Genomic DNA, 57,286 nt, shown 5'->3' with positions numbered 1-57,286 from the left:
GCGGCCGGTCTGTCGCCGGCGGACATCGGCCTGTTGATTGCCGCGTCATTGTTTGCCGGTGGCTTGGCCACGCTGTTGCAGACGCTCGGCCTGCCGTTTTTTGGCTGCCAGCTGCCGCTGGTGCAGGGCGTGTCGTTTGCCGGTGTGGCAACCATGGTGGCGATTGTTGGCAGTGATGGCGCGGGCGGGGTGCCGGCGATTCTCGGGGCGGTGATGGCCGCGTCGTTTATCGGGCTGTTGATCACGCCGGTGTTCTCACGGATCACCAAGTTTTTCCCGCCACTGGTCACCGGCATTGTGATCACCACGATTGGCTTGACGCTGATGCCGGTGGCAGCGCGCTGGGCCATGGGCGGCAACAGCCGCGCGGCGGATTTCGGCAGCACGGCCAATATCGGCCTGGCGGCGCTGACCCTGGTGCTGGTGTTGTTGCTGAGCAAGATCGGCAGCGCGACCATTTCGCGCCTGTCGATCCTGCTGGCCATGGTGATCGGCACCGTGATCGCGGTGTTCCTCGGCATGGCCGATTTCTCCGGCGTCGCCCAAGGGCCGATGTTTGGTTTCCCCACACCTTTCCATTTCGGCATGCCGACTTTTCACCTGGCGGCGATCATTTCCATGTGCATCGTGGTCATGGTGACCTTGGTGGAAACCTCGGCGGACATCCTCGCGGTGGGCGAGATCATCGACACCAAGGTCGACTCCAAGCGCCTGGGTAACGGCTTGCGCGCCGACATGCTGTCGAGCATGTTCGCGCCGATCTTTGGCTCATTCACCCAAAGTGCGTTCGCCCAGAACGTCGGTTTGGTGGCGGTAACCGGGGTGAAAAGTCGCTTTGTGGTGGCGACGGGCGGGGTGTTCCTGGTGGTGCTGGGCCTGCTGCCCTTTATGGGCCGGGTGATTGCCGCCGTGCCCACCTCGGTGCTCGGCGGCGCCGGGATTGTGCTGTTCGGCACCGTGGCGGCCAGTGGTATTCGCACCTTGTCGAAGGTGGATTACCGCAACAACATGAACCTGATCATCGTTGCCACCTCCATCGGTTTCGGCATGATCCCCATCGCCGCGCCGAACTTCTACGACCACTTCCCAACGTGGTTCGCGACCATTTTCCACTCGGGCATCAGTTCGTCGGCGATCATGGCGATCCTGCTGAACCTGGCGTTCAACCACTTCACCGCCGGTAACTCGGACCAGCAATCGGTGTTCGTGGCGGGGACTGAGCGCAGCTTGTGCTTCCACGATGTGGCGGCATTGCGCGATGGGGATTACTTCAGCGGCGGCAAGTTGTTTGATGCTGAGGGGAAGGAGATTCCGGTGGTGGCGGATGTGCCAAGAAAGGCCGCAAAGCCTGAAACCACTGAAGTCTAAATGATCGCTCCCACGCTCTGCGTGGGAGTGCATCCTGTGACGCTCCGCGTCACGACCTTGAGAGCGGACGCAGAGCGTCCAAAGGCGCATTCCCACGCGGAGCGTGGGAACGATCACTTAGCCAGCCTTGAGGACTTATGATCGCTCCCACGCTCTGCGTGGGCGTGCATCCTGTGACGCTCGGCGTCACGACCTTGAGAGCGGACGCAGAGCGTCCAAAGGCGCATTCCCACGCGGAGCGTGGGAACGATCACTTAGCCGGCCTTGAGGACTTATGATCGCTCCCACGCTCTGCGTGGGCGTGCATCCTGTGACGCTCCGCGTCACGACCTTGAGAGCGGACGCAGAGCGTCCAAAGGCGCATTCCCACGCGGAGCGTGGGAACGATCAATTAGCCGGCCTTGAGGACTTATGATCGCTCCCACGCTCTGCGTGGGCGTGCATCCTGTGACGCTCCGCGTCACGACTTTGAGAGCGGACGCAGAGCGTCCAAGGGCGCATTCCCACGCGGAGCGTGGGAACGATCACTTAGCCAGCCTTGAGGACTTTGTGCGGCATTGAACAGGCCTCATCCAAAAACTTCACCACTGTGCCCATGCACGCCTGGCGTTCTTCCACGTGGGGCATGTGGCTGGAGTCTTCAAACAGCGCCCAGCGCACGTCCGCGATTTCATCCAGGAACGGCTTGACCACCAACGGCGTGGCCTCATCGTGCCGGCCGGAGATCACCAGGGTCGGCACCGTGATCGCCGACAGCCGGCCAATCACATTCCAATCCTTCAAGCTGCCGATCACGTGAAACTCGGTCGGGCCACTCATGGCGTGGTACACAGTCGGGTCGGCATCCACGGCGGCAAAAGTGCGCGCCACTTCTTCCGGCCACGGGTTGACGCGGCACACGTGCTGGTCATAAAAAATCCGCGAAGCGACGAGGTATTCCGGGTCCTGGTAGGTGCCGGCCTGTTCGTGTTTAAGCAGGGTTTCATGCACGCCTTCCGGCAACAGTTTGCGCAGGCGGTTGGCTTCGCTGACCCAGGTGCGCATGCACGTGGGGGAGTTCGCCGGGATAAACGCGCGCAGGCCTTTGGGCTGCAAAATCGCGTGTTCGCTGCCGAGCATGCCGCCCCAGGATTGCCCGAGGATCGCGTAGTTATCGCTGATTTGCAGGTGGTCGAGCAGGTTGTCCAGCTCGGCGAGGAACAGGTCGATGGTCCAGAACGACGCGTCCTTATCCGGCAAGTGGGTGGAGCGCCCATTGCCCAGTTGGTCGTAGTGAATCACCGCATGGCCGCTGGCCGCCACGTCTTTGAAGGCGTCGACATAGTCGTGCGTGCAGCCGGGGCCGCCGTGAATGATCACCAACGGTGTACGGCCGGTGGTCAGGTCGCCTGTCACGCGATACCAGGTCTGGTAGGCGCCGAAGGCCGCATAGCCTTCGCGGACTTTCTCGAAGAATTCCATTTCGTACCCTGCTCTGAAAAAAAGGATCAGGGCTACGATAATCGTCACGTAACGTTTAAGTAACTAGCAAAACAGCTAGGTTTTGCTGACGGGTCAGTCTTCCAGCAAACGGTAATGGGTGGCGCGCACCACCGCTTGCACGCGGTTCTTGGCCCCCAGTTTGTGCATCGCCGAGGCCAGGTGCAGGGTCACCACTGCCAATGAGCGGCTCAACTGCGTGGCGATTTCAGCGGCCGTAAGGCCATCGGCGGCCCATTTCAGGCATTCGCGTTCGCGTTTGGTCAGGTGAATATGCGGGTACGTGCGTAGTTCTTTGCTGAACAGCGGGTAGGCCGCTTCCTGCAGGGCATGGGTGATCAGGCTGAAGTCTGCCAGGGTCTGCTGCGCGTCCTTCAACACCGTGCGCGCCTTGCCGGTGCGCAGGCCGGTCAGCGAGGCGAAGCCGCCGCGCGGCAGGTGGATGGGCACGCTGACACCGCAGGTCAGTTGGCGCTCATGCAGGTAGGAAGACACCGGCGCGTGGCACGGGTCGATGATCTTTTGCAGTGCGGTATCGGCTTTCGCCTCGTAGGACCACACGAACGGCGACACCGTGCTCAGGGCCAGATGTTGCACCGGGTCGATCTGGTAGAAGCCTTCGCTGCACCATAACGCGTGCCAGTCGGGCGGCGTATTGCGCAGTTCCAGCACCGAAGGGGTGATCAGTGAGCCGTCCTGGTCAATCGGCACCGGCGTGTAGTCGTACACCAGCGCATCGAAGCCCAACTGCTGGGCGAGGATAAACGTATTGTCCATCTGTTCATCCAGGCTCCTGCCTGGCATGAGACGGTTATTGAAGGCAGTAAGCTTGGCCAGCATCCGTTCTGCTCCCGAATTCATTTGAATCTCGACTTGCGGCAAGTAGAATGCCACGCCCCGGCGAAGGACTGCCAGGCCAAACCTATAAGAAATACTAGGTTATGGACGCGCGGCATCCTCGGTAGTGTTGGGCTGTAAACGGCCGCTACCTGCCAGGCCGATACAACACAAGGAATGTATGCATGTGGCGTGAAGTTGCCCCCGACCAGCAATACAACGTGCAAGTCGACGGCCATAACCTCGTGGTCTACAGCTTTGGCGATGGCGATGAGGTGCTCTTGTGTCTCAACGGCGGTCCGGGCCTGCCGTGTGACTACTTGCGCGACGCCCATGGCTGGCTCAAAGACCATAACCTGCGAGTGGTTGCATTCGACCAGCTTGGCACCGGCGCATCAGCCAGACCCACCGACGTTACCTTGTGGGAAATCGGCCGTTATGTCGAAGAAGTCGAAACCGTGCGCCAGGCCCTCGGCTTGGGCCGCGTGCACTTGCTCGGGCATTCCTGGGGCGGTTGGTTGGGTATCGAATACGCCATCCACTATCCCCATGCGCTGAAAAGCCTGATCCTTTCAAATACCGTCGGCGACATTCCGCACCTGTCCCAGGAGCTTGAACGCCTGCGCGGCGCCCTCGGCAGCGAAACCGTGGCCATGATGCAACGCCACGAGGCCATGGGCACCCTCGATCACCCGCAATACCAGGCCGCCATCACCTTGCTCAACTACCGCCATGTCTGCCGCCTGGACGAATGGCCCGAGCCGGTCAAGCGCTCCCTTGGTGACTGGAACATGGGCCCCTACGAAACCATGCAAGGCCCTAACGAGTTCCTCTACATCGGCAACCTCAAGGACTGGAACCGCATCCCCGAGATGGCCGAGTTCAGCATGCCGATCCTGATCACCACCGGCCAGCACGATGAGCTCACGCCCGCCTGTGCCCATCGCATGAAACTGGCCGCCAGGCATGCCGAACTGCACGTGTTCCCCAACAGCAGCCACATGCCTTTTTATGAGGAGCCCCACGCGTACTTCCCGGTGCTGCTGGACTTCCTCGCGCGTCACCGGGGCTGACGGATGAACCTGGCGCGTTACCGTTTTGTGCTGTCCCGGCCGCTGCAATTGCTGCCGGTGCTGTTTGGCATCAGCCTGATCACCTTTGTGCTGGTGCGTTCGATTCCCGGCGACCCGGCGCGGGCCTTGCTCGGCTCGCGCAGCACGCCGGATGCCCTGCTGAAAATCCGTGCCCAATACGGCCTCGATCAGCCGTTGTGGCTGCAATATTTCTACTTCCTCAAGAACCTGCTCAAGGGCGATCTCGGCCAATCCCTGCTGTATAAGGTCGACGCGTTGAAGCTGATCGTCACCCGTATCGAGCCGACGCTGGTGCTGGTGCTCGGCAGTGTGGTGCTGGCGCTGTTGATTGCGCTGCCGTTGGCGACCTGGGCGGCGCGCAATAAAGGCGGCTGGGCAGACAACCTGATCCGGGTGTTCACCACGGTCGGCCTGGGCATGCCCGCATTCTGGCTGGGCTTGATGTTGATTCTGTTGCTGAGTGTGAAGTGGGGCCTGTTCCCGGTGTCCGGCTATGGACGCACCTGGCTGGATAAAGCCCACCATATGCTGCTGCCGTGCCTGACCATCGCTCTGGCCCTGTCGGCGGTGCTGGTGCGCAACCTGCGGGCGAGCATGTTGATGGAGTTGCAGGCCGATCACGTCACCGCCGCCCGCGCGCGTGGGCTGTCGGAGGCCGCCGTGTTCCGCCGGCATGTGTTGCCCAATTCGCTGGTGCCGGCGGTCAACCTGCTGGCGGTGAATATCGGCTGGCTGATCAGCGGCACGGTGGTGATCGAGAGCCTGTTCGCGATTCCCGGCATCGGCCAATTGCTGGTGCGCGGCATCTTCACCCGCGACTACATGGTGGTGCAGGGCGTGGCGATGGTGCTGGCGTGTGCGACGGTGGTGGTCAACTTCCTCGCCGACGTGGTGACAGTCACCCTCGACCCACGGGTGAACATGCAATGAGCAGCCGCCCACTGATTGCCCCCTGGCGTTTGCGCCTGCGTTTCGGTTTTCGCAACGGTCGGCTGACCGCCGCGTGGGGCCTGTTGATTCTGCTGCTGTGGTTGGCCCTGGCGCTGTTTGCGCCGTGGATCGCACCTTTTGACCCGATTGCGCAGAACACCGAGATCAGCTTGCTCGGGCCCAGCCTGGCCCATCCGTTTGGCACGGATAACTACGGGCGCGACATTCTTTCGCGGGTGATCTGGGGCGCGCGCATCGACCTGCAACTGGCGATTGTCGGGGTGATTTTCCCATTCATGATCGGCACTTTCATTGGCGCGGTGTCCGGCTATATCGGCGGGCGCTTCGACAGCTTCTGCATGCGTGTGATCGACGTGATCCTGGCCTTCCCGTTCCTGGTGTTGATGCTGGCGATCATGGCCATCCTCGGCCCCGGCTTGCAGAGCTTCTATATCGCCATGGCGCTGGTGGGCTGGGTGTCGTACGCGCGGCTGATTCGCTCGCAAATCCTGGTGCTCAAGGAAAGCGAGTTCGCCCTGGCCGCCAAGAGCCTGGGCTTTGGCCATGGGCGCATTCTGTTTCGGCACTTGCTGCCCAACGCGATGTTCGGCTCGATCGTGTTTTCCATGTCTGACGCGGTGCTGGTGCTGCTCAACGGCGCCGCCGTGAGCTACTTGGGCCTGGGCGTGCAGCCGCCGACCGCCGAGTGGGGCACGATGGTCGCCGAAGGGCAGGCATTTATCACCACGGCCTGGTGGATCTGCACGTTTCCGGGGCTGGCCATCGTCACCTTGGCCATGGGGTTCAGCCTGCTCGCCGATGGCGTGGCGCACGTGTTGGGGGAGCGCACATGAGCCTGCTTCAGGTGCGGGACCTCAGCGTGATCGCCAACAACGCCGGGCGCGATGTCACCCTGGTCGACCGGGTGTCCTTTGACCTGGCCGAAGGTGAAATCCTCGGGCTGGTGGGCGAGAGCGGCTCGGGCAAGACCATGGCCTGTCGCGGGCTGATGCGCCTGTTGCCGTCGCCCAACCTGCGCGTGCAAGGCGGTGCTGTGCGCCTGGCCGGGCAAGACTTGTTGGCGTTGGATGACGCCGGCATGCGTGCCATACGCGGCGGGCAATTGGGCATGATCTTCCAGAACCCCAGCAGCCACCTCGACCCGTTGATGCGCATCGGCGAGCAGATCGCCGAGGGCATCCGCCTGCACCAGGACGCGTCGAAAAAAGACGCGCGCCTGCAGGCCATCGAGGTGCTGCGTCAGGTGGGCATTCCCGATCCCAAGGCGCGGGTCGACAATTACCCACACGAGTTTTCCGGTGGCATGCGCCAACGCGCGATGATTGCCGTGGCGCTGGGTTGCAACCCGAAAGTGCTGATCGCCGACGAGCCGACCACCGCCCTCGATGTGACGGTGCAGGCGCAAATCCTGCGCCTGTTGCTGGACCTGCGCGACAGGCGCGGCCTGTCGATCATCATGATCACCCACGACCTCGGTGTGGTGGCGCAGACCTGCGACTCCATCGCGGTGATGTACGCCGGGCGCCTGTGCGAGCACGGCAGCAAGTACGACCTGCTGGCCCATCCGCAACACCCATACACCGCCGGCCTGATCGATTGCCAACCGGCCCACAGCAGTGGCCACGCCTTGCTGCGCACAATTCCCGGGCAGCCGCCGTTGCTGGATGCATTGCCCGACGGTTGCCGCTTCAACCCGCGTTGCCCGCAGGCGCGCGCGTTGTGCACCGAGTTGCTGCCGGAAGGCGCGCGGGTGGCGTGTCACTATCCATTGGGAGATCGCCCATGAGCCTGTTGCAGATCAAGGACCTTGAGGTGCGTTTTGCCGCGTCCGGCACGGGCCTGTTCGGCCTCAATAAACAGTGGGTGAGGGCGGTCAACGGCGTGTCGCTGAACCTGGCCGCAGGCGAAACCCTGGGGCTGGTCGGCGAGTCCGGCAGCGGCAAGAGCACGCTCGGCCGGGCGATCCTGCACCTCAACCCGATCAGCGCCGGCCAAGTGCTGTTTGACGGCATCGACATGGCCCACGGCAGTGCCATCGACATCGCGCGCCTGCGGCATGAAACCGCGATGATCTTCCAGGACCCGTACGCCGCGCTGAACCCCCGCCACACCATCGGCGAAACCATCGCCGAAGTGTTACGCGTGCAGCGCAAAGTCGCCCCGCAACAGATCGCGGCGCGCGTCAATGAACTGCTCGACCTGGTCGGCCTGCGCCCCGAACTGGCCAGTCGCAAACCCGCTTCCCTCAGTGGCGGCCAGTGCCAGCGCGTCGGTATCGCGCGTGCCTTGGCGGTGGAGCCGCGCTTGATCATCGCTGATGAATGCGTGGCGGCGCTGGATGTGTCGATCCAGGGCCAGATCATCAACCTGCTGCTGGAACTGCAACAGCGCATGAACCTGGCGATTCTGTTTATCGCCCACGACCTGGCCATTGTGCGTCGCCTGTGCGACCGCGTGGCGGTGATGTACTTGGGCAAGATCGTCGAAGAAGGGCCGGTGGAAGCGGTGTTTACCACGCCGCGCCATCCGTACACGGCGGCGTTGATCGAGGCCATCCCCGAGATCGATCCGCATCGGCCATTGCCTGCAGAACCATTGCCGGGTGAGCCACCAAGCCCGCTGAATTTGCCTACAGGCTGCGCCTTTCACCCGCGTTGCCGACATGCCCGGACGATGTGTTCCGTGGTGTTGCCGCCGACGCATTTCCTGCACGAGCATCGATACAGTTGCGTGCTTGAACAGCCATTGACCCTTTCTGCCGTCCTAAACAAGGAGTTATGACATGCAATCCCGTCACTTGAAGTTGCTCGCCGCCGCTACATTAACCGCGTGGTCTCTTACCGCTGGCTTGGCGCAAGCCGCCGGCGTACTGACCATCGGCTGCCGTGAAGACAGCACCACCTTCGACCCGATCAAAAGCGCGCAAAACCGCGACACCTGGGTGTTCGCCAACGTCTACGACACCCTTGTGCGCGTTGATAACCTGGGCACCAAGATGGAACCGGGCCTGGCGCAAAGCTGGGAGATTTCCAAGGACGGCCTGACCTACACCTTCAAATTGCGCGATGCGAAGTTCTCCGACGGCTCGCCGATCACCGCCGACGATGCGGCGTTCAGCTTGCTGCGTATCCGCGACAACAAGGCCTCGCTGTGGAGCGACCCGTTCAGCCTGATCAACACCGCCAAGGCGTCGGACCCGCAAACGCTGGTAGTTACCCTGAAAACCCCGGCTGTAGCCTTCCTCTCGCAATTGGCGTCGCCGACGGTGTCGATCCTGTCGGAAAAGGCCATGACCAAAATGGGCGAAGACGCCTACTCGGAAAGCCCGGTGACCTCCGGCGCGTTTACCGTGGAAGAGTGGCGCAAGGGCGATCGGGTCATTCTCAAGAAGAACCCGAACTTCTGGCAGGCCAAGAACGTCAGCCTGGATGGCGTGGAGTGGGTGTCGGTCACCGATGACAATACGCGCATGCGCATGGTGCAGAACAACGAACTCGACACGGCGATCTTCGTACCGTTCTCCCGCGTCGAAGAGCTGAAGAAAGACAAAAACGTTGTGATCCACGCCGACCCGTCCACCCGTGAAGATCACCTGCTAATCAACCACGCCCACGGCCTGCTGGCCAAGCAGCAGGTGCGCGAGGCGCTGGACATGGCCATCGATAAACAATCGCTGGTCAAGACCGCCACCTACGGTCAAGGCACCGTGGCCTATTCCTACATCCCAAAAGGCTCGCTGTACCACTACGCCAACAACCTGCAACGCCCGTATGACCCGACCGCTGCCAGGAAACTGCTGGAAGAGGCTGGCGCCAAGGACTTGAAGCTCAATTACGTGGTCAACGCCGGCAACGAAGCCGACGAGCAGATTGCGGTGATCATCAAGGACCAGTTGGCCAAGGTCGGCGTGACCGCCAACCTGCAGAAGGTCGACCCGACCCAAAGCTGGCAGATGCTAGTAGACGGTGAGTACGATATTTCGGTGATGTACTGGACCAACGACATCCTCGACCCGGACCAGAAGACCACCTTCGTGCTGGGCCACGACACCAACCAGAACTACATGACCCGCTACAAGAACGACAAGGTCAAGGCACTGGTGGCGGCCGCGCGGATCGAGGCCGAGCCGGTCAAGCGTGAGCAGATGTATGTCGACCTGCAGAAGCTGGCGAAACAGGACGTGAATTGGATCGACTTGTACTACAGCCCGTACATCAACATCTCACGCAAGAATGTGAGCAACTTCCTGCAGAACCCGTTGGGGCGTTTCACCCTGGAAGAAGTGGTGAAAAACTAAAGCACACCGCTTGCTCGTTCCCACGCTCTGCGTGGGAATGAATCCTATGACGCTCCGCGTCACCCTTGCATAAGCGGGACGCGGAGCGTCCTTGGCGGCATTCCCACGCGGAGCGTGGGAACGATCAGCGGAGTGTGGGAACGATCAGGGCAGGTTACTGCGCATCAAACGCCTGCCCATTGATGCCGGCACTGTCCGGCCCCATCAGGTACAGGTACACCGGCATGATTTCTTCCGGCGCCGGCCGTTCCATCGGGTTTTCACCGGGGTAGGCCTGGGCGCGCATGCTGGTGCGTGTACCGCCTGGGTTGATGCTGTTGGCGCGTACCGAGGCGACGTCTTCCAGCTCATCGGCCAGGGTTTGCATCAAGCCTTCGGTGGCAAATTTCGACACGCCATACGCGCCCCAGTACGCCCGGCCTTTGCGCCCGACGCTGCTGGAGGTGAACACCACCGACGCGTCCTGGGACAGCTTGAGCAGCGGCAGCAAGGTGCTGGTCAGCATGAACATTGCGTTGACGTTGACGTGCATCACTCGCATGAAGTTTTCACCGGACAACTGCTCGATCGGCGTGCGTGGGCCGATGATCGAGGCGTTGTGCAGCAGGCCGTCGAGGTGGCCGAACTCCTTTTCGATCATCGCGGCCAGCTCATCGTATTGATGGGGCAGGGCGGTTTCCAGGTTGAACGGAATCACCACCGGCTGCGGTTGGCCCGCCGCTTCGATCTCGTCATACACCTGGGCCAGGTTGGCTTCGGTCTTGCCCAGCAACAGCACGGTGGCGCCATGGGCGGCATAGGTTTTTGCCGCTGCGGCGCCAATCCCGCGACCGGCGCCGGTCACCAGGATTACCCGCCCTTTGAGCAGTTCTGGGCGTGCGGAGTAATCAAACATAAAAAACCTCGACAGAATTCAACAGATTGACAGTACCAGACCTGAGAACAATGAAGGTCCCCTGTGGGAGCGGGCTTGCTCGCGAAAGCGGTGGGTCAGTGACAGATGAATTGACTGACCCTCCGCCTTCGCGAGCAAGCCCGCTCCCACATTGGATCTTCATCATTCAGTGAGGTCGGTGATACTTCAGCAACTGCACAGTGCGTTATCCAGCACCTTACGCAGTTCCAGCGGGTGATCCACCACCACATCGGCGCCCCAGTTGCGCGGGTTGTCGTCCGGGTGGATGTAGCCGAACGTAACCGCGGCGGTGCGGGTGCCGGCGTCGCGGCCGGACTCGATATCGCGCAGGTCATCGCCCACGAACAACACGCTGGCCGGGTCCAGGTCGAGCATCTTGCACGCCAGGATCAACGGTTCCGGGTCTGGCTTGCTGTTCTTCACGTGGTCCGGGCAGATCAGCAGCGCCGAGCGCTCGGCCAGGCCCAACTGCTGCATGATCGGTTCGGCAAAGCGCAGCGGCTTGTTGGTGACCACGCCCCATACCAGCTTGGATTTTTCGATGTCCTGCAGCAGTTCTTCCATGCCGTCGAACAGTTTGCTGTGGATCGCGCAGCCTTTGAGGTAGCGCTCCAGGAACTCCAGGCGCAGTTCTTCAAAGCCTGGGGATTCGGGGTCCATCGAGAAGGTCACGGCGACCATCGCTCGCGCGCCACCGGAGATTTCATCACGGATGTGCTGGTCGTTGATCGGCGCCAGGCCGCGATCGGCGCGCATCGCCTGGCAGATCGCGATGAAGTCCGGCGCGGTGTCCAGCAACGTACCGTCCATATCGAAGAGAACCGCTCGCAACTTCACAGGCTTACTCCTCGCGCAGGGTCTGGATCATGTAGTTGACGTCAACGTCGCTGGCCAGCTTGTAGTGCTTGGTCAGCGGGTTGTAGGTCAGGCCGATGATGTCTTTGACGGTCAGCCCGGCCTGACGGCTCCAGGCGCCCAGCTCGGAGGGGCGGATGAATTTCTTGAAGTCATGGGTGCCGCGTGGCAGCAGCTTCATGATGTATTCAGCGCCGATGATCGCGAAGAGGTAGGCCTTGGGGTTGCGGTTGATGGTGGAGAAGAACACCTGGCCGCCCGGCTTGACCATGCGAAAGCACGCGCGGATCACCGAGGACGGGTCGGGCACGTGCTCGAGCATCTCGAGGCAGGTGACCACGTCGAACTGCTCGGGCATTTCCTCGGCCAGGGCTTCGGCGGTGATCTGGCGGTATTCCACGCTCACGCCGGATTCCAGCTGGTGCAGTTGGGCCACGGCCAGTGGCGCTTCGCCCATGTCGATGCCCATCACGGTGGCGCCACGTTGGGCCATGGCTTCGCTGAGGATGCCGCCGCCGCAACCGACGTCGAGCACCTTCTTGCCGGCCAGGTTGACGCGTTCGTCAATCCAGTTCACCCGCAGCGGGTTGATGTCGTGCAGGGGTTTGAACTCGCTTTCGCGGTCCCACCAGCGGTGAGCCAGGGCTTCGAATTTGGCGATTTCGGCGTGGTCGACGTTGCTCATGGTGAATCCTCTAAATCTGATAAATCGGTTTGCCGGTCTTGAACGCCAGGGTTCAAGATCGGCGTTATTCGCTGTGCCCGCTGATGCGTTGGCCCCAGGCAATGGCCGTGGCGGTCAACTGTTGTTCATCCATGCGGGTCAATTGCCGGTCGTCGAGCAACTGCTTGCCGGCGACCCAAAGGTGTTTCACACAATCGCGTCCGGTGGCATATATAAGTTGTGAGACCGGATCGTAGATCGGTTGTTGCGCCAGCCCTGAAAGATCAAAGGCCACGATATCGGCAGCCTTGCCGACTTCCAGCGAGCCAATCTCGCTTTCCAGGCCCATGGCGCGGGCGCCGTTGAGCGTGGCCATGCGCAGGGCGCGGTGCGCATCCAGGGCGGTGGCCGAGCCGGCGACCGCCTTGGCCAGCAGCGCGGCGGTACGGGTTTCGCCCAACAGGTCAAGGTCATTGTTGCTGGCGGCGCCATCGGTGCCGATCGCCACGTTGACGCCAGCCTGCCACAGACGCTCCACCGGGCAAAAGCCGCTGGCCAGTTTCAGGTTCGATTCCGGGCAATGGATGATGCTGGTGTTGCTTTCTACCAGCAAAGCCAGGTCATCCTCGCTGATTTGGGTCATATGAACGGCCTGGAAGCGCGGGCCGAGCAGGCCGAGGCGGCCCAGACGCGCCAATGGGCGTTCACCGGTCTTCTCGACGGCTTGCTGCACTTCGAAGGCGGTTTCGTGCACGTGCATATGAATGGACGCGTCCAGCTCTTCGGCGATGATGCGGATTTTCTCCAGGTTTTCGTCGCACACGGTGTACGGCGCGTGCGGCCCGAAGGTGATCTTGATGCGCGGGTGGTGCTTGAGGTCGCCGAACAGCTCGACGCCCTGGCGAATCGCCTCGTCGGGTGTGCTGGCGCCGGGAATCGGGAAGTCGAGGATCGGAATCGCGATTTGCGCGCGCATGCCGCTGTTATGCACGCAGTCGCTGGCGACCTTGGGGTAGAAGTACATGTCGGAGAAGCAGGTGATGCCACCCTTGAGCTGCTCGGCGATAGCCAGGTCGGTGCCGTCGCGCACGAAGGCTTCATCGACCCATTTGGCTTCGGCGGGCCAGATGTGCTTTTCCAGCCAGGTCATCAACGGCAGGTCATCGGCCAGGCCGCGAAACAGGCTCATCGCCGCGTGCCCGTGGGCGTTGATCAGACCGGGGCTGAGCAGCATGCCCGGCAGCTCGCGTACTTCACTGGCCGCCAGCTTCAAGGCCGCAGCCCGCGGCCCGATAAAGGCAATGCGCCCATCACGGATGCCCAGGCCATGTTCCTTGAGCACCACGCCGGCAGGTTCGACAGGCACCAGCCAAGTGGGCAGCAGCAACAGGTCGAGCGGGGCGGCAGTGGAGGTCATCGCAGGCTTCTTCCCAGGCAGCTATAAAAGAAGGGCGAAGTATACCCGAGCGTCCTGGCTGGCGGATCGCTATAATCGGCGGCTTTTGTTCATGAGTGCGGGGTAAGGGATGCGCGACCGACTGTTAGCGGCAGACAACGTGAGGGCCATCGAGTGGCGTGATGGCGCACTGCACCTGCTCGATCAGCGTGCCTTGCCGTCCCGGCAAGCCTGGGTTGCCTGCACTACCGCGGCTGAAGTCGCCGACGCGATTCGCACGATGGTGGTGCGCGGCGCCCCGGCGATTGGTATCAGCGCCGCCTATGGGCTGGTGCTCGCCGCCCGTGAACGCATCGCTGAAGGCGGTGATTGGCAGGCTGCGTGGGAAGAAGACTACGCGCTCCTGGCCGATAGCCGCCCGACCGCGTCGAACCTGTTCTGGGCCTTGAAGCGCATGCGCGATCGCCTCGATCGCGTCAAGAAGCACGCCGACCCGCTGGCGGTGCTGGAAGCCGAAGCCATCGCGATTCATGAAAGTGACCGGGAGGCCAATGTGGTCATGGCCCAATTGGGCCTCGATCGGATTCGCAAACACCAAGGCAACGCTCAGGCGATCCTCACCCACGGCAATGCCGGCGCGCTGGCCACGGGCGGCGTCGGCACGGCCCTTGGGGTGGTTCGCGCGGCCTTCCTTGAAGGTTTGGTTGAGCATGTCTACGTCAATGAAACGCGGCCCTGGCTGCAAGGTTCGCGGCTGACGGCGTGGGAGCTGGCAGGCGAGGGCATCCCGGTGACGGTCAATGCTGACTCGGCTGGCGCGCATATCCTCAAGACCAAGGGCGTGACCTGGGTGATCGTCGGCGCCGACTGCATTGCCGCCAACGGTGATGTGATCAGCACCATCGGCACCTATCAGCTGGCCGTGTGCGCGATGCACCATGGCGTGCGCTTCATGGTCGTGGCGCCGAGTTCGACGCTTGATTTGATGATGGCCACCGGCGAAGACGTCAGCTTGGAAGAGCGTGAGGCGGCTGAGTTGCTGGATGTGATGGGCCAGCGCTTGGAGGTTGCGGCGTTTAACCCGGTGTTTGACGTGACGCCGGCCGACCTGATTGATGTGATCGTGACCGAAAAAGGCATCGTCGAGCGACCGGATACGGCCAAGTTGGCCAAGTTGATGTGCCGTAAACGGCTGCATTGAGGAAGGTGGCGCCTGTGAGATTGCATTCGCGAGCAAGCCCGCTCCCACATTTGAATTGTTAACACATTCAAGTGTGGGAGCGGGCTTGCTCGCGAATGGGCCTTCAAAGTCAACAAAATCCTTGGATCTGTACCTTGAAAATAGCATCAACCCACTTCTGAGCCCCTCTCGTCCCCCTCAAGCCTGTCATCCGTCAAATTACTAGCCTCCATGCGCATCAGGGGGATAGGTGCGTGGCGGCGATTGTGATAACATCCGGCGGTTTCCAGGGTGGCCCCGAGGGGCTGCCTATAACGTGCAGATCCGTGTCATAACTCGTTGATTTGTCGTAAGTCGTTGTCAGGCACTCTGCCGGCAGCGGCGAGCTTCGTTCGTCCCATATGGATGTGACGAGGTTTCACCCGAAAAAGGAATCAGGCTTCTCATGGGCGAACTGGCCAAAGAAATCCTCCCGGTCAATATCGAAGACGAGCTGAAACAGTCCTACCTCGACTACGCGATGAGCGTAATTGTCGGTCGGGCACTGCCTGATGCGCGCGATGGCTTGAAGCCCGTGCACCGGCGTGTGCTGTTCGCGATGAGCGAGCTGGGTAACGACTGGAACAAGCCGTACAAGAAATCTGCCCGTGTTGTCGGTGACGTGATCGGTAAGTATCACCCTCACGGCGACACTGCGGTGTACGACACCATCGTTCGGATGGCCCAGCCGTTTTCCCTGCGCTACCTGCTGGTAGACGGCCAGGGCAACTTCGGTTCGGTCGACGGCGACAACGCCGCGGCCATGCGATACACCGAAGTGCGCATGACCAAGCTGGCGCACGAGCTGCTGGCCGACCTGCATAAAGAAACCGTGGACTGGGTGCCGAACTACGACGGCACCGAAATGATCCCGGCGGTCATGCCAACCCGTATTCCCAACCTGCTGGTCAACGGCTCCAGCGGTATCGCCGTGGGCATGGCCACCAACATCCCGCCACACAACCTCGGTGAAGTCATCGACGGTTGCCTGGCCCTCATCGACAACCCTGAGCTGACCGTCGATGAGCTGATGCAATACATCCCCGGCCCGGACTTCCCGACCGCCGCGATCATCAACGGTCGCGCCGGCATCATCGAAGCCTACCGCACCGGTCGCGGCCGCATTTACATGCGCGCCCGCTCGATCATCGAAGACATCGACAAGGTCGGTGGCCGCCAGCAGATCGTCATCACCGAGCTGCCTTACCAGCTGAACAAGGCGCGTCTGATCGAGAAGATCGCCGAGCTGGTTAAAGAGAAGAAGCTCGAAGGCATCACCGAGCTGCGCGACGAGTCCGACAAAGACGGTATGCGCGTAGTGATCGAACTGCGTCGTGGCGAAGTGCCTGAGGTGATCCTCAACAACCTCTACGCCCAGACCCAGCTGCAAAGCGTGTTTGGTATCAACGTGGTTGCACTGATCGACGGTCGCCCGCGCATCCTGAACCTCAAGGATCTGCTGGAAGCCTTCGTGCGGCACCGCCGCGAAGTCGTCACCCGCCGTACCGTGTTCGAACTGCGTAAAGCGCGCGAGCGTGGGCACATCCTGGAAGGCCAGGCGGTTGCCCTGTCGAACATTGACCCGGTTATCGCCCTGATCAAGGCTTCGCCGACGCCGTCGGAAGCTAAAGAAGCCCTGATCAAGATGCCGTGGGAATCCAGCGCCGTTGTGGCGATGGTTGAACGTGCCGGTGCCGATTCGTGCCGCCCGGAGACCCTCGACCCGCAATACGGCCTGCGTGACGGCAAGTACTTCCTGTCGCCGGAACAGGCCCAGGCCATCCTGGAGCTGCGCCTGCACCGCCTGACCGGCCTGGAGCACGAGAAGCTGCTGGCCGAGTACCAGGAGATCCTCAATCAGATCGGCGAGTTGATCCGCATCCTCAGCAGCGCCGTGCGCCTGATGGAAGTGATCCGCGAAGAACTGGAAGTGATCCGCGCCGAATACGGCGACGTGCGCCGCACCGAAATCCTCGATGCGCGTCTCGACCTGACCCTGGGTGACATGATCCCGGAAGAAGAGCGTGTGGTGACCATCTCCCACGGTGGTTATGCCAAGACCCAGCCGCTGGCTGCGTACCAGGCCCAACGTCGTGGTGGTAAAGGTAAATCGGCTACCGGCGTGAAGGATGAGGACTACATCGCTCACCTGCTGGTCGCCAACAGCCACACCACGCTGCTGCTGTTCTCCAGCAAAGGCAAAGTGTACTGGCTGAAAACCTACGAAATCCCTGAAGCCTCGCGCGCCGCCCGTGGTCGCCCGCTGGTCAACCTGCTGCCGCTGGACAGTGATGAATACATCACCACCATGCTGCCGGTCGAGGAATACACGGAAGGTCACTTCATCTTCATGGCCACCGCCAAAGGCACCGTGAAGAAGACCCCGCTGGAATCCTTCAGCCGTCAACGCAGCGTGGGCCTGATCGCCCTGGAGCTGGATGAAGGCGACGTACTGATCTCCGCTGCCATTACCGATGGCGAGCGTGAAGTCATGCTGTTCTCCGACGGCGGCAAAGTGACACGCTTCAAGGAATCCGACGTTCGCGCCATGGGCCGTACCGCCCGCGGTGTGCGCGGCATGCGTCTGCCGGAAGGGCAGAAGCTGATTTCGATGCTGATCCCGGAAGAAGGCAGCCAGATCCTCACCGCTTCCGAGCGTGGGTATGGCAAGCGTACCGCCATCAGCGAGTTCCCGGAGTACAAGCGTGGCGGTCAGGGCGTTATTGCCATGGTCAGCAACGATCGCAACGGCCGTCTGGTCGGCGCGGTCCAGGTGCTCGATGGCGAGGAAATCATGCTGATTTCCGACCAGGGCACCCTGGTACGTACTCGTGTGGCTGAAGTGTCGAGCCTGGGCCGTAACACCCAGGGCGTCACGCTGATCAAGCTGGCCAAAGACGAAAAACTGGTCGGCCTGGAGCGTGTGCAGGAGCCATCGGAAGTCGAAGGCGAAGAGCTGGAAGGCGAGGAATTTGAAGGCGAGGTGATCGCAGCAGGCGATGACAACGTTGACGAGCCAACTCTCGACGCTGCCGCAGACGAAGAAGAACCGCAGGAATAAGCGGACACACAGGGGGCGGATGAAGATTCGCCCCCTTGTTGTTTGTCCGAACGGAAATATCGACAGCTGTGGAGATCCAGTGTGGGAGCGGGCTTGCTCGCGAAGGCGGACTGACATTCACCAGAGATGTCGCCTGTTAGATCGCTTTCGCGAGCAAGCCCGCTCCCACATTGGATTGGGTGTCGGCTGATATGTTTGTGTGACTACCACCAGAGCAGAGTGAGATTGGATGTGAGCAAGAGAGCCTATAACTTCTGTGCCGGTCCCGCGGCGCTTCCTGAAGCAGTCCTGCAGCGTGCGCAGGGTGAACTCCTCGACTGGCATGGAAAAGGCCTCTCCGTGATGGAAATGAGCCATCGCAGCGATGAGTTCGTGTCCATTGCCACCAAGGCCGAGCAGGATTTGCGCGACTTGCTGGACATCCCATCCGATTACAAAGTGTTGTTCCTGCAAGGCGGCGCCAGCCAGCAGTTTGCCCAGATTCCGCTGAACCTGCTGCCCGAAGGCGGCACTGCCGACTATATCGACACCGGTATCTGGGGCCAGAAGGCCATTGAAGAGGCCTCGCGCTACGGTCACGTCAATGTGGCCGGCACCGCCAAGCCTTACGACTACTTCGCGATTCCGGGTCAGAACGAGTGGAAGTTGTCTGCGGATGCGGCCTACGTTCACTACGTCGCCAACGAAACCATCGGCGGCCTGGAATTCGACTGGGTGCCGCAAGTGGGTGACGTGCCATTGGTGTGCGACATGTCCTCGGACATCCTCTCGCGCCCGATCGACGTGTCCAAGTACGGCATGATCTACGCCGGCGCACAGAAAAACATCGGCCCGAGCGGCATCCTGGTCAATATCATCCGTGAAGACTTGCTGGGTCGCGCCCGTTCGGTGTGCCCGACCATGCTCAACTACAAGGTCGCGGCCGATAACGGTTCGATGTACAACACCCCGCCGGCGTTTGCCTGGTACTTGTCCGGTTTGGTTTTCGAGTGGCTCAAGGAGCAGGGCGGTGTCGCCGCCATGGGCAAGCTGAACGAAGAGAAGAAGCGCACCCTGTACGATTTCATCGACGCCAGCGGCCTGTACAGCAACCCGATCAACCTGAGCGACCGCTCGTGGATGAACGTGCCGTTTCGCCTGGCTGATGACCGTCTGGACAAGCCGTTCCTGGCTGGTGCCGACGCGCGTGGCCTGCTGAACCTCAAGGGCCACCGTTCAGTGGGCGGCATGCGCGCCTCCATTTACAACGCTGTCGACATCAACGCCATCAAGGCGCTGGTTGCCTACATGGCAGAGTTCGAAAAGGAACACGGCTAATGTCTGAGCAAGAACTCAAGGCACTGCGCGTACGCATTGACAGCCTGGACGAGAAAGTCCTGGAGCTGATCAGTGAGCGCGCGCGGTGCGCCCAGGAAGTGGCACGGGTGAAAATGGCGTCCCTGGCGGAAGGCGAAGTGCCGGTGTTCTACCGGCCCGAGCGCGAAGCCCAGGTGCTCAAGCGCGTCATGGAGCGCAACAAGGGCCCGTTGGGCAACGAGGAGATGGCGCGGTTGTTCCGTGAAATCATGTCGTCGTGCCTGGCCCTTGAGCAGCCGTTGAAAGTCGCGTACCTCGGCCCTGAAGGCACCTTCACCCAGGCGGCGGCCATGAAGCACTTCGGCCACGCGGTGATCAGCAAGCCGATGGCGGCGATCGACGAAGTGTTCCGTGAAGTGGCGGCCGGTGCGGTGAACTTTGGCGTGGTGCCGGTGGAAAACTCCACCGAAGGCGCGGTCAACCACACTCTGGACAGCTTCCTCGAGCACGACATGGTGATCTGCGGCGAAGTCGAGCTGCGCATCCACCACCACTTGCTGGTGGGTGAGAGCACCAAGACCGACAGTATCAGCCGTATCTACTCCCACGCTCAGTCGCTGGCCCAGTGCCGCAAGTGGCTGGACGCGCATTACCCGAATGTCGAGCGCGTGGCGGTGTCCAGCAACGCCGAAGCGGCCAAGCGGGTCAAGGGTGAGTGGAATTCGGCGGCGATTGCCGGTGATATGGCCGCGGGCCTCTATGGCCTGACGCGCCTGGCCGAAAAAATTGAGGACCGCCCGGATAACTCCACGCGCTTCTTGATGATCGGCAGCCAGGAAGTGCCGCCGACCGGCGACGACAAGACCTCGATCATTGTTTCCATGAGCAACAAGCCCGGCGCGTTGCATGAGCTGCTGGTGCCGTTCCACGACAACGGGATTGACCTGACGCGAATCGAAACTCGCCCTTCGCGCAGCGGTAAATGGACGTATGTGTTCTTTATCGACTTCATCGGCCACCACCGCGACCCGCTGGTTAAAGGTGTGCTGGAGAAAATCAGTCAGGAAGCCGTAGCACTCAAGGTGCTGGGCTCTTACCCGAAAGCGGTTTTGTGAGGCTTTAACATGAGTGGCAACTTCCTCGCCCTGGCTCAGCCGGGCGTGCAACAACTGTCGCCTTACGTACCAGGCAAGCCTGTGGACGAGTTGGCGCGTGAGTTGAACCTGGACCCGTCGAAGATCGTCAAGCTGGCCAGTAACGAGAACCCGCTGGGGCCAAGCCCGAAGGTACTGGCGGCGATTCGTGAAGAGTTGGCCGAGCTGACGCGCTATCCGGACGGCAACGGTTTTGCCCTCAAATCCCTGCTGGCGGAAAACTGCCGGGTCGAGCTGAACCAGGTGACCTTGGGGAACGGTTCCAACGACATTCTTGAACTGGTCGGCCGCGCGTATCTGGCGCCAGGGCTGAATGCAGTGTTCAGCGAGCACGCATTCGCGGTCTATCCGATTGTTACCCAGGCTGTCGGTGCCGATGCGCGCGTGATTCCCGCCAAGGATTGGGGGCACGACCTGCCGGCCATGTTGGCCGCCATCGACGCCCAGACCCGTGTGGTGTTTATCGCCAACCCCAACAACCCAACCGGCACCTGGTTCGATGCGCAAGCGCTGAACGACTTCCTGCAAGACGTGCCGGAGCACGTGTTGGTGGTGCTGGACGAGGCCTATATCGAGTACGCCGAAGGCAGCGATCTGCCGGATGGCCTGGACTTCCTGGCGGCTTACCCGAACCTGCTGGTGTCGCGCACCTTCTCCAAGGCCTATGGCCTGGCCTCGCTGCGGGTTGGCTACGGCCTGTCCACGGCGGTGGTCGCCGACGTGCTGAACCGCGTGCGCCAGCCGTTCAACGTCAACAGCCTCGCTTTGGCGGCGGCGTGTGTCGCGGTGAAAGATGCCGAGTACCTGGAAGAAGGGCGACGCATCAACGAAAGCGGCATGCTGCAATTGCAGGAAGGCTTCCGTGAGTTGGGCCTGGGCTGGATTCCGTCCAAAGGCAATTTCATTTGCGTCGATCTCGCTCAAGTGGCCGCCCCGGTGTTCCAGGGCCTGCTGCGCGAAGGCGTGATTGTGCGTCCGGTCGCCAACTACGGCATGCCGAACCACCTGCGTATCACCATTGGTTTGCCGGCGGAAAACAGCCGCTTCCTGGAGGCGTTGGCCAAGGTTCTGGCTCGTGGTTGATGTCACTGCATTGCAACCTGCTGTGCCTATGATCGGTCGCCTGGTGGTGGTCGGTCTGGGGTTGATCGGCGGCTCTTTCGCCAAAGGCCTGCGTGAAAGCGGGCTGTGTGGCGAAGTGGTCGGTGTGGACCTGGACCCGCAATCGCGCAAGTTGGCGGTTGAATTGGGCGTGGTGGATCGCTGTGAAGCAGACCTGGCGCTCGCGTGCCAGGGCGCGGATGTGATTCAGCTCGCGGTGCCGATTCTGGCGATGGAGAAATTGCTGGGCTTGTTGGCGGGCATGGACCTGGGGCAGGCGATCCTGACGGATGTCGGCAGTGCCAAGGGCAATGTGGTGCGCGCGGCGCAAGTGGCGTTTGGCGGCATGCCGGCGCGCTTTGTGCCGGGTCATCCGATTGCCGGTTCCGAGCAGAGCGGGGTGGAGGCGTCCAATGCGCAGCTGTTCCGCCGCCACAAGGTGATTCTGACGCCGCTTGAGCAGACCGATCCGGCCGCCTTGGCAGTAGTGGATCGCCTGTGGCGCGAGTTGGGTGCCGATGTCGAGCATATGCAGGTTGAGCGTCACGACGAAGTGCTGGCGGCAACCAGCCATTTGCCACATCTGCTGGCTTTTGGCCTGGTGGATTCCCTGGCCAAGCGCAATGAAAATCTGGATATTTTCCGCTACGCCGCCGGTGGCTTCCGCGATTTCACGCGCATTGCCGGCAGTGATCCGGTGATGTGGCACGACATCTTTCTCGCCAATCGCGAAGCGGTGTTGCGCACCCTGGACACCTTCCGCAGTGACCTTGACGCCTTGCGCGATGCGGTCGATGCCGGAGATGGCCATCAATTATTGGGCGTGTTCACCCGTGCGCGGGTGGCGCGCGAGCATTTCAGCAAGATCCTGGCGCGCCGGGCCTATATGGAAACCGCTGTGAACGCCGATGAGCAGACCTTTATCGCCAGCCCCGGTGGCCGCTTGAGCGGGCAGATTCGGGTGCCTGGCGACAAGTCGATCTCCCATCGTTCGATCATGTTGGGTTCGTTGGCCGAGGGCGTGACCGAGGTTGAAGGTTTTCTTGAGGGCGAAGATGCCCTGGCGACCTTGCAGGCGTTTCGCGACATGGGGGTGGTGATTGAAGGGCCGCACCATGGGCGTGTCACCATTCATGGCGTGGGCTTGCATGGCCTGAAGCCCGCGCCAGGCCCGATCTATCTGGGTAATTCCGGTACGTCGATGCGCCTGTTGTCCGGCTTGCTGGCGGCGCAGCGTTTCGACAGCGTGTTGACTGGCGATGCTTCGCTGTCCAAGCGCCCGATGAGCCGCGTGGCCAAACCGCTGCGGGAAATGAGGGCTGTGATCGAAACCGGGCCGGAAGGGCGTCCGCCGTTGACCATTCGCGGTGGCCAGGCGTTGAAGGGGCTGACTTATGCACTGCCTATGGCGAGCGCTCAGGTCAAATCCTGCCTGTTGCTGGCGGGGTTGTATGCCGAGGGTAAAACCTCGGTGACCGAGCCTGCGCCGACCCGTGATCACACCGAGCGCATGCTGCGCGGCTTCGGGTACCCGGTGCAAGTGCAGGGCGCTACGGCGTCGGTCGAGTCAGGCCATGCATTGACCGCTACGCATATTGAAGTGCCGGGGGATATTTCTTCTTCGGCGTTTTTTCTGGTGGCGGCGTCGATTGCCGAGGGCTCCGAGTTGTTGCTGGAGCATGTCGGCATCAACCCGACACGTACTGGGGTGATCGATATCCTGCGGCTGATGGGCGCGGATATCACCCTGGAAAACCTGCGTGAAGTCGGTGGTGAGCCGGTTGCGGATCTGCGCGTGCGGGCTGCAGCGCTGAAGGGTATCGAGATTCCTGAAGCGTTGGTGCCGTTGGCTATCGACGAATTCCCGGTGCTGTTCGTCGCGGCGGCCTGTGCGCAAGGGCGCACGGTATTGCGCGGCGCTGAAGAGCTGCGCGTGAAGGAGTCCGACCGTATCCAGGTCATGGCCGACGGTCTGCTGGCCCTGGGTGTGAAGTGTGAACCGACACCTGATGGGATTATCATTGACGGTGGCCTGATGGGCGGCGGTGAAGTGCATGCCCACGGCGATCACCGGATTGCCATGGCGTTCAGCGTGGCTTCCCTGCGTGCAGCGGCGCCGATTCGTATCCGTGACTGCGCCAATGTTGCTACATCTTTTCCGAATTTTCTTACACTGTGTGCCCAAGTCGGCATCCGTGTTGCCCAAGAGGCTCAATTGTGAATATCAAAGCACCGGTGATTACCATCGACGGGCCAAGCGGCTCGGGCAAAGGCACCATCGCCGGCATCCTGGCCAAGCGCCTGGGCTGGTGCCTGCTGGATTCCGGCGCGCTGTACCGCTTGCTGGCATTTGCCGCACGCAACCATGGCGTCGACCTGACCAACGAAGAATCCTTGAAGCTGTTGGCGGCGCACCTTGATGTGCAGTTCGTCGGCGCGACGGAAGGTCATCCACAGCGCATCATCCTCGAAGGGGACGATGTGACGGATGATCTGCGTAATGAGCAAGTCGGCTCCTGGGCTTCCCAGGTTGCCGCGCTGCCGGCCGTGCGCGACGCTTTGCTGCAGCGTCAGCGGGCATTTCAGGAGCCGCCGGGTTTGGTGGCCGATGGTCGTGATATGGGCACCGTGGTGTTTCCGGAGGCCCCATTGAAGATTTTCCTGACCGCCAGCGCCGAGGAGCGGGCTCGCCGCCGCTACTTGCAGTTGAAGGGCAAAGTCGATGGTGTTAGTCTGTCGAGTCTGCTAGATGAGATCCGTGCACGCGATGAGCGTGATACCCAGCGTGCGGTAGCCCCGCTTAAGCCGGCGGCTGACGCCATACAGCTGGATTCCACGGAGTTGTCCATCGAGCAGGTGCTGGAACGCATCTTGAGTGAAATCGCCATTCGCGATATCGCCGGGTGACCAAGAAGGCTGCAGGGGACCAGTCATAGTCCTGTGGTGCTTCTTTTAATTGAAACTGACCCACACCGTCTGGGGTGTGGAGATGGGCGTATTCTTCGCCCTTATCAACAGGAATTAAAATGAGCGAAAGCTTTGCGGAACTCTTTGAAGAAAGCCTAAAAACCCTGAACCTTCAGGCAGGCTCCATCATCACCGGTGTTATCGTTGATATCGATTACCAAGCTCGCTGGGTAACCGTTCACGCTGGTCTGAAGTCTGAAGCTCTGATCCCGCTGGAACAGTTCTACAACGATGCTGGTGACCTGACTATCAATGTCGGTGACGAAGTTCACGTTGCTCTGGACTCGGTTGAAGACGGTTTCGGTGAAACCAAGCTGTCCCGTGAAAAAGCCAAGCGCGCTGAATGCTGGATTGTTCTCGAAGCAGCCTTCGCAGCTGAAGAAGTGGTCAAGGGCGTTATCAACGGTAAGGTTAAGGGCGGCTTCACTGTCGACGTTAACGGCATCCGTGCGTTCCTGCCAGGTTCTTTGGTCGACGTTCGTCCAGTGCGCGACACCACGCACCTGGAAGGCAAAGAACTCGAATTCAAGGTCATCAAGCTCGACCAGAAGCGCAACAACGTTGTCGTTTCCCGTCGCAGCGTCCTGGAAGCAGAGAACTCCGCCGAGCGTGAAGCTCTGCTGGAATCCCTGCAGGAAGGCCAACAAGTCAAAGGTATCGTCAAGAACCTCACCGATTACGGCGCATTCGTCGATCTGGGTGGCGTCGATGGCCTGCTGCACATTACCGACATGGCTTGGAAGCGTATCAAGCATCCTTCCGAAATCGTCAACGTTGGCGACGAGATCGATGTCAAGGTTCTGAAGTACGATCGTGAGCGTAACCGTGTTTCCCTGGGCTTGAAGCAGCTGGGCGAAGATCCATGGGTTGCTATCAAAGCTCGTTACCCAGAAAGCACTCGCGTTACCGCGCGTGTTACCAACCTGACCGACTACGGCTGCTTCGCTGAGCTGGAAGAAGGCGTGGAAGGCCTGGTACACGTTTCCGAAATGGACTGGACCAACAAAAACATCCACCCTTCGAAAGTCGTACAAGTCGGCGACGAAGTGGAAGTTATGGTTCTGGACATCGACGAAGAGCGTCGTCGTATCTCCCTGGGCATCAAGCAGTGCAAATCTAACCCATGGGAAGATTTCTCTGGCCAGTTCAACAAGGGCGATAAAATCTCCGGCACCATCAAGTCGATCACCGATTTCGGTATCTTCATTGGTCTGGACGGCGGCATCGACGGCCTGGTTCACCTGTCCGACATCTCCTGGAACGAAGTGGGCGAAGAAGCTGTTCGTCGTTTCAAGAAGGGCGACGAGCTGGACACCGTTATCCTGTCGGTTGACCCAGAGCGCGAGCGTATCTCCCTGGGTATCAAGCAACTGGAAAGCGACCCGTTCTCTGAATACGTTCAGGACAACGACAAAGGCGCAATCGTTAAAGGCATCGTGAAAGAAGTTGACGCTAAAGGCGCCATCATCACTCTGGCCGACGATATCGAAGCGACTCTGAAAGCCTCCGAAATCAGCCGTGACCGCGTTGAAGACGCGCGCAACGTTCTGAAAGAAGGCCAGGAAGTAGAAGCCAAGATCATCAGCGTTGACCGCAAGAGCCGCGTAATCCAGCTCTCCATCAAGTCGAAAGACGATGCTGAAGAGAAAGAAGCAATCCAGAGCCTGCGCGACAAGCCAGCTACCTCTGAAATTGCTGCTGGTCCTACCACTCTGGGCGACCTGTTGCGTGCACAAATGGAAAAACAGAACTAAGTTCTGTCAGACCATAGAAAAAGGGCGACTTCGGTCGCCCTTTTTTGTGCCTGAAATTTGTTGAATCAACAACTTAGAACCAAGGCGTGCAGTCGGCTGTCAGAACTGACTATAGTTTTAATGCTGGCTATCCCCGTGTTGCTGCTTCAATAAGGATTTGAATGAACAAGTTTATTGTCATCTTCTCAATCGTACTGCTTGCAGGGTGCTCCACCAGTGCCAGGACTCATGCCAGGCATGGCGTCAGCGGCATCGAGATTGACTGTTCGGGGCTTGGTTCCAATTGGGAGAAGTGCGAGAAGCGTGCTGCCCGTGAGTGCAAGATGCAGGGCTACAAGGTTGTAACGCGTTCCAGTGACGCTAAAGACGAAGAGGGCGACTACGTGTTTGGTTGGAACCCGGCAGGTGCAGTGACCCGTACGATGCTGGTGATCTGCAAATGAAGAGGTAAGGTACTTTTTGAGGGCGTTAAACCAACCTGAAGATAAGTTAAAGCGTGGGCTGTTCAAATTCACCAAGTCATGCTAAAACCTTTGGAGCGCTTTTCCTAGCTGCTTGAAAAAGAAGGGAAAAATATGACGAAGTCGGAGTTGATCGAACGAATTGTCACCCATCAAGGGCTGCTTTCATCCAAGGATGTAGAGCTGGCTATCAAGACCATGCTCGAGCAAATGTCCCAATGCCTCGCCACGGGGGATCGAATCGAGATCCGTGGCTTTGGTAGTTTTTCCTTGCACTACCGCGCGCCGCGAGTGGGTCGTAACCCGAAAACCGGGCAGTCCGTCAGCCTTGACGGTAAGTTTGTGCCGCATTTCAAACCGGGCAAGGAATTGCGCGATCGAGTGAACGAAGACGAGGAAGAGGGCGTCTGAGTGGTTTTAGGGTAGGAGTAAGTTATGCGTGGGATTAAACGCGTTTTTCTGGTGTTGGCAGTGCTGGCTGTCGCACTGGTGGTTTTGGCCTTTGTGTTGGAAAACCAACAAGGCGTTTCTCTTTCGTTCTTGGGTTGGACCACCCTGCAACTGCCGGTGGCAGTTTATGTTGTGGCTGCGCTGATTGTCGGGTTGATGGTGGGTCCGCTGTTGTGCGTGCTGGTCAGCGCTACCCGTCGTCACAAGCGAGCGTCGATCGTGCGTGAGTAGCGTCCTCCTCGCTGCTGCTTGCGCTTATAAGGTGGGTTGGGGGCATAGGCTTCCAGCATCCTCTTAGTAACGTACGCGTTATTTGGGGGACCACTATGAATGCGCTCCCCCTTCAGTCAATCGGGTCAGCCGATATCGCACATTTAGCCCTTTTCCCCAAAAAACAGAGAGCTCTGAAGGGCTAGCCCTGGGCGAGCGTTATAAAATAGACGCTTCACGGTTCAAAGTGTGCCGGATATGGGGTAACATGCGGCCCGTTAATGACAACTGCCATCTTGCCTCTTCATTACATGATAGGTGTGCAGGCGTTGGGCGTTCATTTGCTAAAGCAAACACTCTCGTATCTGTAGTTAACTCCGCAAATGTATGTGTCCCGGACAAGTGCCAGGGCCGAAACTAATTAGATCCCGACTAAGCCTATTTCGCGGATCTTGCCTTTAAGCAACTATCGGGTTTAAGCCGACTATTCAAAAAATGTTAACGGTGAGACCACCGTAAACGACTTTTTGCAATTCGTCGTTGTATGTGCATGAGGGAATGTCTACCCGTCCCGAACCCTATGCGCGCGTCAGTTGAGGGGATTTACTAAACATTGAGCTGCGTCGGCCGATAATGAGGCTTGCGATGGCGCAGGGCAGGCTTTCCATGCCTGGGGTAAATGCCACAAAGTGTTGCGTGGTAACCCTGCGCAGTGGTGGCCAGACGTTGGGATCCTTCGATTGATGCCCAGCCCTCTGACGCCTGGCGCGGGCGATATTCAATCAGCAAAGCTATGACGTGTGATGAGTGTCTATTGCGCAGGTTTGGCACGATTAGGGTTGTGTTGACCCCGTCGCAGGAGGGGGAAGGGCAAGAATTGCTCTGAAATGATTCTCCTTGGTGTGTTGCGTTCAGAGCGCAAACCAAGGGAAAATTTGTGTGATCAATTTTTATGCTTTAGAGCGCGCATAAAAGCATCGCATGTCATCGTCGGTGTTGGGGCGGTGGTTATTTTCCGGCGCAGTGTCGGCTTAGGGCTGTACAGTGAGGGCGTTGGCAACCGTTACTAAAGGTACTGATACTCGGGGTGCTTATACTGAAGTGCCTGCTAGACGAGTCAGAATAGAAAGATTGATTACGGCTAGAAAAAGAATTTTAGGGTGAGCTTGATGAAAATTCCATTTAACAAACCACCCTATACGGGTAATGAAGATCAATATGTTACGCGCGCCATGCGCAGTGCCAAGATGTCGGGTGACGGTGAATTTACCATTAGTTGCCAACAATGGTTTGAAGAAACACTTTCATGTGAAAAGGCCCTGCTGACGCCCTCGTGCACCCAAGCACTCGAAATGGCCGCCATTTTGATAGATATACAGCCGGGTGATGAAGTGATCATGCCCAGCTTTACCTTTGTCAGTACGGCGAACGCATTCGTGCTTCGGGGCGCGAAAATTGTTTTTGTCGATATTCGCCCGGACACCATGAATATCGATGAGACGCTTATCGAGGCGGCGATCACCGCAAAGACCAAAGCCATCGTCCCCGTTCATTATGCAGGTGTCGCCTGTGAAATGGACGTGATTATGGACATTGCCCAGCGGCATGATTTATTTGTCGTGGAAGACGCCGCGCAAGGCATGATGTCGACGTATAAAGGCCGTTGGTTGGGCACGATCGGACATCTGGCGGCCTATAGTTTTCATGAAACTAAAAACTACACGAGTGGTGGTGAAGGCGGCTTGTTGTTAATCAACGATAAGCGGTTCATTGGTCGCGCCGAAATCATCAGAGAGAAAGGCACTAACCGCAGTCAGTTTTTCCGAGGGATGATCGACAAATATACCTGGGTGGATATTGGCAGTAGTTATTTGCCGGGTGAGTTGCAAGCGGCCTATTTGTTTGGTCAATTGGAAGAAGCGAAGAACATTAACGATTTCAGGCTCGGCATTTGGCAGCGCTATAACCTGGCGTTCGCTGGGTTGGTCGCGGCGGGCCTGCTTGAAGTGCCAACGGTCCCCGAAGCGTGTATCGCCAATGGGCACATGTTTTATATTAAAGTTAAGAACATCGACGCGCGCAAGTCAGTGCTCAGTTATCTGAACGCTGCGGGTGTGGGGGCGGTATTTCATTATGTTCCGCTGCACAGTGCACCGGCGGGTATTTTACTCGGTCGGTTCACCGGCGAAGACCGGTTTACGACCCAGGAAAGCGAGCGTCTTATTCGCCTGCCCATCTGGTATGGCATGACAGAGCCTGAAATGCAGCATGTCATCAATTCGGTGATAGGTGCAGTTGATGCCGCGGGTCGGTGAATTGAAGGGCTCAAACCGCAGCATGCTGTTCGGCGCTTTCTTTACAAGCGCCGCGCAAGCGTCAAAGATACTTGTTGGCTTCTGCATATTAAAGTTAATCGCCCTGTACCTGGGGGTCGACGGCCTCGGCAAGCTCGGACATTTCATGAGCTTAGTGTCTATCGCCGTCCTCCTGGCGGGAGGAGGGATAAGCCACGGTATCATAAAGTACGTCGCAGAATTTAAAAGCAACCCATTCAAGTTATATAAGTTGTTCTCGACATCGGCGTTCTACGCTTTCGGATTCTGCCTGGTGTCATTTATTTTACTGGCGGTCTTTTCAGCGCAGGTGTCGAATTTTGTATTTGGGCATCCTGAGGACTACTGGATCATTGTCCTGCTGGCGCTTGCTCAGTTTGTCTTTGCGTTCAATACGCTGTTTTCAGGTTTTTTTAATGGCCTTGGAAAACTTAAAGTCAACGCCAGCGTTCAAGTAACGGCTAACCTTGTGGTGCTGCCCATTATCTGGTGGCTGATTTCCGCATTTGGCCTGCCCGGTGCGGCAATTGCCATGTTGGCTATCTTCACTATGCCGGCGCTCATCTCTTTGGTTTACCTGAAGGGTATGCCACTGTTCAGAATGTTCACGTGGCGCAAGGTGGATGTTGCGCTGAGCAAGAAGTTTTCCAAGTTTGGGTTGATGTTGCTGGTCAGTGCACTGATGTTTCCCGTGGTCGAGATAGTTATCAGGGAATCGCTGATAGCACGGGTAGGCTACTCCGAGGCGGGCATCTGGCAAGGGAGCATCAAGCTGTCGAGCGCGTACATCGGTTTTTTCAGTGTGTTTCTGGCGTCGTACTACATGCCGATGGTGTCAGCGACCCAAGACAAGGCCGTGATCAAAGCGCAAGTGATCAAGTTTATGCTGTTGGTGATGGCGGTGTTTTTAGCTGGCGCGAGCGTGTTGTACGTAGGGCGAAGTTTTTTTATTCCGGTGTTGTTGTCTTCCGAATTTCATGAGTTGGAAAGTTATATAATTTATCAACTGATTGGCGACTTCTTCAAAGTTGCTGCCTATGTCATAGGCTTTGTTGTGGTGGCCAAAGCTGCGACGAAATTGTATATCTTCTCCGAGGTGCTGCAGGCGCTGCTGTTTGTTGGCTTGACGTTCACCGTGGGGCGCGAAGTCGGCGGTGTGTACGGCGTGATGTATTCTTATATGTTGGCTTATATAATATTTTTTATGATTTCCATTGCCGGTTTTATCTATTGGGCACGCAACTGATGGGCCTGGAATTCTCCTTCCCGCTGTACCTCGTATTCGGATTCCTGGTCATCGTTGCTGCGTGGGATACCCTGAGTGACTACGCGTTGCCGCGGGCAGCGGTGGGCGCCCTGATGGGGGTTCCTCTTATCCTGCTGGCGACATTCAGGATCGCAGGCGTGGGCAGTGATGATCTCGCCTACCTGAGAATGATGCAGGAAGTTCCCTCGGTGCTGGAGTGTCGCCACCTGTTTTGCGACTACAGCTACTCAACATTTAATATCGAATTCGGTTTCTATATTATCCTCTCGGTGTTGGCCGTAGTAGGGCGCAATTCTTTCATTTTATTTGGCTTCTGCTCGCTGCTGGCGGTTTCTCTCAACCTCAGAAGCATACGGTATTTCTCTCCTTACTTTGCCTTGGGTGTGCTGGTCTATTTTGCTCACTTTTTTCTTGCCAAAGAGCTGAATGCAATACGCTTGGGTGTCGCTTCCGGTCTGGTTTTTTTGGCCGCCACGTATCTTCATAGAAAAGAATACGCGCTACTGGCGGTTTATCTTGCGCTAGCAATGATGGTGCACGTGTCGTCGGTGTTTTTTGTGGTGCCTGTTGTTTTGTATTGGCTAAAACCCTCGCGGGCTTTTTACCTTGGGCTCAGTGGCATTCTTTTATTGGCCGCGTCGTTTGTTGATTCAAAGCTCCTGCTGCGTCAACTGGAATTTATCAGTTTTATCAGTGAAAAAATTGAGTCCTACCTGACGACGGAAAAATACGGCTATGCACTGCCGTTGTTCGACATGGTCAATGTCAAAAACCTGATCCTGGTGGTCGCTGGATTGATCTGGTCGCAAAAGCTGGATGCACGCTACCCAACGTTCAAGCTGGTGTTTTGCGTGTTTTATTGCGCAACGTTTTTGCGAATAGTCATGGGCGATTTTGCCATACTCGCAGGTCGCGGATATGCGAGCATTTCCATGTTTGAATACGTGCTGCTGCCGATGTTGGCAGTGCACGTATTGGGTAAGAAGCTGGGCGTTGTCATGGTCTCATTATATGCGCTCGCCACTTTGTACCTGAATTTGAGTAGTAACTCGGGGTGGACCGGCAATTCCGAAGTGTTTTTTAGTTTTCTATAATTAGTGTGGTGGGCGTATGAAGAATATCTTGTTTGTGGTAGGGGGCTTGGCCATCGGTGGGGTTGAGACCTACGTCGTCCGATTGGCTAAATACCTCAGCCAGGCCGGGTATACGGTAACGGTGAGGGTGCTGTCGAATAAATGTGATGCAGGGCTGTTCGACGAGCTGTCTCGTCACGCCCAAGTCGATGTCGTCGAGCATGTACCCTTTCTGTCTGCGTCCAGCTGGATAAATGCGCTGTTGCCAGCCAAAAAAGATCCGAACGTGTACGACATTGTTCACGTTGTAGACATATTGACATTGGCTTATGTTTTTCTGAACAAGACACGCTTGAAGTTTTCCTTTCTCAGCGTCGGTATCTACCATGCTATGGAAATCAGCTGGTGGCGAGGGCGGAATGTATATTTCAGAAAAAAAATGCTCGAACTGTATGACCGTAACGTCCAGTTGACGTTGTTTCCCAATGAGCGAACCGCCGAAATGGCTGCGGCGCTGGCGCAGGTTGACGTGGCGACGCTGGATGTATTGCCCCTGGGCATCTCCTTCGAAAACTACAGCGCTCGGCAGCCGCTTCAATCGTCTCTGCGGATCGTCTCGGTAGGGCGTTTAGTCGATTTCAAAGTTTACAATAAGCACGTCATCACGCAGTTGAGTGAGCTGCGTAAGCGCGCAAACTTTGAATACTTCATCTACGGTTCGGGGCCTGAACACGCCGCGCTGGTTTCATTGGCGCAGGCCTGTGGCGTCAGTGACTACGTGCACTTTATGGGCGAGGTGGAGTATGCCGAACTCCCCAGCATTTTCGACGGTGCGCTTTGTTTTGTAGGCTCTGGTACGACGATCATCGAAGCGTCTGCCGCCGGTATTCCTTCTGTGGTGGGCATTGAATCCATAGCGTTGCCCTTGACCTGTGGGTTGTTTTCGGATGTTTCAGGATATTCCTACAATGAAGAGTCGGCGACGACGGTGAGAATGGGGATTCTGGAAACCATCGAGAAGCTGCACACTATGAGTCCCGAACAATACAATGAAGTATCCAATAAGCATCGACAAAAAGCGAAAGCGTTTGATATTGTCGAAACATCAAAAAGATTTGTAGAGCTGTCTAGTCGCAGGCCCGTTTTTGACGGTTCGATGAATCGCTGGGTTGCGATATTGTCATTTTTCAAGTCCGTAATTGTGCAAGGGCCCAAGGCGCTTAAATCCCGATTTGATAGTGTGGGATGATATGTCTTTGAATATTGCGATTGTCACTCAGTATTTTTATCCTGAGAGCTTTATTATCAATGATATTGTTGAGGAGCTGGCTTGCCTTGGGCACACGGTTGAAGTCTTTACCGGGCAACCTAATTACCCGGACGGTGAGACTTATCAAGACTATGATCAAACGGCTTGCAGTGAGCAGGTGTACAAGGACAGTGTAAAAATACACCGCGTTCCGTTGAGGCCGCGAAAGTCAGGCGGTGCCCGGAACCTGCTTCTCAACTATCTCTCCTTTGTGAAAAATGGAATCAGGTATTTTCCCAAGCAGAGTGCCGGTAAGCAGTTCGACGCGATTATTGTCTTTGCGGTCTCGCCGATTACCGCAGCTATTCCAGCCATCGTGTTGAAGCGTTCCAGCAACGCTCATTTGATGGTTTGGGTGCAGGATTTGTGGCCCGAGACGCTTAAGGCGACGGGGTTCATCACCAATTCGCTGCTCTTGAAGGCGATTGGGGTTTTAGTCCGTTTTATTTATGCCAAGGCCGACACGGTGCTGGTGCAGTCCGAGGCGTTTATTTCCTCGGCGTCCAAGTATGTGGCAAAAGACAAGCTGGTCTACTACCCCAACTCTTACCGTGTTCCTGCCGCTCAGACAGACCCTTGCGACCGTCTGCCGCTGGAGATCAGCCGATTATTGTCGTCCAATTTTTGTGTGGTCTTTGCCGGGAACCTCGGGTTTGCGCAGTCCTTGGAAACGATAGTCGATGCCGCAAAAGCACTGCTTCATTTGGACTGCAAGATTGTCGTGGTGGGCAGTGGCAGCCGTTTGGATTGGATGCATGAGCAGAAGCGTCAACACAACCTGCATAATCTTGAGCTCGTAGGGCGTTTGCCTTCCTCGGTCATGCCTGAACTGTTTTCAAAAAGTGAGGCGCTACTGGTCACACTCAAGCGCGAGGAAATATTCGCGTTGACCATACCCAGTAAGATCCAGGCGTATATGGCAGCGGGCAAGCCTATCCTGGCCGCCCTGGATGGAGAGGGCGCCAGAATAGTGGAGCAGGCAGGTGCCGGGTTGTGTTCTCAGGCAGAGGACGCAGCAGCGCTTGCCAGGAACATCGAGTCGCTCTACGAGGCTTCGCCGGAAAAAAGAGCCGCCTACGGGGCGGCGTCGTTCAGCTTTTTCTGTAACAATTACGAAATGAAAACGCAGTGCCGTCGATTGGTACAGATTATTAAAGAACGAATTGGCAACCTTTAGAGATAAACCATGAAAATATTAGTGTTGGGCGTGACGGGAATGCTTGGTAGTGCGGTGTTCAAGTATCTTTCCAATCACACATCACATAGTGTTTTCGGCACTATGCGTGGGCAAAGCGGGGCAGCGTATTTTGAGGAAAAGCATCGGGGCAGCTTTTATTCAAATGTTGACGTTCTGGATTACGAGTCGCTGGTCTCGGTGTTTGAAGACAATCGTCCGGACGTGGTGATCAACTGCGTCGGCTTGATCAAGCAATTAGCCCACGCCAATGATCCGCTGTCGACGTTGCCGCTCAACTCGATGTTGCCCCATCGGTTGTCCAAATTATGCAAGCTGGCCAACGCGCGGCTGATTCATATCAGTACCGATTGTGTATTTACCGGCTCGAAGGGCATGTACCTCGAGTCGGATATTTCCGATGCGGTCGACTTGTATGGAAAGTCCAAGTTTATTGGCGAGTTGAATGATCAGCCTCACGCGATCACCTTGCGCACCTCTATCATCGGCCATGAGTTAGCGAGCACCGCGTCTCTGGTTGATTGGTTTCTGTCCCAGGAAGGGTCGGTAAAGGGGTTCACGAAAGCTATTTTTTCGGGCGTGCCTACTGCAGAACTGGCGCGCATCATTGTTGAGTATGTGCTGCCGAACGAGCAGTTGTTCGGCCTCTATCACGTCTCGGTTAACCCTATTGATAAGTTCACGCTGCTGAATGAAATCGCCAAGGTCTATCAAAAGGAAATTGATATTATTCCCGATGATAAATTGGCGATTGATCGTTCCCTTGACTCGACACGCTTCCGTGAGGCCGTGGGTTACATTCCACCGTCATGGCCGGACTTGATTCAGTTTATGCGTGCACAGCGATAGTTAGGAGTTTGTATGTTTGATAATAAAGTATTGATGATCACCGGCGGCACCGGTTCTTTTGGTAATACCGTGCTGAAGCGCTTTCTCGACACGCAAGTCAAAGAAATTCGTGTGTTCAGTCGCGATGAGAAAAAACAGGAAGATATGCGCATTGCGCTCGGCAATGACAAAGTCAAATTCTATATTGGTGATGTGCGCGATTACGCCAGCATTTCCCAAGCCATGGTCGGTGTGAACTATATCTTTCACGCGGCGGCACTCAAGCAGGTGCCGTCGTGTGAGTTCTACCCGATGGAAGCGGTTAAAACCAACGTTCTGGGTACGGAAAATGTGCTGAATGCAGCCATTGCCAACAACGTAGAACGTGTCGTGGTGTTGAGCACCGACAAAGCGGTATACCCGATCAATGCCATGGGGATTTCCAAGGCCATGGCGGAAAAGTTGGTGGTGGCCAAATCCCGGATGATCCCGCAAGGCGGCCCGGTTATTTGCTCCACGCGGTACGGTAATGTGATGGCTTCGCGGGGCTCGGTGATCCCGTTGTTCATCAATCAATTGAAACAGGGCGGTGAACTCACGGTGACCGACCCGAATATGACCCGCTTCCTGATGTCGCTGGAAGACTCCGTTGACCTGGTGCTGCATGCATTCGAATTCGCCCAGCAGGGTGATATTTTCGTGCAAAAAGCACCGGCGTCGACCGTGGCGGATCTGGCGCAGGCACTCAAGGAACTCTTCAACCGCTTCAACGCAATTAAAGTCATCGGCACGCGTCATGGCGAGAAGCTCTACGAGTCGCTGATTTCTCGCGAAGAGATGGCCAAGTCCGAAGACATGGGCCGCTACTACCGTATTCCGGCGGACAACCGCGACCTGAACTATGAAAAGTATTTTGTCGAAGGTGAAACGCATATCTCCGAGCTGGATGATTACACCTCGCATAACACCGAGCGCCTGGACGTCGAGGGCGTTAAAGCGCTGCTGTTGAAGTTGGAGTTTATCCAGGAGCAGCTCAATGCTTAAGGTTATGACGCTGGTCGGCACGCGCCCGGAACTCATCAAGATGAGCCGCGTGATCGCTGAGCTCGATAAGCAAACTCATCATATTCTGGTTCACTCGGGGCAGAATTATGACTATGAGCTTAATCAGGTCTTCTTTGACGACTTGGACATTCGCAAACCCGATCATTTCCTGGGCGCCGTCGGCGACACTGCAGCGCAGACAATTGCACAGGTCATCGCCAAATCCGACGAGCTTTTCGAATTGGAAAAGCCGGATGCCTTGCTGCTTTACGGTGATACGAATACTTGCCTGGCGGTCATTTCCGCCAAGCGGCGCAAAATCCCGGTTTTCCATATGGAAGCGGGAAATCGCTGTTTTGATCAGCGTGTGCCTGAAGAGCTCAATCGCAAGGTGCTTGACCATTTGAGCGACATCAATATGGTGCTGACCGAGCATGCTCGTCGTTATCTGCTTGATGAAGGCGTGCGTCCTGAAACAATCATCAAGACCGGCTCGCATATGGCGGAAGTCTTGGATCACTACATGCCGAAGATTCAAGCCTCGGATGTTCTCGCACGGGAAGGCCTGGCAGCAGGGGAGTATTTTGTTGTCAGCGCGCACCGCGAGGAAAACGTTGATACGCCCGACAACCTGAGAGACTTGCTGGCATCGCTGAAGGCCTTGGTCGACAAATACCAATACCCGGTCATCGTGTCGACTCACCCGCGCACCCGTAAACGTCTCGAGGCACTGGGCGAGTCGCTGGATCATCCTTTGATTCGCTTTGTTAAACCGTTTGGCCTTCTTGACTACATCAAATTGCAGATGGAAGCGTTTTGCGTGCTGTCCGACAGCGGCACTATCACCGAAGAGGCTTCGCTGCTGAACCTGCCTGCGGTCACCATCAGGAACGCGCATGAGCGCCCGGAGGGGATGGATGAAGGCACGCTGATCATGTGCGGGCTGAAAGCTGAGCGCGTGCTTGATGCGGTGCGTGTCGTCACGACTCAACACGTGCGTGGCGAGCGGGTAATGTCGGTGGTCGGTGATTATCTTGGCGGTGCCGTCTCCAAGAAAGTCGTGCGTATTGTGCACAGCTACACCGATTACATTAACCGCACCGTCTGGTCCAAATCGTAAGCAAGGAGCTTTGCGTGCACATATTCGTGACTGGGGCTTCGGGATTCGTAGGAAGCCGGTTGGTCCAAGTGTCAGCCGCCCGCAATGATGTTCGCGTCACTGTTGCAGCAAGAGGCAGCCGCTTTACCTGTGCAACGGCTACGCGCGTGGTTCGATTCGATGACCTCTCGACTGCAGACTTTTCGGCTGGACTTGCCGGCGTGGACGCGGTGGTTCACTGCGCCGCTCGCGTGCACGTGATGAACGAGCTGGACGCAGACCCACTACAGGCCTTCCGCCATGTCAACGTCGAGGGCACGCTTAACCTGGCTCGCCAGGCCGCAGCGGCCGGGGTGCGCCGATTTGTGTTTCTCAGCTCGATCAAGGTCAACGGCGAAGGCACAGAGCCCGGCGTACCGTTCACAGCGGATCAGCCAGCCAACCCCGCAGATCCTTACGGCGTTTCAAAGATGGAAGCCGAGCAGGGCCTTCGGGAACTGGCCGTGGCCACCGGTATGGAAGTGGTGATCATTCGGCCCGTACTTGTTTATGGGCCAGGGGTAAAAGCCAATTTCCTCAGCATGATGCGTTGGTTGCACAAAGGTGTACCGTTGCCTTTCGGTGCCATTCATAACGCTCGTAGCCTTGTGGCCCTGGACAACTTGGTTGACCTGGCCCTCCTGTGCACGAGCCACCCAGCCGCCGCCAATCAGACCTTTATGGTCAGCGATGGCGAAGATTTGTCGACCACCGTCCTGCTACGCAAGATGGCGTCAGCGTTGGGCAAGCCGGCACGTCTTCTGCCTGCCCCGGCGGTTTTGCTGAGCGCTGCTGCAAGGCTGCTGGGCAAGCGCAGCCTTTCTCAACGTTTGTGTGGCTCATTGCAGGTCGATATCGCCAAGACGCGCGCTGTTTTGGATTGGACGCCGCCGCTGTCAGTGGACCAGGCGCTGAAAGTGACCGCCTCCGATTACATGGAAAATGAAAAGACATGAGTGAGTGGTGGATCGTTCTTGCTGTTGCATTGATTTCATTTTTGATGACTGCTGTATTAAGACGCTATGCGCTTTCGCGCAGCATAATTGACATCCCGAATGCACGCAGTTCCCATTCGGTGCCTACCCCGCGAGGCGGTGGTGTGGCGATTGTCCTGGCGTTTCTGGTGATGATCCCTGTGTTGGGGTGGCTGGGGCTGGTGGGTGGCGACATGTTGATCGCAGTGGGAGGCGCGGGTGCGCTGGTGGCCGTCCTGGGTTTTATGGACGATCATGGTCATATTGCTGCCCGCTGGCGCCTGGCAGGTCATTTTGCAGCGGCGGCATGGGCGTTGTTCTGGATGAACGGGCTTGCGCCGCTGACGGTGTTTGGCTGGGACCTGCACCTGGGGCTGATCGGCAATATCCTGGCTGCGATCTATCTGGTCTGGATGCTCAACCTCTACAATTTCATGGATGGAATTGATGGGATCGCCAGTGTTGAAGCGATTTGCGCCTGCCTTGGCGGCTGTCTGCTGTATGCGCTGAGTGGTCAGCAGGGCATGATCTGGCTGCCGCTGCTGTTGGCCGCGGCGGTAGGTGCGTTTCTGGTGTGGAATTTCCCGCCTGCCAAAATCTTCATGGGCGATGCCGGCAGTGGGTTCCTGGGCGTTGTCCTGGGCTGTTTCTCTATTCAGGCCGCCTGGGTTCACTCTTCTTTTTTCTGGGCGTGGTTGATTTTGCTGGGCATATTCGTGGTCGACGCTACGTTTACGCTTGTGCGCCGCCTGCTACGGGGCGATAAGGTCTACGAAGCGCATCGCAGTCATGCCTATCAGTTTGCTTCACGCAAGTTCGGTAAACACCTGCCGGTGACGTTGGCAGTGGCGGCCATTAACCTCGTTTGGTTATTGCCCATTGCACTCGGTGTGGTTCTGTATGGATGGGATGGAGCGTGGGCACTGGTTCTCGCATACGTGCCGCTGATCCTCCTGGCAATCAAGTTTCACGCCGGCGAGCTTGAGCGGTAACGGTGGCAACTGAGTCGCACGTGCAGCCAGCCTTAAAGCCTTCAGAGGGTTCATGGATGGCCTTACAAAGGCAAAGTAATAGGATGTTAAGAGGTGTTTGAAACCGCTATGGATAAGTTACGGGCCTATTTGGTCGCTTTGCCCAGACGAAAAAAACGACTGATTCAGGTCGGCACGGATGTGTTTGTCGTTTGGGCTGCCTTGTGGCTTGCGTTCGTTGTACGCCTGGGCATCGATGAATTGGTCAACCCGGTTCGTCTTCACCTCTGGTTGTTCATCGCCGCTCCAGTGATTGCCATTCCGCTGTTCATCCGCTTCGGCATGTACCGGGCAGTGATGCGCTACTTCGGCAACGACGCATTGATCGCGATTATCAAGGCGGTCAGCTTGTCCTCGCTCATCCTTGGCGTGGTGGTTTACTGGTACAGCAACCATCAAAATGTGGTGCCGCGCTCCATTATCTTCAACTACTGGTGGCTCAGCCTGATCATGGTGGGCGGCGTGCGGTTGGCCATGCGCCAATATTTTATGGGTGACTGGTTCTCCGCGGCACAACATGTGCCGTTTACCAACCGCGAGGATGGCCTGCCGCGTGTCGCCATCTACGGCGCAGGTTCTGCCGGCAATCAGCTGGTAGCGGCCTTGCGAATGGGCCGTGTCATGCGGCCGGTGGCATTTATTGACGATGATTCAAGTATTTCCGAGCGCGTGATTTCCGGGCTGCAAGTGTATAAGCCCAAGCACATCCAACGCATGATCGACGCGACGGGCGCGCAGGAAATATTGCTGGCGATTCCTTCCTCCAACCGCGGGCGTCGCCGTGAGATCCTCGGGTTTCTTGAAGGTTTCCCTCTGCATGTGCGCAGTGTTCCCGGGTTCATGGACCTGGCCAGTGGCAGGGTGAAGGTCGACGATATCCAGGAAGTCGATATTGCAGACCTTTTGGGTCGGGACACGGTGCCTGCCCAGCACGAATTGCTCGAACGCTGTATCAAAGGGCAGAACGTCATGGTAACGGGGGCGGGCGGCTCAATTGGTTCAGAACTGTGCCGGCAGATCCTGACACTGCGCCCGACATCGTTGCTGCTGTTCGAACACAGTGAGTTCAATCTATACAGCATCCTGTGCGAGCTGGAAGAGCGTATAAATCGCGAGTCGTTACCGGTCAAAATCTTGCCCATCCTGGGTTCGGTGCGTAATCAATCCAAGTTGCTGGATGTGATGAAAGCCTGGCACGTCAGCACGGTTTATCACGCTGCCGCGTACAAACACGTGCCGATGGTAGAGCACAACATCGCCGAAGGTGTGTTGAATAATGTCATGGGCACACTGAACACTGCGCAAGCTGCATTGCAGGCAGGCGTGGCCAATTTCGTGCTGATCTCTACCGACAAGGCGGTGCGCCCGACCAATGTCATGGGCAGTACCAAACGCCTCGCCGAATTGACCCTGCAAGCCCTTAGCCGCGAGGTAGCCCCGGTATTGTTTGGCGACAAATCGAACGTCTCGCGTGTTAACAAGACCCGCTTCACCATGGTGCGTTTCGGCAATGTACTCGGCTCCTCCGGTTCGGTGATTCCGCTGTTTCATAAGCAAATCAAGTCGGGTGGCCCGGTGACGGTCACTCACCCGAAGATAACCCGCTACTTCATGACCATCCCGGAAGCTGCGCAGCTGGTGATTCAGGCCGGTTCAATGGGCCTGGGCGGTGACGTATTCGTGCTGGACATGGGCGAGCCGGTGAAGATCGTCGAACTCGCGGAGAAGATGATTCACTTGTCTGGCCTGAGTGTGCGCTCGGATAAAAACCCGCATGGCGATATCGCCATCGAGTTTTCAGGCCTGCGCCCTGGTGAAAAGCTTTACGAAGAGTTACTCATTGGCGACAACGTAGTTGCCACTCAGCACCCGATGATCATGAGTGCCAATGAAGACCATCTGGCCTGGGATCTGCTCAAGGTCAAGTTGAACGAACTGCTGGGGGCCGTGGATCAGGACGATTATTCCCGCGTTCGACAGTTGCTGCGCGACACCGTAAGTGGCTACTCGCCGGACGGTGAAATCGTCGATCTGATTTTCCAGCAGCGCCGTTTGGAGCCTTAAACTCACACTCTGTAACCCCTGCGTTTTTGACTCCTTCCAGACATCGCCTAAGTTTGAAAAGCAGCTTCGGAAAGCTGCTTTTCTTCTACCGATGTCATGGAGCGTCACCAATGCAAAACACTTACATCTCTTCCCTGATCTTTGCCTTCCTCACCACGTTCTCAGTTGCCGCCAACGCAGCGCCCTCTATCAAACCCGAAGCCCCAACCCCCATCGCCGCGCAGATGAACAAGGCCGAGCAATCCGCCAAGGTCAACCTGAACGCCGCCGACGCGGAAACCCTGCGTCGCGACCTCTTCGGCATCGGCGCGGCCAAAGCCAAGGCGATCATCGCTTATCGCGAAAGCAATGGCCCGTTCACGGCAGTGGATGAGTTGTTGGAAGTTAAAGGCATCGGCAAGGCGTTGCTGGAGAAGAACCGCGACAGGCTGGCGATCAATTGAGGATGTGAACGTTGCCAGGGAGGCCGGTCATTGACCGGCCTTTTCAGCCTCTGCAACCTGCGCCTTCAAACTGGCGCGTACCACGTCCAGGATGCGCGTCGCCAACTGCGTACTTTCGACACTGCGGGCCAGTACCAGCGCGCCCACCAGCGTCGACATCAACACCAGGCTTTGTTCATCGGCATTCGCGCTGCCAAGCGCCGCCTCGACTTGTTTCAACCGAGCCCCAAGTACCGCATCCGTGGTCGGACTATGCTGGCCTCTGAGGCCAAGTTCCGAAGACATGGTCGTTAGCGGGCAGCCCTGATCCGGCGAGGTCTGGTGCCATTCAGACAGGTAGCTGTCGATAAACGCATCCAGCGGCCGTTCCTGGCTGAACAGCATTTCGCAATGTGCATCCAGTTCTGCAGCGGCTGCCTGCAGGGCTTTTTCCACCAACTCGTGTTTGGATTTGAAATGGGCATAAAACCCGCCGTGCGTCAGGTCCAGCGCTTTCATCAACGGCTGCAGACCAGTGGCGCCAATGCCGTCGCGGCGAAAGCGCACCGAGGCTTCCTTGATGATGCGTTGGTGAGTCTGGGCTTTATGGTCTGACGAATAACGCATAGGACTGCCTCGTGAACATGCGCGCATTTTAACGGGTAACGCTGTTTTAAACATCCCGAGAAGCTCAACCGCGTTGGCATGAAAAGTGATTACATCTTGCCCAGTGATTGTTCAACAATCGTGAGGTGGTCATGACGCTCAGCTTGTCTTTAGCCGATCAGATAGCGCTTGAATTGCGTGCCGACATCATTGGCGGGCGGCTGTTACCTGGAATGGCGTTGGTCGAGGCGGACCTGGTCAAGGCCTACAACGCCTCGCGCAATACCATCCGCGAGGCCTTGCATCGTTTGGGGCAGGAGGGGCTTACACGCTACGTGCGCAACAAAGGTGTGATGGTGCGGCGGTTGGAGCGAGACGAGGTGCGTGATCTGTTCGTCGTGCGGCGTATCCTCGAATTGCAGGCCATCACCCAGAGCGGCGCGCTCACCCACGCTCAGGCCGAGCACATGCAAAACGCCATTGAGGCCACCACGCTGGCCCGCGACCGTGAAGACTGGCGCGCCGTGGCGACGCACAGCCTGGTGTTTCACCAGCAGATTGTCGGCCTGATGCGCAGCCCATTGTTCGATGAGTTCTTCGCCCAGGTCATTGCCCAACTGCGCCTGGTGTTTTGCTCCGCCATTGATGAGCAACGCTTCCAGTCGCCCTGGTTGGAGCGAGACCGCGAGATTTACGCGTTATTGGTTCAAGGGGACAAACCGGCGGCGGGTCAAGCGATGAGCTTGTACCTGGATGATTCGGAGCGCCTGACATTGGCCCTGTTTACTCAACCCTGATCGAGGATCGCAGCATGTACAAAGACTATCCGGCCGCTTACCAGGTCAGTAAAGGTTCGGCCCTGCAGGTCGACACGGCGTTCTACGAGCGCATTCGTGACAGGGCGGACAAACGCACGTTGGTCGAGCAGTTCGAAGTGCCGATTCGCACGGGCAGGGCATGGAAAGTGCCGGCCGGGCATGTGTTCCGTGTCACCACGCCGGTGGGGCCGCAGGTCGGCGACTTTAATGTATGGAACGCCAACGACCCGCGTGAACGCTTGTGGGCGGCGCGCACCCGGCAGTTGCAGGGCGCGCATGTCAGCACCCATGACCGGCTGTGGTCGAACCTGCCGTTTCTGCGGCCTTTGGTCACCATCACCGATGACAGCCTGGCCAGCTACGGCATCGATAAACATGGCGGGCGCCTGCATGATTTGCTTGGCACGCGTTGCGACCCGTATGTGAACCGCATGCTCACCGGCGAAGACTTTCACCACCATTGCCATTCAAACCTGACACGCGCTGTACTGCCCCATGGCCTGACCGAATTTGATGTACATGACGTGTTGAATATCTTCCAGTGTACGGGCCTCAACCACGATGACATGTACTTCATGAAAGCCTGCCCGGCGCAGAAGGGCGACTACCTGGAGTTTTTTGCCGAAATTGATTTGCTCTGCGCGCTGTCGACGTGCCCCGGCGGGGATCTGTCGCTGCCGATGTGGGGGCCGGACGCGCAAGACCCGCTGACGGTATGTCGCCCGCTGGGTGTGGAGATTTATCGGTTGGAGGATGAGTTGCTCAAGGGCTGGAGCCAACCCGAGCGTGCGGCCTATAAAGGCCAGCACGGGTTGCATATCGCCAAGGCGGCGTGGGAGTAGGGCAGGTTCAGCGGTCCTGGGCGTCCTTTGAGTCCGCTTGGGCGTTGCGCTCGGCCACGCGTTTGCGTTGTTCGTCGGTGAGTTCCACCTTGTTGGCGCTGTCACGCAGCATCAATAAACCACCGACGATCGAACCGATCGCGACCACTAAAATCAACCAGGCATACCACGGCATAGGGCTCTCCTTGAGGCAGCAAACCGTGGGGAAATTTCCCACGGTAATAGCTGCTTTGAGTAACGGGCTTTCTTAGTAGTTCATTGTAGGCCCGTTCTGCTCCAGTAGCCTCACAGCCCGGTTAACATCGCATCCGCCGGTGCATCGGCGCGGTCCTGTGCGGTCAGTTGGAAGTACACAAACCCCACCACCATGAAGCCCAGGAAAATCAGCCCGATCAGCGCGTTGAACCAGGCCATGGCCACCAGGCACACCAGCGCCAGTACCAGCGCAATGCCCGGCACAATCGGGTAGCCCGGTGCACGGAAGGTACGCTCCAGCAGCGGTTCGGTCTTACGCAGCTTGAACAGGCTGAGCATGCTCATGATGTACATCACGATGGCCCCGAACACTGCCATGGTGATCATCGCCGCCGTCAGTGTCATGCCGCCCAGGTTGATCAGACCGTCGCTGTAGATGGCCGCGATACCGACCACGCCGCCTGCGATGATTGCCCGGTGCGGTGTCTGAAAGCGCGACAGTTTGGCCAGGAAAGACGGCAGGTAACCGGCGCGGGCCAGGGCGAAGAATTGGCGCGAGTAACCGAGAATGATGCCGTGGAAGCTCGCCACCAGGCCGAACAGGCCGATCCACACCAGCATGTGCAGCCAGCCGGAGCTGTCGCCCACCACGGTTTTCATGGCTTGCGGCAACGGGTCATTGATATTCGACAGGGTGCGCCAGTCGCCCACGCCGCCGGCGAAGAACATCACGCCCATGGCCAGGATTACCAGCGTCAGGATGCCGCTGATGTAGGCTTTTGGAATGGTGCGTTTAGGGTCTTTTGCCTCCTCGGCCGCCATGGCCGCGCCTTCGATGGCGAGGAAGAACCAGATGGCAAAGGGAATGGCGGCGAACATCCCGGCAATGGCCGGGGCGCTGAAGGTGTCAGAACCGGCCCAGCCATTCAGGGCAAAATTGCTGAAGCTGAACGCAGGTGCAACCACGCCCATGAACACCAGCAACTCGGCGACGGCCAGCACGCACACCACCAGTTCGAAGGTGGCGGCGAGCTTCACGCCGAGAATATTCAAGCCCATGAACACGATGTAGGCGCCGACCGCCGCGTGTTTGGGGTCGAGGGCGGGAAACTGCACATTCAGATAGGCGCCGATAGCCAAGGCAATGGCGGGCGGGGCGAAGACGAATTCGATCAATGTGGCGAGGCCGGCGATCAGGCCGCCTTTTTCCCCGAAGGCGCGACGGCTGTAGGCAAACGGTCCGCCTGCGTGGGGAATCGCCGTCGTCAGCTCGGTGAAACTGAAGATAAAGCAGGTGTACATGGCGGCGACCATCAGCGAGGTCACCAGAAAGCCCAACGTACCGGCCACGCCCCAGCCGTAGCTCCAGCCGAAGTATTCGCCGGAAATCACCAGCCCCACGGCAATGCCCCACAAGTGCAGAGTGCCCAAGGTGGGTTTGAGTTGTGTGTTCATCGTGTTGCGCTCCCTGAACGGTTTGGAATGATTCAGGGTGTTGCAGCGGCCATGCCATTGACCAAAGCCTTGTCGTAAAGGCGCCGAACTGTCGCCGAGGGGATGGTTTTGCGTTTGAATGTTGTCAGCGTTGCACCAAAGTAATGCGGCGGTGCCAGGTCTGGCGCTTTCGCGAGCAAGCCCGCTCCCACATTGCCCCCCGTTTTAGCAGGATATACGCGGTCGAATGTGGGAGCGGGCTTGCTCGCGAAGAGGCCCGCCCAAACACTAAAAATCCCCCTGTAAACCCCGCATAAACCCACTCTTTACGCCGTCTTTACGCCCGGCCCCCACCGTCGCTCTCGTTCCTTTACGCCACTCCTGCGGACAATTGCCCCACACGCGGCAATCGCCGCAAAACGGAGAGACTTCCATGAGCGTTCTGGACGGGGTGTCACTGCTATTGGCCGTGGCGCTGTTCATTTATCTGCTGGTTGCGCTGTTACGCGCGGATCGGAACTAGGAGCAGGCTATGCACAGTTATGACTATTGGCTGATCATCGCCTTCTTTGCCGTGGTGCTGGTGCCGGCGCCGTTCCTGGGGCGGTTCTACTACAAGGTGATGGAAGGCCAGCGCACCTGGCTCACGCCGGTGCTGGGCCCTGTCGAGCGCGCGTGTTATCGCTTGTCGGGCGTGGATGATCATCAGGAACAGAGCTGGCAGAAGTACACGCTGGCGCTGCTGGCGTTCAACCTGGCGGGTTTTGTGTTGCTGTTCGCGATCCTGCTGTTCCAGGACTATCTCCCACTGAACCCGCAGAAATTGCCGGGGCAGGAATGGACCTTGGCCTTCAACACCGCGGTCAGTTTCATGACCAACACCAACTGGCAGAACTACAGCGGTGAAGCCTCTCTGAGCTACCTCAGCCAGATGGTCGGCCTGACCGTGCAGAACTTCGTCAGCGCCGCGACTGGCTTGGCGGTACTGGTTGCGCTCTGCCGTGGCATCGGGCGCAAATCCACCAAGACCTTGGGCAACTTCTGGGTCGACATGACCCGCGCCACCCTCTACGGCCTGTTGCCGTTGTGCCTGGTGTTCGCGTTGTTCCTGGTGTGGCAGGGCGTGCCGCAAACCTTCGCTCACTATGTAAACGCCGTGACCCTGCAAGGCGTTGACCAGGTGATCCCACTCGGCCCGGCAGCCAGCCAGATTGCGATCAAGCAACTGGGCACCAACGGCGGCGGCTTCTTCGGCGTCAACTCGGCGCACCCGTTTGAAGACCCGACCGCGTGGGCCAACCTGTTCGAGCTGGGCGCGATCATCCTGATCCCGGTGGCGCTGGTGTTCACCTTCGGCCATTACGTGAAAGACCTGCGTCAGAGCCGCGCGATCCTCGGCTGCATGCTGGCCCTGTTCCTGATCGGCGGCGCGACCTCGTTGTGGGCCGAATACCAGCCCAACCCGACCCTGAACAACCCGGCCGTTGAGCAAACCGCACCGCTGGAAGGTAAAGAAGCACGCTTCGGCACCACCGGCACCGTGTTGTGGTCGGTGGCCACTACCGCTGCGTCCAACGGTTCGGTCAATGGCATGCAAGACAGCCTTAACCCGCTGAGCGGGATGGTGGCACTGATCAACATGATGGTCGGCGAAGTGATCTTCGGCGGCGTCGGCGCCGGCATGTACGGCATGTTGCTCAACGTGTTGATCGCGGTGTTCCTCGCTGGGTTGATGATCGGCCGCACGCCGGAATACCTCGGCAAGAAGCTGCAGGCCAAGGAAGTGCAATTGCTGGTGGTGACCCTGCTGGTAATGCCGATCGGCACGCTGGTGCTGGGCGCCATCGCCGCCAGCCTGCCTGGCCCGGCCGGCGCCATCAGTAACCCTGGCCCGCACGGTTTCAGCCAGTTGCTGTACGCCTACACCTCGGCCAGTGCCAACAACGGTTCGGCGTTCGGCGGCTTCAGTGCCAACACCGCGTTCCACAACCTGATGTTGAGCCTGTCGATGTTGCTTGGCCGCTTCGGCTACATCCTCCCGGTACTGGCCCTGGCCGGCAGCCTGGCGATGAAGAAGACCGCACCGATTGGCCAGAACAGCTTCCCGACCCATGGCCCGCTGTTCGTGACCCTGTTGACCGTGACCATTTTGCTGGTGGGCGGCCTGACCTTCCTGCCGACACTGGCGCTGGGCCCAATTGCTGAACATCTGAGTATGGGCTTCTGAGGGATATGAAAATGAATATGCCTGCAAAAAATGCGGCCCCGGTCCAAACCCAGGAGCCCGCCAAAACCGCCATCTCTGCCTTGTGGCGCCCGGCGCTGGGCCAGGCGTTCGTCAAGCTCGACCCGCGCCAGCTGCAACGCTCGCCGGTGATGCTGGTGGTCGAACTGACCGCCATCCTCACCACCGTGTTGTGCTTTGTGCCCGACACCAACGTACCGACCTTCGTCGCCGTGCAAATCGCCGTGTGGTTGTGGTTCACCGTGCTGTTCGCCAACTTCGCCGAAGCCTTGGCCGAAGGTCGCGGCAAGGCCCGCGCCGACAGCCTCAAGGCCGGCAGCGAAGGCCTCAGTGCACGTCGCAAAGAGGCCGACGGCAGCTTCAAGGTCGTGCCGGCCACCAGCCTGCGCAAAGGCGACGTGGTGCGTGTTGCCGCCGGGGAAATGATCCCCGGCGACGGCGAGGTCATCGAAGGCATCGCGGCAGTTAACGAAGCGGCGATCACCGGTGAATCCGCGCCGGTGATCCGCGAATCCGGTGGCGACCGTTCTGCCGTCACCGGCAACACCCGCCTGGTGTCGGACTGGCTGCTGATCCGCATCACCGTCAACCCCGGCGAGTCGACGCTGGACCGCATGATCGCACTGGTGGAAGGCGCCAAACGCCAGAAAACCCCCAACGAAGTCGCGCTGGATATCCTGCTGATTGGCCTGACGCTGATCTTCCTGCTCGTGGTGGTCACCCTGCAGCCATTCGCCCACTTCGCCAATGGCAGCTTGCCGCTGGTGTTCCTGGTCGCACTGCTGGTGACGCTGATTCCTACCACTATCGGCGGCTTGTTGTCGGCCATCGGTATCGCCGGCATGGACCGTCTGGTGCGCCTCAACGTGATCGCCAAATCCGGGCGTGCGGTGGAAGCGGCGGGTGACGTGCATGTGTTGCTGTTGGATAAAACCGGCACCATCACTTTCGGTAACCGTCGCTGTGCCGCAGTGATCGCCGCGCCGGGTGTCAGTGGCCGTGATTTGGCCGAAGGCGCGCTGCTGGCCTCGCTGGCGGACGACACGGCGGAAGGTAAATCCATCGTCGAATACCTGCGTGCCTTGCACCCACAGGCCGAGCCGACCCTGGACCAACTGACCTCGGTGCCGTTCAGCGCTGAAACGCGTTTGTCCGGCGTCGACTACCAAGGCCGTGTGTTCCGCAAAGGCGCCGTGGATTCGCTGCTGGCGTTTATCGGTCAACAACGTCGCGACCTGCAACCGGCACTCTCGCGGGAAATCGACAAGATCGCCCAAAGCGGCGGCACACCGCTGCTGGTGTGCGCTGACGGCAAATTGCTCGGTGCGATCCATCTCAAAGACGTGGTCAAGCCCGGCATCCGCGAACGTTTCGCCGAGCTGCGCAAACTGGGGATTCGCACCGTGATGGTGACAGGCGACAACCCACTGACCGCCGCGGCGATTGCTGCCGAGGCGGGCGTGGATGACGTGCTGGCCGAAGCCACGCCGGAGAAAAAACTCGCGCGCATTCGGCATGAACAGAATGACGGTCGCCTGGTGGCAATGTGTGGCGACGGCGCCAACGACGCCCCGGCACTGGCCCAGGCCGACGTCGGCATGGCGATGAACGACGGCACCCAAGCCGCCCGCGAAGCCGCCAACATGGTCGACCTCGACAGCGACCCGACCAAGCTGCTGGACGTGGTGCAGATCGGCAAGGAACTGCTGGTCACGCGCGGCGCATTGACGACGTTCTCCATCGCCAACGACGTGGCCAAGTACTTCGCGATCCTGCCGGCGCTGTTCGCCTCGATCTACCCGCAACTGGGCGTGCTCAACGTGATGCACTTGCAGAGCCCGCAAAGCGCGATTCTCTCGGCCATCGTGTTTAACGCACTGATCATCGTGGTGCTGATTCCGCTGGCGCTGCGCGGTGTGCGCGTGCAGGCGGCGAGTGCGGCGGCATTGCTGCGGCGCAACCTGCTGATCTATGGGCTGGGCGGGATTCTGGTGCCGTTCGTGGGCATCAAGGCGATCGACATGCTGCTGACGGCGCTGCACCTGGTGTAACCCGGATCATTCCCACGCTCCGCGTGGGAATGCTGCCCTGGACGCTCCGCGTCCCGCGCTGATAAACGAATTGAGGAATCTGAAATGTCCAACATGATCCGCCCGGCCCTGAGCCTGCTGGTACTCATGACCCTGATCACCGGCGTCGCTTACCCACTGGTGGTTACCGGTGTCGCCCAAGTCGCCTTTCCGGCCCAGGCCAACGGCAGCCTGGTGCGCGATGCCGATGGCAAAGTGCGCGGCTCCAGCCTGATCGCCCAGGATTTTACCGGTGACAGCTGGTTCCACCCGCGCCCCTCGGCCGGCGCGTTCGCGACGGTTTCCAGCAGCGCGAGTAACCTTGGCCCAAGCAACCCGGCGTTGGCCACGCGCATTTTCGATGACGCGAACAAACAACTGGTGCCAGGCCAAGGGCCGGTGCCTCTGGCCTCGCTGACTACCTCCGGCAGCGGTCTTGATCCACACTTGCCTCCGCAGGCGATTGCCTATCAACTGGCGCGGGTGGCAGCGGCGCGGAATGTGCCGGTGTCTACACTGCAGCGCTTGCTGGATGAGCACATCGAAAGCCCACTGGTGGGCCCGCCGGTGGTGAATGTGTTGGCGCTGAACATGGCGCTGGAAAAACTCTGAGCCCCTTGTGGGAGCGGGCTTGCTCGCGAATGCGGTCGTTCAGTAAAAGATGTGTTGACTGATCCACCGCTTTCGCGAGCAAGCCCGCTCCCACATTGGATCTTCAGTGACTTGAATACCTGAAGGAACCGCAAAGCATGAGCGACTCCGGCCGCGCCGATGCCCTGTTAGCCGATCTGCCACGGGACGGCCGTGGCCGGCTCAAAGTCTTTCTCGGCGCCGCGCCGGGTGTGGGCAAGACCTACGCCATGCTCCAGGCCGCCCACACCCAGCTGCGCCAGGGCGTGCGCCTGCTCGCCGGGGTGGTCGAAACCCACGGCCGCGCCGAGACTGAAGCCTTGCTCAGCGGCCTGCCGCAGCAACCGTTGCTGCGCAGCGAATACCGTGGCGTGATGCTCGAAGAAATGGACCTCGACGGCCTGCTCGCCGCCAAGCCAAAGCTGGTGCTGGTGGACGAATTGGCCCACAGCAACGTCCCCGGCAGCCGCCATGAAAAGCGCTGGCAAGACATCCAGGAACTGCTTGCCGCCGGCATCAACGTGTTCACCACGGTCAACGTCCAGCACCTGGAGAGCCTCAATGACCAAGTGCGCGGCATCACCGGCGTGCAGGTGCGCGAAACCCTGCCGGATTGGGTGCTGCAAGAGGCTGACGAACTCCTGCTGATCGACCTGCCATCCCGTGAGCTGCTGGAGCGCCTGCGCGACGGCAAGGTGTATGTGCCGGAACAGGCCCGCGCGGCCATCGACGCGTTTTTCACCCAGACTAACCTGATGGCCCTGCGCGAGCTGGCGATGCAGACCGCCGCCGCCCACGTCGATGACGACCTGGCTCAAGGTTATCGCCAACTCGGCCAGGCCGCGCCGGCAGTACGCGGGCGTTTGCTGGTGGGCGTGGATGGCGATGCGCAGGCCGAACGCCTGGTGCGGCATGCCAGCCGCGTGGCCCAGCGTCGGCATTTGCCCTGGAGCCTGGTGCATATCGATAACGGCCGCGCGCGCGATGAGCAATCGCGCCTGCGCCTGCAAAACGCCCAGCAGCTGGCTGAGCGCCTGGGCGGCGAAGTGGTGTTGCTGCGGGCCGGGGAAGTGGCGAAAACGCTGATCCAGCACGCCGCCGAACGCCGCGCCAGCCTGCTGCTGGTGGGGCAGTCGCGCATGCGCTGGCGGCGTCGTCTGTTCGGCGGCGGGCTGGCGGCGCGCTTGTTGCGCAATGCGCGCGGCTTGGAAATCAACGTCCTCGACAGCGACGACATGCCCGCACCGCCGCGCCTGCCGGATGTACGCGGGCTGGTGTGGTTCGATTATGGCCTGGCGGTGGTCGCGACCTTCGTGGCGGCTGCATTGGCCTGGGCGGTGGCCAGCGTGTTGCCGCTGCCGAACATCTCCCTGGTGTTTCTTGCGGCGGTGTTGCTGGTCGGCGTGCGCAGCAGCCTGGGGCCGTCATTGGTGTGTGCGGCGCTGTCGTTCCTGACCTACGACTTTCTGTTTATCCCGCCGAATTTCTCCTTCGCCATCCAGCGTGAAGAAGATGTGTTGACGCTGTTGTTCTTTCTGTTGATGGCGGCGTTGACCGGCAACCTGGCGGCACGCCAGCGGCGGCAGCTGCAAGCCTTGCGCGACACCCAGGAAGAAACCAGCGAACTGCTCGACCTGTCGCGCAAACTCACCGCCGCCACCGATCGCCAGGCGGTGATCAGCGCGGCGGCGCATCACCTCGAAGGCTGGAGCGACCTGGACCTGTGCCTGGTCAACCGTGACAGCCAGGGCGACTGGAAGGTCGAGACCGGTTCGCCGCTGAACCTTACTGAGGCCGAACGCGCCGCCGCCGATTGGGCCTGGCAGCATGATCAACCGGCCGGCATGGGCACCGGCACCTTGCCGTTCGGGCGCTGGTGGTGGTGGCCGCTGTCGGGCGAGGAGGGGCCGCTGGGCTTGCTCGGCGTCAGCCCCAAACCGGGCCTGGAATTGAGCGGCCAGCGTCGTCGTCTGCTTACCGCCTTGAGCCAGCCGCTGGCCCAGGCCTTGGCGCGGGCGCAGCTGGCACAGGAACTGGAATCTGCACGCCTGCACGGCGAGACCGAACAACTGCGCAGCGCCTTGCTGGCGTCGGTGTCCCATGATTTACGCACGCCGCTGACGTCCATGCGCGGCAGCATCGACAGCCTGCTGGCGCTTGGCGAGGCGATTCCTTTGGAGGATCGCCGCGAATTGCTCGAAGGCACCCGCGATGAAGCCGAGCGCCTCGACCGTTATATCCAGAACCTGCTCGACATGACGCGCCTGGGCCACGGTGCCCTGAAGCTGGCGCGCGATTGGGTTTCGCCGGGTGATATCGTCGGCAGTGCGCTGGGCCGTTTGCGTGCGGTGCTGGCGCCGTTGCAGGTGAAGACCGACGTGCCTGCCGAGTTGCCGTTGCTGTATGTCCATGCCGCGCTGATCGAGCAAGCGCTGGTTAATGTGCTGGAAAACGCCGCGCGATTCTCACCCGCCCAAGGCCGTTTGGAAGTCAGTGCGGGCGTGGCGGATGACCAGCTTTTTTTCGCGGTGGCCGATGAAGGGCCGGGGATTCCCGAAGATGAGCGCGCGAAGATTTTCGATATGTTCTACACCGCCGCTCGGGGTGATCGCGGCGGGCAGGGCACGGGCCTCGGCCTGGCGATCTGCCAAGGCATGGTCGGCGCCCACGGCGGGCGTATCAGCGTCGCCGACGGCATTGATGGGCGGGGTACTTGCATCAGCTTGTTCCTGCCATTGCCGACTCAACCTGGCCTGGAACGCGAGGCTTGAGCTACCCTCTTTTTTTCACGGATTTTGATTGGACACCATGAGCCAGACCGCGACGATTTTAGTCATTGATGACGAACCGCAGATCCGCAAATTCCTGCGCATCAGCCTGGCCTCCCAGGGCTACAAAGTGATCGAGGCCGGCACCGGTAACGAAGGCCTGGCCCAGGCGGCATTGAGCAAACCGGATTTGCTGGTGCTCGACCTCGGCCTGCCCGACATGGACGGCCAGCAAGTGCTGCGCGAGTTTCGCGAGTGGTCGACGGTGCCGGTGCTGGTGTTGTCGGTGCGGGCGAGTGAAGTGCAAAAGGTCGAAGCCCTGGATGGCGGCGCCAATGACTACGTGACCAAGCCCTTTGGCATCCAGGAATTTCTCGCCCGCGTTCGCGCATTGCTGCGCCAGGCGCCGGCAGGAGAGGCCCAGGAAGCCGCCTTGAGTTTTGGCCCGCTGACCGTGGACCTGGCTTATCGGCGCGTGCTGCTGGATGGAGCCGAGGTGGCGCTGACCCGCAAGGAGTACGCGGTGCTGGCGCAATTGGCGCGGCATCCGGGGCGGGTGATTACCCAGCAACAACTGCTCAAGGATATTTGGGGGCCGACCCACACGGAAGACAGTCACTACCTGCGTATCGTGGTGGGGCATTTGCGCCAGAAGCTGGCGGATGACCCGACGCAGCCGAGGTTTATTGTGACTGAGGCGGGGGTGGGGTATCGGTTGTTGAATGGCTGAGATTATCGGTGCCTGAACTGGCCTCATCGCAGGCAAGCCAGCTCCCACCTTCGATATGTGAATACATTCAAAATGTGGGAGCTGGCTTGCCTGCGATGTAGCCCTCAGCCCCACCCAAAATTTCAGCTTTGCTCACTCTCATATTTGTCCAGCGTATCCCTGGCAATTTCCCGCCCCAGCGCGATCAACTCCGGCGCCTTGTAGAACTCGAAAAACCGGCACACGCGCTTGGGCACGTTGATCAGCACATCCGGCGGATACCCGGCGATCTTGTATTGCGCCAGCGACGTCTGCATCACTTCGAAACTCTGGTTGATCAAGTCCAGCAGCGACGCCGGCCCGACGTTGTCGATGATGAACGAACCGGTCGCCGACTTCGGTGCCCCGGCTTTTTCCGGCGCGGCGGCGGGTTGCTGGGATTCGGGCTCGGCCGACTCCAGCCAGGGGTTAATCTCCGCCGTCTGGGCCTGCAGTGCCTCCTGCTCCAACTTCATCAACTGTTCGGCTTGTTTTCGTCGAAACGGCAAATGTGAGCCCAATGACTTGGCCAAACTGTTAAAGCGGCTCTTGAACGCAGGCGGGCGCTGGATCACCGGCAGTTGGTAGTGTTTTTGATTGGTGGCGTTGAGGTTGACGGCGATGATCAGGTCGCAGTGGCTCGACACCACCGGCACGATTGGCAGCGGGTTGAGCAGGCCGCCGTCGACCAGCATGCGGTTGCCCTGCATCACCGGCGTGAACAGGCTCGGGATCGCCGCCGATGCCCGCATGGCCTGGTGCAGGCAGCCTTCCTGGAACCAGATTTCCTGCTGGTTGGTCAGGTCTGTGGCGACGGCGGTGTAGGGAATACGCAGCTCTTCGATATTGATCTCGCCGACGATCTTGCGGATTTGCCCGAAGACTTTTTCGCCGCGAATGGCGCCCAGGCGAAAACTCACGTCGACCAGGCGCAGCACGTCCAGGTAGTCGAGGCTTTCGATCCAGTTGCGATACTCATCCAGTTTGCCGGCGGCATAGATTCCGCCGACCACTGCGCCCATGGAGCAACCGGCGATACAGGCGATGTCATAACCGCGCCGTTCGATCTCCTCAATCACACCGATATGGGCGTAGCCCCTCGCCCCACCGGAGCCGAGCACCAAGGCAACACGCTTATTCATGGTCCATGTCCTTCCCAAGTCAGGTGCCCACAATGCACCCATTGAGGGGGCGGCTTCAATCTTCGCCGAGCCTTGTAATATTTTTCCAGAATAGCGAGCAGGCTCGGGTATGCTCTGACGATAGGCGCTTCTGATTTCAGGCGGCAAACAAGGCACTTTTCCTTGCGGGCAACGTCTACACCGTACGACTGTTTTTCTTTATTTGAGGTGTCATTGATGAAAGCCTGGATGTGTGTACCTGTGATCGTGTTGGCCCTGGCCGGTTGTGCCGGGAAAACCGCATACCGCGATAGCTGTGGCACGCAATTGGATGCGGCGTGGCATGAGCTGGACTTGGCCAAGGCCGAAGGTTTTGCCGGCACCGTGAGCTACTCCAAAGCCTTGTCCTTGTTGACGGGCGCCAAGACCCAGCAGCAATTCGAAGCGTTTGAAGGCTGCTCCAACAAGGCCGAAAAAGCGCGGTTCTATATTCGTGAGTCGCGCGCCGGGCGTTAACCTGTAGCACACACCAGGATTTTTCATCGTCAAGGGAGCAAGGAATGTCAGCTTTGGTCGATCAGTTAGTCGCTCAGGTCATTGGCCTGGAAGTAGGGTTACTGAGCTGCCAGGCTCGCCTTGCCGCCGTCACCGACGATGAAGCCTTGCACGACTTGCGCACTACCGTGCGGCGCCTGCGCAGTTTGTTGCGCCCATTGCGTGGTTTGCCGGGTGTGGAGCAGCTTGAGTTGGCCGCCAGCACGGTCGGCCAATTAACGACGCCGCTACGCGACCGCGAGGTCCTGGCGGCGTATTTGCATCAGCACGGTTATCACGATGCGGCTGATCGGCGCTTGCGCCTGCAGCCCGATGCCTATCGCCAAGTGGCGCAAAGCCCGGAGCTGGCGCACTTGCTGCTGATCCTCGATGCATTCCCTCGCTTTATCCGCGCCTCCCAACACCAGAAGCTACTCAAGGGCCTGCGCCCGCGCATCGAAAAGCGCTTGGCCAAGCAATGGCACAAACTGGGTGAAGCGCTCAAAGACCCGAACCACGATCGCCATCGTCTGCGCCTGCTGATCAAGCGCGTGCGCTACGCCGCCGAGGCTTATCCCGAACTGGACAAGCTGCCTGCCAAAGCCGTGTCGCGACTCAAACAAGCTCAAGGTGCACTGGGTGATTGGCACGACTGCTGGCAGTGGCTGGCCCAGGCCGGGCACCAAGCGGATTTGCAGCCCTGCGTGCCTGTGTGGCATCGCACCATGACCAAGGCGGAAAGCCAGGCCGATCGAGTGCTGGACAAACTCAGCGCGGATTGTTTCTAAGCCGGTCCGGCTTTTGGCCGGAATAGGCGCTGTACCTCACCGGCGCGATGGTTAAGATCCCTTATCGGTTTTCTTGATGTGAGGTCGCCATGCGCTTTAGTGATTTGCTCGACGCTGCCCGTCGCAACCCGTTGGACGTCACCATCCCCGCCGAATGGGCCCAAGGCCGCGCGACCTTTGGTGGCCTGGTGGCGGCGTTGCAATACGAAGCTCTGCGCGCCCAAGTGCCGGCAGATCGCCCTTTGCGCTCACTGGCCGTGACCTTCGTCGGCCCGGTCGC

The 57,286-nt window shown here is 59.0% G+C and carries 51 protein-coding genes (2 of these 51 only partly in view); 41 read left to right on the top strand and 10 right to left on the bottom strand.

The window, feature by feature from the left end; genetic code table 11:
• On the top strand, positions 1 to 1,368 hold the 3' portion of the coding sequence (locus HX783_RS04030) for a nucleobase:cation symporter-2 family protein (RefSeq protein WP_177016046.1). 135 nt of this gene lie to the left of the window's left edge; the window shows 1,368 of its 1,503 coding nt (coding positions 136-1,503); the start codon falls outside the window, past its left edge; the stop codon is at positions 1,366 to 1,368.
• A gap of 528 nt (positions 1,369 to 1,896) precedes the next feature.
• Here HX783_RS04030 and HX783_RS04025 read toward each other — a convergent pair.
• A complete protein-coding gene (locus HX783_RS04025) occupies positions 1,897 to 2,829 on the bottom strand; it encodes a proline iminopeptidase-family hydrolase (protein WP_177016045.1) in 933 nt (310 codons plus the stop codon).
• Between the two features lie 93 nt (positions 2,830 to 2,922).
• Positions 2,923 to 3,687, bottom strand: coding sequence for a LuxR family transcriptional regulator (locus tag HX783_RS04020; RefSeq protein WP_159954953.1), 765 nt, complete (start codon positions 3,685 to 3,687; stop codon positions 2,923 to 2,925).
• A 182-nt stretch (positions 3,688 to 3,869) separates the two neighbouring features.
• Between HX783_RS04020 and HX783_RS04015 the strand changes: the two genes are divergently transcribed.
• From HX783_RS04015 to HX783_RS03990, 6 genes are read left to right on the top strand one after another with little or no spacing between them, the layout of a single operon-like run.
• Positions 3,870 to 4,757: a proline iminopeptidase-family hydrolase gene (locus HX783_RS04015; RefSeq protein WP_177016044.1), complete on the top strand. Its 888-nt coding sequence runs from the start codon at positions 3,870 to 3,872 to the stop codon at positions 4,755 to 4,757.
• 3 nt (positions 4,758 to 4,760) lie between these two features.
• Positions 4,761 to 5,708: an ABC transporter permease gene (locus tag HX783_RS04010; protein ID WP_159954955.1), complete on the top strand. Its 948-nt coding sequence runs from the start codon at positions 4,761 to 4,763 to the stop codon at positions 5,706 to 5,708.
• Complete coding sequence (locus HX783_RS04005) at positions 5,705 to 6,562, top strand: ABC transporter permease (RefSeq protein ID WP_159954956.1); 858 nt, start codon at positions 5,705 to 5,707, stop codon at positions 6,560 to 6,562. Before HX783_RS04010 ends, HX783_RS04005 begins: the two co-directional genes overlap by 4 nt.
• Entirely contained in the window at positions 6,559 to 7,515 is a 957-nt protein-coding gene (locus tag HX783_RS04000) for an ABC transporter ATP-binding protein (RefSeq protein ID WP_177016043.1), read from the top strand. The genes HX783_RS04005 and HX783_RS04000 overlap by 4 nt, the downstream gene beginning before the upstream one ends.
• Positions 7,512 to 8,510 (top strand): ABC transporter ATP-binding protein, encoded by a 999-nt coding sequence (locus HX783_RS03995; RefSeq protein ID WP_177016042.1) that lies wholly within the window; start codon positions 7,512 to 7,514, stop codon positions 8,508 to 8,510. The genes HX783_RS04000 and HX783_RS03995 overlap by 4 nt, the downstream gene beginning before the upstream one ends.
• Position 8,511: 1 nt before the next feature.
• Positions 8,512 to 10,026, top strand: coding sequence for an ABC transporter substrate-binding protein (locus HX783_RS03990; protein ID WP_177016041.1), 1,515 nt, complete (start codon positions 8,512 to 8,514; stop codon positions 10,024 to 10,026).
• A 154-nt stretch (positions 10,027 to 10,180) separates the two neighbouring features.
• On the opposite strand, the gene HX783_RS03985 is transcribed toward HX783_RS03990, so the two are convergent.
• The 4 genes from HX783_RS03985 to HX783_RS03970 form a co-directional block, all read right to left on the bottom strand.
• On the bottom strand, positions 10,181 to 10,921 hold the full coding sequence (locus HX783_RS03985) for a YciK family oxidoreductase (RefSeq protein WP_159954958.1): 741 nt from the start codon (positions 10,919 to 10,921) through the stop codon (positions 10,181 to 10,183).
• 186 nt (positions 10,922 to 11,107) lie between these two features.
• Positions 11,108 to 11,779 carry an N-acetylmuramic acid 6-phosphate phosphatase MupP gene (gene mupP, locus HX783_RS03980; protein ID WP_159954959.1) on the bottom strand — a complete coding sequence of 224 codons (672 nt, stop codon included), beginning with the start codon at positions 11,777 to 11,779 and terminating at the stop codon, positions 11,108 to 11,110.
• A 4-nt stretch (positions 11,780 to 11,783) separates the two neighbouring features.
• Positions 11,784 to 12,482, bottom strand: a complete 699-nt coding sequence (gene ubiG, locus HX783_RS03975; RefSeq protein WP_003172645.1) for a bifunctional 2-polyprenyl-6-hydroxyphenol methylase/3-demethylubiquinol 3-O-methyltransferase UbiG — start codon at positions 12,480 to 12,482, stop codon at positions 11,784 to 11,786.
• Between the two features lie 64 nt (positions 12,483 to 12,546).
• The gene (locus HX783_RS03970; protein ID WP_177016040.1) at positions 12,547 to 13,878 is read right to left on the bottom strand and encodes a TRZ/ATZ family hydrolase; all 1,332 of its coding nucleotides are present in this window, start codon (positions 13,876 to 13,878) and stop codon (positions 12,547 to 12,549) included.
• Between the two features lie 109 nt (positions 13,879 to 13,987).
• On the opposite strand from HX783_RS03970, the gene mtnA reads away from it, so the two are divergent.
• The 23 genes from mtnA to HX783_RS03855 all read left to right on the top strand — a co-directional run bounded on the left by mtnA (position 13,988) and on the right by HX783_RS03855 (position 42,229).
• The gene (mtnA, locus tag HX783_RS03965) at positions 13,988 to 15,058 is read left to right on the top strand and encodes an S-methyl-5-thioribose-1-phosphate isomerase (protein WP_177016039.1); all 1,071 of its coding nucleotides are present in this window, start codon (positions 13,988 to 13,990) and stop codon (positions 15,056 to 15,058) included.
• 424 nt (positions 15,059 to 15,482) lie between these two features.
• Positions 15,483 to 18,137 carry a DNA gyrase subunit A gene (gyrA, locus tag HX783_RS03960; RefSeq protein ID WP_159954962.1) on the top strand — a complete coding sequence of 885 codons (2,655 nt, stop codon included), beginning with the start codon at positions 15,483 to 15,485 and terminating at the stop codon, positions 18,135 to 18,137.
• 231 nt (positions 18,138 to 18,368) lie between these two features.
• Entirely contained in the window at positions 18,369 to 19,454 is a 1,086-nt protein-coding gene (serC, locus tag HX783_RS03955; protein WP_177016038.1) for a 3-phosphoserine/phosphohydroxythreonine transaminase, read from the top strand.
• Positions 19,454 to 20,548, top strand: a complete 1,095-nt coding sequence (gene pheA, locus HX783_RS03950) for a prephenate dehydratase (RefSeq protein ID WP_053132458.1) — start codon at positions 19,454 to 19,456, stop codon at positions 20,546 to 20,548. The genes serC and pheA overlap by 1 nt, the downstream gene beginning before the upstream one ends.
• Before the next feature lie 9 nt (positions 20,549 to 20,557).
• On the top strand, positions 20,558 to 21,670 hold the full coding sequence (hisC, locus tag HX783_RS03945) for a histidinol-phosphate transaminase (protein ID WP_177016037.1): 1,113 nt from the start codon (positions 20,558 to 20,560) through the stop codon (positions 21,668 to 21,670).
• Between the two features lie 28 nt (positions 21,671 to 21,698).
• Positions 21,699 to 23,909 (top strand): bifunctional prephenate dehydrogenase/3-phosphoshikimate 1-carboxyvinyltransferase, encoded by a 2,211-nt coding sequence (locus HX783_RS03940; RefSeq protein ID WP_256347125.1) that lies wholly within the window; start codon positions 21,699 to 21,701, stop codon positions 23,907 to 23,909.
• Positions 23,906 to 24,595 carry a (d)CMP kinase gene (cmk, locus tag HX783_RS03935; RefSeq protein ID WP_003172653.1) on the top strand — a complete coding sequence of 230 codons (690 nt, stop codon included), beginning with the start codon at positions 23,906 to 23,908 and terminating at the stop codon, positions 24,593 to 24,595. Before HX783_RS03940 ends, cmk begins: the two co-directional genes overlap by 4 nt.
• Before the next feature lie 119 nt (positions 24,596 to 24,714).
• Positions 24,715 to 26,409, top strand: a complete 1,695-nt coding sequence (rpsA, locus tag HX783_RS03930) for a 30S ribosomal protein S1 (RefSeq protein ID WP_071483562.1) — start codon at positions 24,715 to 24,717, stop codon at positions 26,407 to 26,409.
• Between the two features lie 161 nt (positions 26,410 to 26,570).
• Complete coding sequence (locus tag HX783_RS03925) at positions 26,571 to 26,852, top strand: hypothetical protein (protein ID WP_177016035.1); 282 nt, start codon at positions 26,571 to 26,573, stop codon at positions 26,850 to 26,852.
• Positions 26,853 to 26,984: 132 nt separating this feature from the next.
• Positions 26,985 to 27,281, top strand: a complete 297-nt coding sequence (gene ihfB, locus HX783_RS03920; RefSeq protein WP_003218804.1) for an integration host factor subunit beta — start codon at positions 26,985 to 26,987, stop codon at positions 27,279 to 27,281.
• Positions 27,282 to 27,305: 24 nt separating this feature from the next.
• A complete protein-coding gene (locus tag HX783_RS03915) occupies positions 27,306 to 27,551 on the top strand; it encodes a lipopolysaccharide assembly protein LapA domain-containing protein (protein WP_159954967.1) in 246 nt (81 codons plus the stop codon).
• A gap of 1,148 nt (positions 27,552 to 28,699) precedes the next feature.
• The gene (rffA, locus tag HX783_RS03910; protein ID WP_177016034.1) at positions 28,700 to 29,845 is read left to right on the top strand and encodes a dTDP-4-amino-4,6-dideoxygalactose transaminase; all 1,146 of its coding nucleotides are present in this window, start codon (positions 28,700 to 28,702) and stop codon (positions 29,843 to 29,845) included.
• On the top strand, positions 29,829 to 31,109 hold the full coding sequence (locus HX783_RS03905) for an O-antigen translocase (RefSeq protein ID WP_177016033.1): 1,281 nt from the start codon (positions 29,829 to 29,831) through the stop codon (positions 31,107 to 31,109). Before rffA ends, HX783_RS03905 begins: the two co-directional genes overlap by 17 nt.
• On the top strand, positions 31,109 to 32,224 hold the full coding sequence (locus HX783_RS03900; protein WP_177016032.1) for an EpsG family protein: 1,116 nt from the start codon (positions 31,109 to 31,111) through the stop codon (positions 32,222 to 32,224). The genes HX783_RS03905 and HX783_RS03900 overlap by 1 nt, the downstream gene beginning before the upstream one ends.
• Positions 32,225 to 32,240: 16 nt before the next feature.
• The gene (locus tag HX783_RS03895; protein ID WP_177016031.1) at positions 32,241 to 33,452 is read left to right on the top strand and encodes a glycosyltransferase family 4 protein; all 1,212 of its coding nucleotides are present in this window, start codon (positions 32,241 to 32,243) and stop codon (positions 33,450 to 33,452) included.
• Between the two features lies 1 nt (position 33,453).
• Complete coding sequence (locus HX783_RS03890) at positions 33,454 to 34,689, top strand: glycosyltransferase family 4 protein (RefSeq protein WP_177016030.1); 1,236 nt, start codon at positions 33,454 to 33,456, stop codon at positions 34,687 to 34,689.
• 9 nt (positions 34,690 to 34,698) lie between these two features.
• Positions 34,699 to 35,556 carry an SDR family oxidoreductase gene (locus HX783_RS03885; RefSeq protein ID WP_177016029.1) on the top strand — a complete coding sequence of 286 codons (858 nt, stop codon included), beginning with the start codon at positions 34,699 to 34,701 and terminating at the stop codon, positions 35,554 to 35,556.
• A gap of 12 nt (positions 35,557 to 35,568) precedes the next feature.
• Entirely contained in the window at positions 35,569 to 36,579 is a 1,011-nt protein-coding gene (locus tag HX783_RS03880) for a polysaccharide biosynthesis protein (protein ID WP_177016028.1), read from the top strand.
• The gene (gene wecB, locus HX783_RS03875; RefSeq protein WP_159954974.1) at positions 36,572 to 37,699 is read left to right on the top strand and encodes a non-hydrolyzing UDP-N-acetylglucosamine 2-epimerase; all 1,128 of its coding nucleotides are present in this window, start codon (positions 36,572 to 36,574) and stop codon (positions 37,697 to 37,699) included. The genes HX783_RS03880 and wecB overlap by 8 nt, the downstream gene beginning before the upstream one ends.
• A gap of 14 nt (positions 37,700 to 37,713) precedes the next feature.
• The gene (locus HX783_RS03870; protein ID WP_177016027.1) at positions 37,714 to 38,673 is read left to right on the top strand and encodes an SDR family oxidoreductase; all 960 of its coding nucleotides are present in this window, start codon (positions 37,714 to 37,716) and stop codon (positions 38,671 to 38,673) included.
• Complete coding sequence (locus HX783_RS03865; protein WP_177016026.1) at positions 38,670 to 39,683, top strand: glycosyltransferase family 4 protein; 1,014 nt, start codon at positions 38,670 to 38,672, stop codon at positions 39,681 to 39,683. The genes HX783_RS03870 and HX783_RS03865 overlap by 4 nt, the downstream gene beginning before the upstream one ends.
• A gap of 108 nt (positions 39,684 to 39,791) precedes the next feature.
• Positions 39,792 to 41,786, top strand: coding sequence for a nucleoside-diphosphate sugar epimerase/dehydratase (locus HX783_RS03860; RefSeq protein WP_177016025.1), 1,995 nt, complete (start codon positions 39,792 to 39,794; stop codon positions 41,784 to 41,786).
• A 110-nt stretch (positions 41,787 to 41,896) separates the two neighbouring features.
• A complete protein-coding gene (locus HX783_RS03855) occupies positions 41,897 to 42,229 on the top strand; it encodes a helix-hairpin-helix domain-containing protein (RefSeq protein ID WP_159954978.1) in 333 nt (110 codons plus the stop codon).
• A 27-nt stretch (positions 42,230 to 42,256) separates the two neighbouring features.
• Here the strand turns inward: HX783_RS03855 and HX783_RS03850 are convergent, their stop codons facing one another.
• Entirely contained in the window at positions 42,257 to 42,835 is a 579-nt protein-coding gene (locus HX783_RS03850) for a TetR/AcrR family transcriptional regulator (RefSeq protein ID WP_177016024.1), read from the bottom strand.
• 131 nt (positions 42,836 to 42,966) lie between these two features.
• Between HX783_RS03850 and HX783_RS03845 the strand changes: the two genes are divergently transcribed.
• Together HX783_RS03845 and HX783_RS03840 are read left to right on the top strand one after the other, a co-directional pair.
• Positions 42,967 to 43,611: a GntR family transcriptional regulator gene (locus HX783_RS03845; RefSeq protein ID WP_177016023.1), complete on the top strand. Its 645-nt coding sequence runs from the start codon at positions 42,967 to 42,969 to the stop codon at positions 43,609 to 43,611.
• Between the two features lie 14 nt (positions 43,612 to 43,625).
• Entirely contained in the window at positions 43,626 to 44,474 is an 849-nt protein-coding gene (locus HX783_RS03840; protein ID WP_177016022.1) for a DUF1989 domain-containing protein, read from the top strand.
• 7 nt (positions 44,475 to 44,481) lie between these two features.
• Here the strand turns inward: HX783_RS03840 and HX783_RS03835 are convergent, their stop codons facing one another.
• Positions 44,482 to 44,649 (bottom strand): DUF2897 family protein, encoded by a 168-nt coding sequence (locus HX783_RS03835; protein WP_083359476.1) that lies wholly within the window; start codon positions 44,647 to 44,649, stop codon positions 44,482 to 44,484.
• 110 nt (positions 44,650 to 44,759) lie between these two features.
• Positions 44,760 to 46,124, bottom strand: a complete 1,365-nt coding sequence (gene eat, locus HX783_RS03830; RefSeq protein ID WP_177016021.1) for an ethanolamine permease — start codon at positions 46,122 to 46,124, stop codon at positions 44,760 to 44,762.
• A 412-nt stretch (positions 46,125 to 46,536) separates the two neighbouring features.
• Here eat and kdpF point away from each other — a divergent pair, with 412 nt between their 5' ends.
• The 6 genes from kdpF to HX783_RS03800 all read left to right on the top strand — a co-directional run bounded on the left by kdpF (position 46,537) and on the right by HX783_RS03800 (position 54,545).
• Positions 46,537 to 46,626, top strand: coding sequence for a K(+)-transporting ATPase subunit F (gene kdpF, locus HX783_RS03825; RefSeq protein WP_003218754.1), 90 nt, complete (start codon positions 46,537 to 46,539; stop codon positions 46,624 to 46,626).
• Positions 46,627 to 46,635: 9 nt separating this feature from the next.
• Complete coding sequence (gene kdpA, locus HX783_RS03820; RefSeq protein WP_177016020.1) at positions 46,636 to 48,330, top strand: potassium-transporting ATPase subunit KdpA; 1,695 nt, start codon at positions 46,636 to 46,638, stop codon at positions 48,328 to 48,330.
• Positions 48,331 to 48,341: 11 nt separating this feature from the next.
• A complete protein-coding gene (kdpB, locus tag HX783_RS03815; protein ID WP_177016019.1) occupies positions 48,342 to 50,399 on the top strand; it encodes a potassium-transporting ATPase subunit KdpB in 2,058 nt (685 codons plus the stop codon).
• A gap of 84 nt (positions 50,400 to 50,483) precedes the next feature.
• Positions 50,484 to 51,029 carry a potassium-transporting ATPase subunit KdpC gene (kdpC, locus tag HX783_RS03810; RefSeq protein ID WP_177016018.1) on the top strand — a complete coding sequence of 182 codons (546 nt, stop codon included), beginning with the start codon at positions 50,484 to 50,486 and terminating at the stop codon, positions 51,027 to 51,029.
• Positions 51,030 to 51,166: 137 nt separating this feature from the next.
• Positions 51,167 to 53,818, top strand: coding sequence for a sensor histidine kinase KdpD (locus tag HX783_RS03805; protein ID WP_177016017.1), 2,652 nt, complete (start codon positions 51,167 to 51,169; stop codon positions 53,816 to 53,818).
• 37 nt (positions 53,819 to 53,855) lie between these two features.
• Positions 53,856 to 54,545, top strand: a complete 690-nt coding sequence (locus tag HX783_RS03800) for a response regulator (RefSeq protein WP_159954985.1) — start codon at positions 53,856 to 53,858, stop codon at positions 54,543 to 54,545.
• A gap of 122 nt (positions 54,546 to 54,667) precedes the next feature.
• On the opposite strand, the gene HX783_RS03795 is transcribed toward HX783_RS03800, so the two are convergent.
• Positions 54,668 to 55,705, bottom strand: coding sequence for a patatin-like phospholipase family protein (locus tag HX783_RS03795; protein ID WP_177016016.1), 1,038 nt, complete (start codon positions 55,703 to 55,705; stop codon positions 54,668 to 54,670).
• Positions 55,706 to 55,921: 216 nt separating this feature from the next.
• On the opposite strand from HX783_RS03795, the gene HX783_RS03790 reads away from it, so the two are divergent.
• From HX783_RS03790 to HX783_RS03780, 3 genes are all read left to right on the top strand, one after another.
• Complete coding sequence (locus tag HX783_RS03790) at positions 55,922 to 56,200, top strand: hypothetical protein (protein WP_010176194.1); 279 nt, start codon at positions 55,922 to 55,924, stop codon at positions 56,198 to 56,200.
• Positions 56,201 to 56,244: 44 nt separating this feature from the next.
• Positions 56,245 to 57,006, top strand: a complete 762-nt coding sequence (locus HX783_RS03785; protein ID WP_177016015.1) for a CHAD domain-containing protein — start codon at positions 56,245 to 56,247, stop codon at positions 57,004 to 57,006.
• 89 nt (positions 57,007 to 57,095) lie between these two features.
• On the top strand, positions 57,096 to 57,286 hold the 5' end (the start) of the coding sequence (locus HX783_RS03780) for an acyl-CoA thioesterase II (RefSeq protein WP_177016014.1). It continues 607 nt past the right edge of the window; the window shows 191 of its 798 coding nt (coding positions 1-191); the start codon lies at positions 57,096 to 57,098; the stop codon falls past the right edge of the window.

The sequence above is a fragment of the Pseudomonas sp. D2002 genome, from assembly GCF_013385735.1.
In the GTDB taxonomy this organism is placed as follows: Bacteria; Pseudomonadota; Gammaproteobacteria; order Pseudomonadales; family Pseudomonadaceae; genus Aquipseudomonas.
Note: the sequence above shows the minus strand (reverse complement) of the source record. Positions and strands in the feature narration are given on the sequence as shown.

What these genes read in the sequence shown, in the direction of transcription:
- HX783_RS04025 (WP_177016045.1), bottom strand. Translation starts at nt 2,829, where the DNA reads ATGGAATTCTTCGAGAAAGTCCGCGAAGGCTATGCGGCCTTCGGCGCC.
- HX783_RS04020 (WP_159954953.1), bottom strand. Translation starts at nt 3,687, where the DNA reads ATGCTGGCCAAGCTTACTGCCTTCAATAACCGTCTCATGCCAGGCAGG.
- HX783_RS04015 (WP_177016044.1), top strand. Translation starts at nt 3,870, where the DNA reads ATGTGGCGTGAAGTTGCCCCCGACCAGCAATACAACGTGCAAGTCGAC.
- HX783_RS04010 (WP_159954955.1), top strand. Translation starts at nt 4,761, where the DNA reads ATGAACCTGGCGCGTTACCGTTTTGTGCTGTCCCGGCCGCTGCAATTG.
- HX783_RS04005 (WP_159954956.1), top strand. Translation starts at nt 5,705, where the DNA reads ATGAGCAGCCGCCCACTGATTGCCCCCTGGCGTTTGCGCCTGCGTTTC.
- HX783_RS04000 (WP_177016043.1), top strand. Translation starts at nt 6,559, where the DNA reads ATGAGCCTGCTTCAGGTGCGGGACCTCAGCGTGATCGCCAACAACGCC.
- HX783_RS03995 (WP_177016042.1), top strand. Translation starts at nt 7,512, where the DNA reads ATGAGCCTGTTGCAGATCAAGGACCTTGAGGTGCGTTTTGCCGCGTCC.
- HX783_RS03990 (WP_177016041.1), top strand. Translation starts at nt 8,512, where the DNA reads ATGCAATCCCGTCACTTGAAGTTGCTCGCCGCCGCTACATTAACCGCG.
- HX783_RS03985 (WP_159954958.1), bottom strand. Translation starts at nt 10,921, where the DNA reads ATGTTTGATTACTCCGCACGCCCAGAACTGCTCAAAGGGCGGGTAATC.
- ubiG (WP_003172645.1), bottom strand. Translation starts at nt 12,482, where the DNA reads ATGAGCAACGTCGACCACGCCGAAATCGCCAAATTCGAAGCCCTGGCT.
- HX783_RS03970 (WP_177016040.1), bottom strand. Translation starts at nt 13,878, where the DNA reads ATGACCTCCACTGCCGCCCCGCTCGACCTGTTGCTGCTGCCCACTTGG.
- mtnA (WP_177016039.1), top strand. Translation starts at nt 13,988, where the DNA reads ATGCGCGACCGACTGTTAGCGGCAGACAACGTGAGGGCCATCGAGTGG.
- gyrA (WP_159954962.1), top strand. Translation starts at nt 15,483, where the DNA reads ATGGGCGAACTGGCCAAAGAAATCCTCCCGGTCAATATCGAAGACGAG.
- pheA (WP_053132458.1), top strand. Translation starts at nt 19,454, where the DNA reads ATGTCTGAGCAAGAACTCAAGGCACTGCGCGTACGCATTGACAGCCTG.
- hisC (WP_177016037.1), top strand. Translation starts at nt 20,558, where the DNA reads ATGAGTGGCAACTTCCTCGCCCTGGCTCAGCCGGGCGTGCAACAACTG.
- HX783_RS03940 (WP_256347125.1), top strand. Translation starts at nt 21,699, where the DNA reads ATGATCGGTCGCCTGGTGGTGGTCGGTCTGGGGTTGATCGGCGGCTCT.
- rpsA (WP_071483562.1), top strand. Translation starts at nt 24,715, where the DNA reads ATGAGCGAAAGCTTTGCGGAACTCTTTGAAGAAAGCCTAAAAACCCTG.
- HX783_RS03925 (WP_177016035.1), top strand. Translation starts at nt 26,571, where the DNA reads ATGAACAAGTTTATTGTCATCTTCTCAATCGTACTGCTTGCAGGGTGC.
- ihfB (WP_003218804.1), top strand. Translation starts at nt 26,985, where the DNA reads ATGACGAAGTCGGAGTTGATCGAACGAATTGTCACCCATCAAGGGCTG.
- HX783_RS03915 (WP_159954967.1), top strand. Translation starts at nt 27,306, where the DNA reads ATGCGTGGGATTAAACGCGTTTTTCTGGTGTTGGCAGTGCTGGCTGTC.
- rffA (WP_177016034.1), top strand. Translation starts at nt 28,700, where the DNA reads ATGAAAATTCCATTTAACAAACCACCCTATACGGGTAATGAAGATCAA.
- HX783_RS03905 (WP_177016033.1), top strand. Translation starts at nt 29,829, where the DNA reads ATGCCGCGGGTCGGTGAATTGAAGGGCTCAAACCGCAGCATGCTGTTC.
- HX783_RS03900 (WP_177016032.1), top strand. Translation starts at nt 31,109, where the DNA reads ATGGGCCTGGAATTCTCCTTCCCGCTGTACCTCGTATTCGGATTCCTG.
- HX783_RS03895 (WP_177016031.1), top strand. Translation starts at nt 32,241, where the DNA reads ATGAAGAATATCTTGTTTGTGGTAGGGGGCTTGGCCATCGGTGGGGTT.
- HX783_RS03890 (WP_177016030.1), top strand. Translation starts at nt 33,454, where the DNA reads ATGTCTTTGAATATTGCGATTGTCACTCAGTATTTTTATCCTGAGAGC.
- HX783_RS03885 (WP_177016029.1), top strand. Translation starts at nt 34,699, where the DNA reads ATGAAAATATTAGTGTTGGGCGTGACGGGAATGCTTGGTAGTGCGGTG.
- HX783_RS03880 (WP_177016028.1), top strand. Translation starts at nt 35,569, where the DNA reads ATGTTTGATAATAAAGTATTGATGATCACCGGCGGCACCGGTTCTTTT.
- wecB (WP_159954974.1), top strand. Translation starts at nt 36,572, where the DNA reads ATGCTTAAGGTTATGACGCTGGTCGGCACGCGCCCGGAACTCATCAAG.
- HX783_RS03865 (WP_177016026.1), top strand. Translation starts at nt 38,670, where the DNA reads ATGAGTGAGTGGTGGATCGTTCTTGCTGTTGCATTGATTTCATTTTTG.
- HX783_RS03860 (WP_177016025.1), top strand. Translation starts at nt 39,792, where the DNA reads ATGGATAAGTTACGGGCCTATTTGGTCGCTTTGCCCAGACGAAAAAAA.
- HX783_RS03855 (WP_159954978.1), top strand. Translation starts at nt 41,897, where the DNA reads ATGCAAAACACTTACATCTCTTCCCTGATCTTTGCCTTCCTCACCACG.
- HX783_RS03850 (WP_177016024.1), bottom strand. Translation starts at nt 42,835, where the DNA reads ATGCGTTATTCGTCAGACCATAAAGCCCAGACTCACCAACGCATCATC.
- HX783_RS03845 (WP_177016023.1), top strand. Translation starts at nt 42,967, where the DNA reads ATGACGCTCAGCTTGTCTTTAGCCGATCAGATAGCGCTTGAATTGCGT.
- HX783_RS03840 (WP_177016022.1), top strand. Translation starts at nt 43,626, where the DNA reads ATGTACAAAGACTATCCGGCCGCTTACCAGGTCAGTAAAGGTTCGGCC.
- HX783_RS03835 (WP_083359476.1), bottom strand. Translation starts at nt 44,649, where the DNA reads ATGCCGTGGTATGCCTGGTTGATTTTAGTGGTCGCGATCGGTTCGATC.
- eat (WP_177016021.1), bottom strand. Translation starts at nt 46,124, where the DNA reads ATGAACACACAACTCAAACCCACCTTGGGCACTCTGCACTTGTGGGGC.
- kdpF (WP_003218754.1), top strand. Translation starts at nt 46,537, where the DNA reads ATGAGCGTTCTGGACGGGGTGTCACTGCTATTGGCCGTGGCGCTGTTC.
- kdpA (WP_177016020.1), top strand. Translation starts at nt 46,636, where the DNA reads ATGCACAGTTATGACTATTGGCTGATCATCGCCTTCTTTGCCGTGGTG.
- kdpB (WP_177016019.1), top strand. Translation starts at nt 48,342, where the DNA reads ATGAATATGCCTGCAAAAAATGCGGCCCCGGTCCAAACCCAGGAGCCC.
- kdpC (WP_177016018.1), top strand. Translation starts at nt 50,484, where the DNA reads ATGTCCAACATGATCCGCCCGGCCCTGAGCCTGCTGGTACTCATGACC.
- HX783_RS03805 (WP_177016017.1), top strand. Translation starts at nt 51,167, where the DNA reads ATGAGCGACTCCGGCCGCGCCGATGCCCTGTTAGCCGATCTGCCACGG.
- HX783_RS03800 (WP_159954985.1), top strand. Translation starts at nt 53,856, where the DNA reads ATGAGCCAGACCGCGACGATTTTAGTCATTGATGACGAACCGCAGATC.
- HX783_RS03795 (WP_177016016.1), bottom strand. Translation starts at nt 55,705, where the DNA reads ATGAATAAGCGTGTTGCCTTGGTGCTCGGCTCCGGTGGGGCGAGGGGC.
- HX783_RS03790 (WP_010176194.1), top strand. Translation starts at nt 55,922, where the DNA reads ATGAAAGCCTGGATGTGTGTACCTGTGATCGTGTTGGCCCTGGCCGGT.
- HX783_RS03785 (WP_177016015.1), top strand. Translation starts at nt 56,245, where the DNA reads ATGTCAGCTTTGGTCGATCAGTTAGTCGCTCAGGTCATTGGCCTGGAA.